We start from the raw sequence: 57671 nt of genomic DNA, 5'->3' as shown, positions 1-57671 counted from the left end.
GACGATTTGCGTGCAGGCGGCGACCGGCGACTCGCTCATCGACGAGATCGAGCGCCTGCTGGACAAGGCGACAGCGGCGCGCTCGCGCTATAGGCGGCTCGCCGATCGCGTCGCGCGCCTCTACGCGCCGCTGGTGCATCTCGCCGCGCTCTGCACGGCGCTCGCATGGCTCCTCGCCGGCGCCTCGCTGCATGATGCGCTGGCGACGGCGATCGCCGTGCTCATCGTCACCTGTCCTTGCGCGCTGGCGCTCGCCGTCCCCGCGGTGCAAGTGGCGGCGAGCGGCGCGCTGTTTCGCGCCGGCGTTCTGCTCAATTCGGCCGATGCGCTGGAGCGTCTCGCCGAGATCGACACTGTCGTCTTCGACAAGACCGGCACGCTGACGACGCCGGAGCCTCGTGTCGCCAATGCGCAAGAGATCGAGCCCGAGCTGCTGATGCTCGCCGCGCGCCTCGCGCATTCGAGCCGCCATCCGCTCGCGCGCGCAGTGGCGCGCGAATATCCCCGCGCCGTTCCGCTCGAGGGCGCGCGCGAAGAGCAAGGCGCAGGCGTCGTCGCCATAGTCGACGGAATCGAGGCGCGCCTCGGCGATCCATGCTTTTGCGGGGTCGAGCGCGATTGCGCCGCGGCGGCGCGCGACGAGTCCTCGGTGATCGCTTTTCGTCACGGCGAGCGCAGCGCGGCGCTCGTCGTACGGCAGACATTGCGGCGCGACGCGCGAGACGCCATCGATGCGCTCACGCGCCGCGGCCTGCGCATTATCATCTTGTCCGGCGACCGCACGGCGCCGGTGGAGGCGGCGGCGCGCGCGCTCGATGTCGCAGAATGGCGCGGCGCGATGAAGCCCGCCGATAAGGTCGCGCGACTGGAGGCGCTGCGGGCGCAGGGGCGCAAGGTTCTGATGATCGGCGACGGCGTCAATGACGCGCCTGCGCTCGCCGCCGCACATGTGTCGCTGTCGCCGATCGACGCGGCGCAGATCGCACAGGCCGCCGCCGACGCCGTCTTCCTCGGCGAAGAGCTCGCGCCCATCGTGACGACGGTCGACGCGGCGCGGCGCGCACACGCGCTGATGCGGCAGAATCTCGCGCTCTCGCTTCTCTACAATGCTGTGGCGGCGCCGCTCGCAATGGCGGGCCTGCTGACGCCGCTCATCGCGGCCCTCGCAATGTCGAGCTCTTCGCTCATCGTCACGCTCAACGCCTCGCGCGCCGGCCGCGTGAGCGCTGCGCGTGAATTGGAGGGAGCGAGGGCGCGGTCGCCGCGGACGGATGGCCCGAACGGGAGCGGGCGCGCCGGGGACGAGTCGCGAGAAGCGCGTCGCGTAGAAGAAGAAGAGGGAATCGCCGCATGAATGTCCTTCTCTTTCTCGTTCCGCTGGCTCTGCTGCTCGGCGCGCTCGGCCTCGCGGCATTCGTGTGGTCGCTGAATGCGGGTCAATATGAGGATCTCGAAGGCGCCGCGGCGCGCGCGCTCTCGGACGACGATGTCGAGGATGGACGATGAGCTTCGATCCGCTGATCGCGCGGCCGAGCGAGACGCTCTGCCTCTGCCCGCGCATCGACGAAAATACGGATGCGTCCTCGACGCGGCGGCTCGCGCTCGGCTTCGGCCTCGCCGTGCTGGCGCAAGCGCTCGCGCTCGCGCAATTGCCGCAGGCGGCGTTGCTCATCGCGCCGCGCGCGGAGCAGATCGGCTGGCCGCTGGCGCTGCTACTCATCGGCGCGGCGCTCGCGTCCTTTCCGGCGGCGGCGCTCGTCGACGGCTTCGGACGCCGGGCGGCCTTCGCGCTCGGCGCGAGCCTCGGCGTCGGCGGCGGATTGCTCACGGCTTTCGGCATGACGCACGGACATTTTCCGGCGTTCTGTCTCGGCGCGCTATGGCTCGGCCTCGCGCAAGGTTTCGGGCTTTTCTATCGCCATATCGCGGCCTCGGCGCTCGGCGGCCTGCGCGTGCTGGCGGGCGGCGCGCTCGCCGCTCTGGCCGCGCCGCTCGTCGTCCACGCTTCGGAGTTCGCGGGAGGAGGAGCGGCGAGCCTGCTCTGCGCGGCGCTGCTTCAGCTCGCCGCGCTCTTTCTGGCGCTGCGTCTTCCGCATGGTTTCTCAGAGGTGAACGCGTCGGTTTCGAGCGCCGCCGCGGTCGATGGCGCGTCCTTCCGCTCGGCGACGCATTTCGCTCTGGCGACGCTCGCCGGCGCGGCGGCTTGGGCGATGATGGCGGCGGCGATGCTGCGCGGCCCGCTGTCGCTCGCTCTGTGCGGAGCCGCTCAGAGCCTCATCGGCGGGGCGATGGCGTGGCATCTCCTCGCAATGTATGGCCCGGCCGCTCTGGCGGCGCGCTTTCCCGCGCGCTTTCCGCCGCTCGCGAGCCTCGTCGCCGGGCTCGTCCTGCTGGCCGGGGCTTTCGCCTCGCTCCGGCTCTCGACCTCGCCCGCGCTTCTCGCGGCGGCGATGGCGGCGGTCGGCGTCGCCTGGTCGCTCGCCAATATCGGGGCGCTGCGCCTGCTGCACGAGAAAGGACCGCCGTCGCGCACGGCTCTGGCGCTCCACGATCTCTGCCTGCTCGGCGCGGCGGCCGCCGGCGCTCTGGCCTTCTGACGCGATTTCGCCGCAAGATTTTCGCAAATTGCCGAAAGAGCGTAGACTCGGCGCCCAAAGACGAGACCGGGCGCGCGAGCGCTCGCGCGCTACATGCCCGGCGAGGAACCGAAAATGACCTTCTGGCGCAAAAGACCGAGCGAGGACGAAAGCGAGGCTTCGCCGGCGCTGGAGCTTTTGGTGCGGCGCTCGCTCGCGGCCATCGCCGTCGAGCGGCTGGCGCGCGTCGCCGCCGGGCTCGCCACGCTTGCGCTCTTTTTTCTCGCGGTCTCGTTTTCAGGCCTGTGGCAGGAGATCGGCGCGACCGCGCGGGCGCTCGGCGTCGGCGGCTTTGCTCTTGCCGCGCTGTGGATCGTCGGCCGCGGGCTGTCGGCCGTGACGCCCCGCCGAAGCGAGGCGCTGGCGCGGCTGGACGCGGCGCCGGGCGCGCAGCATCGGCCGGCGGCCTCGCTCGAGGACACGCTCGCCGGCGGCGCCGATCCGGCGACGCGCGCGCTATGGGCGCTGCATCGCAGCCGGCTCGAGAGCAAGCTCGCGGCGATCGAAGTGGCGCCGCCGGACCCCGGCCTGCCGCAACGCGACCCATTCGCTCTGCGCGCCGCCGCGCTGGTCGCCGCCCTGGCCGCGGCTTTCGTCGCCGGGCCGGATCGCGAGGCGCGGCTGCTCTCCGCCTTCGATTGGGCGAGCGGCTCCGCCGCTCGCGTGGACGCCTGGTTCGAGCCGCCCGCCTATACGGGCCGTCCGCCCATCGTGCTGCCGCAGCGCGCCGAAGGACCCTGGGCGCAAGTCTCGGTTCCCGTGCATTCGACGCTCGTCGTGCGCAGCCTCGGCGCGCGCGGCGCCGCTACGACGCGAGGCGCGCTCGCGCCCATAGAGGGCGGCAAGCAGAAGCAGCCGGGCGGCGAGTCGGAGGAGCGGTTCAAGCTCGAGGGCGAGGCCGCGCTGGCGCTGCGCGGCGCCGGCGAGTTCCGCATCCTCGTCATCCCGGACCGGCCGCCGACGATCGAGATCACCGAGCCGCCGCGCAATAATTCGCGCGGCACGATGACGCTCGGCTTTCGCATCGACGATGATTATGGCGTCGTCTCCGGCGAGGCGGCGGCCGCTCTCCCGGCCACGGCGCGACCGAGCCGATCGCTCTATCCGCCGCCGCGCCTCCCTCTGCCCGTGCCGCCGACCCGCGGCGGCCTCGGCGAGACCAAGGCGACGCTCGACTTCTCCGACCATCCCTGGGCCGGCGCGCGCGTCGCGCTGACGCTGATCGCCCGTGACGAGGGCGGCAATGAGGGCTTCTCGGCGCCGCTCGACGTCACTCTGCCCGAGCGCCGCTTCGGCAAGCCATTCGCCCGCGCGCTCGCCGAGCAGCGCCGCAATCTGGCGCTCGACCCCGATCATCATGCGCGCGTTTCGACGGCGATCGGGGCCCTGTCGCTCGGCTCGGAGCTGTTCGAGACGCCCGCCTCCATTTTCCTGGGGCTGAACGCGGCCAAGGCGCGTCTGGAGGCGGCGCGCGACGACGCCGATCTGCGCGAGGTCGCCGATCTGCTCTGGGCGATGGCGCTCTCGCTCGAGGAGGGCGACGTCTCGCAGGCCGAGCGCGATCTTCGCGCCGCGCAGAAAGATCTGCGCGAGGCGCTGGCCCGCGGCGCGAGCGAGGAGGAGATCGCCAAGCTGACGCAGGACATGCGCGCCGCCATGGAGAAATTTCTGAGCGGACTCGGCCAGAAGACCGGCAAGAGCGCCGAGCGCGCCGCGCCGCAGCAGGGCGATCGGCGCGCGCTGACGGAAGACGATCTCGACGCCATGATGCGCGAAATCGAAAAGGCCGAGCGCGCCGGCGATTTCGCCGAGGCGCAACGCCTGCTCGACGAGCTTCAGGACGTGCTCGAAAATCTGAGCCCCGTGCAGGCGGGCCGTTCCGACCCCCGCGCACGAGAGATGTCGCGCGCGCTCGACGAGCTCGACAAGCTCACGCGCGAGGAGCAGCAATTGCGCGACGAGACCAATCGCGGCCAGCAGGGCGGCGGCGAGCCGCGGCGCGGCGGCAAGGGCCAGTCTTCCGCCTCCGATGACGCGCGCGCGCGGCAAAAGGCGCTGCGCGACCGGCTGGAGCGCGAGCAGGACCGGCTGCGCCGCGCGGGAGAAGCCTCGCCCGATCTCTCCGACGCCGAGAAGGCGATGAAGGAGGCCGAAAAGGCGCTCGGCCCCGGCGGCGAGGGCGCGGGCCGCGCAGTCGACGCCCAAGGACGCGCGCTGCAGGCGCTGCGCCGCGGCGCGGATCAGCTCGCCTCGCGAATGCAGGGCGAAGGAGAAGAGGGCGAGGGCCAGTCCGGCCGCGCCGGCCGCCGCGCGGGAATGCGCCCCGGCGACGGCGCCGATCCGCTCGGCCGTCCGACCGGCCGCCGCCAGCCCGGCGGTGACGCCGGCCTGCGCGACCCTCTGGGCCTGCCGCCGGCCGTGCGCGCGCGCCGCGTGCAGGAGGAGCTCCGCCGCCGCCTCGGCCAACCAGAGCGCCCGGCCGAAGAGCTGGAATATTTCGAGCGGCTGCTGCGGCGATAGGCGGCGATCCGCGCGTCGCCGACGCCAATCGCGCAGCGACGACGTGAACAGATTTTGGAAACCGTTTTTGCTCCGCCCTGCGACGCCCGCCGTTCTCCGCACTAAACCCTAGATTGACGGACCGAGGCCTGTCGGGTACCAAATTCCCTTGGGATTCTTATCGCTTCCCCCTTCGAATCGCGAGGCGCAAAAGATTTTCAAATGATGGAGACCGACATGAAGAAATTGCTCACTCTGCTCGTATCCGGAATGCTGATCGCCGCTTCGACGTCGGCTGTCGGCGCCGCCCCTGTGGCCACGGCCGCGTGCTATGACGGTCAAGGACAACAGATCGCCTGCGCGCCCCATTACGAAGGACGTTCGCAAGCGACGGCGCATGACGGCATCGATCCTCTGTGGGCCGGCGGCGCGCTGTTGCTCGCGGGCGGCGGCATCGCCGCGGGCCTCGCGCTCTCGAGCAACAACAATAATTCTTCTCTGCCGTTCATCGCCATTGGCGGCGTGAGCCCGTAATCAGACCGCGACTCAGGCGCGCGAGTGATCTTGCGCGCCTTTCGGTCTCGTCGATTCGACAACGCCCGGGAGACGCCTCTCGGGCGTTTTTTGCGTCCGGCCATTCCGGCGAAGAAGAGAAAAAATCGGCGACGGCGCAACCTCGAAGCTCGTCCGAAGTTATTCCGGCTGTCGCCGAACCCGCGCGGCAGGAGAATGACATGTCGCTCACCGACAAGCTCGAACAGAACGCCGCGACGACGATAGCGCGAATGTCGCTCGCGAGAAGGCGGCCGACGCCGATGTCGCGCGCCCTCGCCGTGTTCGCCCTCGCTGCGCTCGCCTCAGCGTCGGCGCTCCTATTCGCCGCCGGCTGTCCGATTATCGCGATCTGGGCCGCGCTGGCTCTTCTCGGCTGGCTGTTCCTCGCAGGCGCCGCGGAGTCCGAAAGCGGCGCGGAAGACGCCGGCGCGCGAGATGTCGGAGCCGAAAAGCTCTACTGAGCGCCCGAGGGGCCGCCGACAGTCGCCGATGGCGCACCCTCGCCGATCGGCTCGATCTTCAAATCGGCATAGGAAATCTCGCCGGCGACGATCCATTCCGACGGCGAGCGCGCGTCGAGCTCCAATCGCGCCGATTGCATCGCGCAATCTTTGTCCGGCACGATGAACTCGAATTCGAAATGTCGCCAGTCGCGAATCCGGCCCATGCCCATTTCGCTCTCGCCGATCGACCCGTTGGCGTTCACACAGGCCACGCGCCAGCGCGGCCCGCGGCGGCCGGCGATCTCGCCGCGATACCGCCCGGCCATTCGATAAGCGCCCGCCGGGAGCTTGATGAATTGCATGGCGACATGCGGCGCGACGCGCCCCGGCCCGTAATCGATGCGCAGCGCGCGCGAATCTTCGGAGGCCGACGCGATGTCGATCCGCGCGCCGGCGCCCGAACGCAGCAGCCAGTCGAATGGCGAGCCGCTCGGCGGAAAAGCGAAGTCGCCGTTGTAGAGCGTCGCCTCGTTCTGCGCGCGCTCCGGCGGCAGCAATTGCCGCCAGGCGTAATAGGCGAAATCATAGACGCGACGCTCGAACAGAAACTCGAAATAGCGCCGCTGACTTTCCACGCCGGCTGGATGGGCCGTGTTTTTCAGCGCCAGCATCAGCCGCAAAGGCGCGCGCACATCGGAGACGATCGACGGAAGATGCGTCAGAAAGCGCTCGCGCCATGGCGGATTTCGCGCCAGCATTCGTTCGAGCGCGATGGACGCCGTTCGATCCTCCGCCATACGCTCGAGATAAGGCGCGATAAACGGCATGAGCTGCGGTCGCGTGCGCAGCACGATGTCGGCCGAAAGCAGCGCCTCTGCATATCGGCCTTCCGACAAGCGCTTTTGCAGCAGCCAATGATGCGCGCGATACTCGTTGAGCGAATGACGCGCCGCCAGCTCCATGAAGTCGGCGGCCGACTCTTCCGGCGCGAGCTGGCCCAATATGCGTAGCCCTCTCGCGTCGAGCGGCGATCGAAGAAGCGCGTTCTGCGCGCGGCGACGCAGACGATCACGCGCCGACCGGGACATCGCCGGCGGCGCCACGATCGCGGCGCTCTCGGCCGCGCTGTCGGGATTGATCTTGCGGTCGACGACGCCGAACACGACGTTCGGATTGTCGGACGCCAGCAAGAGCGCGACGCCGGGCGCACGCTCGGCCACATGCGGCATGATATTCGTCGTCACGATCGCCCAGGCGAGCGCCGCGCCCAAGGCGCCGAGCGCAACGACCCGCAACGGCCGCCGCTCGAAGACGGAATCGAGCCAGACAATGCGCCTCATATCGAACACCGCTCACGAACGCCGCCGCACGCGCCTTCTGCCGAGGCCAAAAAGAACCAATATCGCGTGCAGCAGGCGGATGAATTTCTCGGCCGGGTCACGCGTCTCTCGGCGCCCCGCCGAACGTCTCTCCCAGCCGATTCTGCCCTTGCTCTCCGACTTCGATCCGATTTTCGAGCGGGAAGCGCTCGTCTTCGACATCCCCAATTCGATCGGCGGATGCGTTTCGTCGTAGCGGATGCGACGCTCCGGCGTTTTGAGATTGTCCCAGGCCTGCGTGACTTTGGCGACGGACGACGCCCGATCGGCGTCACGCTCGACATCGGGATGATAAACGCGCAGCAGCAACGCCATATTGCGCCTCAGCTCGACCATCGACGCCGAACGATCGACGCCGAGGATGCGGTAGCTGTCCGACTCCGCATCGAACAGGACCTGCTCGATGAAGAACAGCGCCGCCGCATGGACGGCCTCGCGCGATCTCTCGCTCGCTCGCGCCGCCTCGTCCTCCGCCTCGGCGTCTCTCGCAGCGACCCGCAGCAGAAACGCCACGCGAGCCGGCAATGGACGAGATTTCGCGATACGCACGCGAGACGGCGCATACAAAAGATCGAGCGCCACTCGCACAGCGGAAAGCTCCGTCGTCATGCGCTCTTTCGTTCCTCCGCAAGCTCGGCGTGACGCTCGGAGCCGGATATTCGCGAAGGCTGGTCGTTCTCGCCATATCCATATCCGTATCCATAACCATATCCGTATCCCGCATTTTTGGAGTCGTGCCGCGTCAGCACGCCGCCGATCACATTCGCGCGCGCGGATCGCAACCGCTTCAGCGAATCGCGTAGCTGCGCCTTGCGCGTCCCGCCCGAACGTATGACGAAGGCCGTCGCCGCTGCGCCATTCGCCAGCAATTGCGCATCCGCGAGCCCCAGCACCGGCGGACCATCGACGACAATGAAATCGAATACTTCGGCGCCCACCGACAACAGCGTCATGAAACGCGAGCTCGCCAACAAATCCGCCGGGCTCGGCGGGATCGGACCAGACGACATGAAGACGAGATTGTCGGTCGCGGTGTTCTGCATCGCATTGGGCGGCGAACATGCTCCCGTCAAATAATTGCTCAACCCCATCCCATTGTCGAGACCGAGCTTCAGATGCAGAGACGGACGCCGCATATCGGCGTCGATGATGAGAACCTTCAGCCCCAAAGCGGCGAAATGCCGAGCGATCGCCAGCGCCGTCGTCGACTTGCCCTCCGACATGGCGGAGCTGGTGACCAGCAAGCTCTTCGGAAGTCCGCTCTCCGTCGCAAAATGCAGAGAGGTGCACAGCGAGCGATAGGCTTCGTTCACGCCCGAACGAAGCTCCGCCAGCTCACGTTCGATGCCATCCCCTTCGACCAGCGGGATCAAGCCCAGGGTCACGAGCCCGGTCACGCTCTCGAGCTCCTCCGCCGAGCCGATCGTATCGTCGAAGCGCTCCAGCACGAACACAGCGGCTCCCGCCGCGAGCGCGCCCAGAAGCAAGGACAAAATGAGATTGCGCGTCATCAGCGGCGATGACGGGCTTCCCGGCAGCGCGGCGGTCTCCACCACGAACACATTGTTCGCGCCCGCTCCGCTGGCCACATCCACCTCCTTATAGCGCTGCAGCAGGTTCTCGTACAGCGAGCGATTGGTGTCGACCTCGCGCTTCAGAATATTGTAGCGAATGCTTCGCTTTTGCAGATCGAGCACCTCTCCGCGGAGCGCCTCGATCCGTTCCTTCATCTCTGACTCCTGGCTGAGCGAAGCCTCGTAAGCGCCTTTCAGCGCGTCTTTGATCGCCTTGACCTCCATGCCGATCTGATGGTCGATTTCCTTGATCTTATTGTTGATCTGGACCATCCCAGGATAGCTCGGCCGGAACGTCTCCAGCTTCTCCTGATACTCGGTGACCAATGAATTGCGCTTGTCTCGCAATCCTTCGATCACCTTGTTGGACAAGAACTGGGGCAGATTGATCGCCTGCACCTGCTCCACCTGCCTATACAATTGCTCGTTCCTGATCCGCTCCGCCACCAGCGCGCCGAGCGCCACATTTCCCGCCGCGAGATTATTGTCGGCGATCGACGATTTCTCATTTGTCGTGATGATCTGCTCTTTCGCGCCGAAATCGACCAGCGCCTTCTCGGAATCCTGCAGACGGCTCTGCAATTGCTTGATCTGATCCTCGAGAAACGATTTTGCGTAGGCGTTGACCTGAAAGCGCTTGTCGAGGTTCAAATCGATGAAAGCCTGCGCGAATCCCGCGGCGATCTTCTGCGCCCTCGCCGGATTGGAATCCGTGTAGGAGATATCCACCAGCCGAGACCCGCTCAGCGGCTTGATCGTTCGGTTCGAAAGCACGACGCCGGCCGCCGCTCGCTCTTTCGCGCCCTTGTCCGCCGAATTTCCCGGACGAGAACCAAAGGACAACAATCTGCGGATGGCCCCGAAAGCGCCGTCCCCGCCCTGGTTCAGAAATCCCGCGTCTTCCCCGAGCGACAGATTCGACGCGGCGCGCTCGGCGACGGCCATTCCTTGCAAGAGCTCGTATTGCGTTCGCAAGAACTCCAGATCGAAGCTATCGACCGGGGCGATGTTGCCGCTTTCGACGACTTTCGCGACATTGCGATCGATCTGCACTCTCGTCGTCGACGTGTAGAGCGGCGTCATCATCAAGGTCCGCAAAAGCCCTATGGCGCCGAAAGCCGCGACGATCGCCAGCACTCTCCACTTGTGCTTTCGCAGAATGCGCCAGATTTCGTGGAAGCTCGCGGAGTCGGAGCCAAAGACCGAACGAGCCGAATATCCGCCCGAGTCCGCCTCGCCATAAGGCGCGGGCGCGGCCGAGCTCTTGGGCACGAGCTTTCCGGCTTCTTCTATGCTCATCGCTTTGTCGTTCATGCCGTCCGACTCCGAAATTCGAGACGAAAAAAGCAAGCCCGCGCTACCAGGCGGTGGGACGAAACGCGGCGAGCGCAGGGGTCACCTTCAAGAAGGACGAAAGCACGACCTTGGTCGCCGATGTCGGCACGACGACCACGTCTCCATTCTGCACAGCCGGATCATCGGCTCTTCCTTCCCGAATATCGTCGAGACTGAAAGAGGCGGCCATGCGCTGCCCGTCATGGGTGCGAAACACCATCACATTTTCCGACGCCGTATCGCGATCGAGCCCTTCCGCCATAGCGATCAGCTGAATGAGAGAATTCTTGCCCCGAAGCGGGTAGATCCCCGGCCTCTTGACCGCGCCCTCGATCGTCACGCGCTGACTGTTGAACTCGCGGACATAGACGGACACTTGAGGCGATCTCAGATAGGTCGCCCCGAGCCGCGCGGAAAGATCACGCTCTAGCTCTTGCGCCGTTTTTCCGGACGCCGGCACCTCGCCGAGGAGCGGCAAATTCACGGTTCCCGTGTCGGCGACCTGCACATTGCGCGTGAGCTCCGGCACCTTGAACACCACCACTTCGAGCACATCCTGCGCGCCGATCTTATACGCCGTATTGCCGGGCGTCGCGGCGGCGATGAAAGATCCGACCGAGCTCGCCAATTGCTTCGTTTCCTCTGGCGCCGGCTCGCTCGCGGCGCCGCTGGAAAGCGCTATCGCGCCGCGCGCGTCGTCATTGAAAGATTGCTCGCACCCGGCCAATGACATCGCGCCAGCCGCCAGCATCGCCATCCTGATAAGCGTCGACTTTATTCGCATTACCGCCACCGTATTGTTTCCTCGAGCGCAAGGACGTCTCGTCGCGTCTGAAGCCACCGCAGCCTCCCGGTCCCGGCGCCGGCATATGCGACGGCGGCAAATTCTCGAGGATTCCCAGAGGCCGCGTGAGCACCATGTCGATGGCCGCCTCGTCGCCGAGACGCTTTGCGACCGCGTCGCGCCCCTGTCCGAGATTGGGCCGCCGCCGCCCGATCCCATGCGCGTCCGATGCGAGAATGTGAACGCGCCCCTCGTCGAGCATTCGCTCCGCCCAATAGCGCGGACCACGGCCGAAAGCGCCGATGAGCGACCCGGCAGTGATCTGCATCCACACCCCGCCGTGAAACAATTGCTCGATCGCGGCGGAATGCGTGTCGATCCAGGACAGCCGCTCCGGATGAGTGAGGATGGGCACATAGCCGGCGAGGAGAACGTTGAAAAAAAAATCGACGAGCCTGAGAGGCGCGACGTGATGCGGCGGCTCCACCAGCACGTAGCGCGTGTCGGCCAAAGACAGAATGCGCCCGGACCGCAGCCCCTCGGCGAGATCGGGCGCCAAATGAACGTCCGCGCCCGTGATCAGCCGCAGCGGAATGTCGTTTTCATCCAGACGCCGCTGGAGCTCTCTGGTAGCGGCGCGTATCTGCGGACCGGTATTGTGATAGAGGCCGGGAAGAATGTGCGGCGTGCAAGCCTGCACCTCCACCCCGTCCGCCACGGCCATGCGCGCCATAGCGAGCGATATCCGAAGATCCGCCGCGCCGTCGTCGATGCCGGGAAGCATGTGACTGTGAAGATCGATCATCGTCGTATCGACACCAAAATGAAAAATGAACGAAGCAGCGCATCGGCGCCGGACGCTGCCGATCAATGTCGACATTTTTGCATTCTTCCGAACGCCTCGTCTCGCGCAAAACGACCGGATCACATATTTTTTTGTGCATCGACATCGGTATTTTTGTGACATGTCTCCATAATGCTCGGTGAAAGCGCGTACGTATATTTGCGCGAATTGCGAAGATGCGCTTCCAAACCGCGAGAAACGCCACAGGCCTTTTCGATGGACCGCGCCGAACGCCATTTACTGCATTTCGCGGCCTTGTTAGACTCGCCCCATTGTCGATCCTGCTCGCTCATTCATTTACGAGGTCGTTCTTGTTCGCTCTCACGGCATTCACCGTCATTGCGAGCTTTCTGCTCGGGGGCGGAACGAGAAGCGGCATGGTCTCCGACGCCATTCTCGAGCTGCTCGCCCTTCCGCTGCTCTTATGCGGCCTATGGCGCTGGCGCGACATTCCCACCAATCGTCGGCCCCGCTCGATCTTCTTCCTCTGCGCCGCCTCGGCCCTCTTGCTTTCGATGCAGCTGCTGCCGCTCCCGCCCGCACTGTGGACCATGTTGCCGCACAGACAGCCGATCATCGAGTCGATCCAATCGATCCAACGCGATCTTCCCTGGATGCCGATGAGCGTCGATCCGCTTCTCACGCTCGCGAGCCTCCTTACGATGATTGCGCCATTGAGCGTATTTATCGCGGCGTCCTGTCTCGAAGGCGAGCAGCGTCGACATCTCGCCCTTCTGATTCTGCCCATGAGCGCGGTCAGCGTGTTCCTCGGTCTCCTACAAGTGGCGCAGGGCGAGGACAGTCCACTTCGCTTCTTCAACTACACAAATCCAACGGAAGCGGTCGGCTTCTTCGCGAACCGAAACCACTTCTCCGCCTTTCTCTATTGCGCGATCCTCTTCGCCTCGGCCTGGCTTGCCGAGACCGTCTCGAAAGGCGCGCCCGCCGCTTCCAAACATCGCTTGGAAATGACATCCTTCGTCGCCGCGATCGCCGCCGCCACATTGATCGTCATTCTTCTCTCGGGGCAGGCAATGGCGCGATCGCGCGCCGGCATCGCCCTCACTCTGCTCGCGCTGAGCGGCGCGATCGCCATCGCTTACGCAAAGCGGCGAGATATACAGGCGAATGGATCGAGCAATCGTCTGCTTCTCGGGGCGATCACAGTCGGCGCAATCCTCCCCGCCCCTTTCGCTCTCTATCGTGTTCTCGATCGCTTCGACGCCGGCATGTTCGACGAGACGCGTTGGGCGATCGCAATTCGCGCGATGGATGCAGCGCGAACATTTTTTCCCTTCGGCGCCGGCATCGGCACATTCGTTCCCGTCTATGCGGGATTCGAACGTCCAGAGGACGCTGTCGTCAACGCCTATGTCAACCACGCGCATAATGATCTTTTGGAGCTATTTCTCGAGAGTGGCGTCATCGGCGTCGGCGTCGCCGCCGCATTTATCGGCTGGTGGGCGCGGAGCAGCTGGCGCATTTGGCGCGGCCCCTCGGCCTCGCGGCTGGCGCTCGAAGAGCCATATGCCCGCGCCGCGACCCTTGCCGTCGCGCTTCTCCTGCTGCATTCCTTAGTGGATTATCCGCTCCGCACCGCAACGATGACGACGATATTCGCGCTGGCCTGCGCCTTGATGATCGATCCGCCATTGGTCGCGGCCAATAGACAGCGCGATCACTCCGACGATGGCCCCAGCCGACGCAAATCGGCGAAGGCGCCGCCGACGCGGCCAATATCTATCGCAACGCCGAACGCAGAAGCGCCGCGGCCGCGCGCGAGCGCCGCGCCCGTGATCGATTGGCCGACGGAACCAAAAGGCGCCCGGCGGCAGACTTCTGTTCGGGAGAAGGCCGAATGACCGACTGGCGCGCCGAGATGAAGCAAATTCCCTTTTTCGCCGAAGCGAACGCCGCTCTGAAAGCGGCGTTGACCGAACAAGAGGCGGCGAGGACCTATCGCCGCTACGTCGTAGAAGCTCGCAAGCGCGGCGTCCGGCCTCTGCATGGGGCCGAACGAGTCACCGCATTGCGTCTTCGCCTTCACGAGCGCGCATCGCGGCTCGGCTGGCCGAAGCCGAAGGGAGGACTGCACATTTTTCTTGGCTACGCCTCTTGGAATTGGGAAGCCGTGCTGCCGGAAGCATTGTCGCCCCTCGGCGAAGTCGCCTCATTCGAATGGCGCAGCCATGGCTTCGCCGAAGAACGCTCCGATTGGCTCGACCACAGAGACGACATGAACGCGATGATGCTCGCTTCGTTTCGCACGGCGAATCGACGTCGCCCCGTGGATGTCGTGGTAGGATATTTCTCCGGGCTGACTGTGTCGCCTGAAACGATCCGCGAAATGACCGCTACGGGCGCCATCGTCTGCAACTTCTGCTTCGACGACAAGTTGCACTTTCCAGGCGCGATCATCGGCGGACGCTATTCGACCACAGCGGCGATAGCCGAGGCTGTCGACCTCAATCTCACCAGCGATCCCGAAGCGATTTCCAGATACGCCGTCCACGGAGGACTGGCCATGTTTCATCCCGAGGCGGCGTCGCCACGCTTACACTTTCCGCACGACATTCCTTTCGTGCACGACGTCTCCTTCATCGGCGCGCGCTATGGATGGCGGCCTCGCTTCATCGAACGACTGAAAGCGCTCGGAATCGATGTCGCCTGTTATGGCCAAGGCTGGCCGAACGGCGCGGTGACGAATGAGGCGATGGCCGAGATCTATTCGAAAAGCCGGATCAATCTCGGCTTTGGCGGCATCGGCCATTCGCGTAAGCTCGTCAATCTCAAAGGGCGCGATTTCGAGACGCCGATGAGCGGCGGACTCTATCTCACGCAACACAATCCCGAGCTGGCGCTCGTTTACGACATCGGCCGTGAAATCCTGACCTATAGGAATGAGGCGGATTGCGCGAAGATCATCCGCGCCCTCCTCGCCGATCCCGAACATGCAGCGGCGATCCGAGCGCGCGGCCACCAGCGCGCGCTACGGGACCATACATATGAAGCGCGCTGGACCAATGCGCTGAAAGCGCTCGGCGCTCTCGCCTGATCGCCGTTGAGCCGCAGGGTTTTGCACATCCGAGTTTTGATGGAGCCACATCACGTTCGCAGGATCGAAACGGCGCTTCGAGCCTCGGCGCGCCGACAAAGGTCACGACTTCGGCTGAGCCGATCGAGCGTACACATCGCCCCAATCGGCCGCATCGGCCTCGCTCAACATCTGGCGCATGACCTCGGCTTCCACCCAATCCGCATATTTCAACGCCAATGACTCTCCTTGCGAGAAATTGAATCGATAAGGCCCCAGCCGAGCTATGCGGTCGATGCATTCGCTCGCCTGCTCGAGGCACTCCGGCGTGAATTCGAACGACAATGCCGGAACAGGCGCCGACAGCCCTTTCAGGACCTCCACCTCGAATCCTTCGACATCGATTTTGACGAAGCTCGGTTCGCCGTATTTTACGCGCGCATGATCCATCGTGACGATATTGATTCGGGTCCGAACGTCCCAATCCTTGTCGCCGAATCGACCGCTTTTTTTCACAGCGTCGATCCACGCGGTCGAGAGAGACGAAATCGTGCTCGAATCGCTAATGAACATTTCGGCGGAGCCCGGCGCCGCGCCCAGCGCGTCGCGGACGATCGTCACATTCTCATGTTCGGCGAAGCCGGCCTCGAGCACAGAAATGCAATAAGGCTGCGGCTCGAAGGCGATCACCTCGGCGCCGAGATGGGCGAATATCTTCGCTCGATTGCCGATATTGGCTCCGACATCGAAAACGATATCGCCCGGCGCCACGAAATCCGCATAGAAGCCCGCGAGACGCTCGTCCGCGCTCGTCCATTCTCGTAGCTGGCCCCGATCTCGACGGAACCGCCTTTCGGCGATCAAACGGTCGAGGACGATCCGCGCCGGCCCGGATCTCCGCGCGAGCTTGATGACCTGTCGCAACATTTGGGCCCCTCCATTTCGCTGCGAAGGACAACCATCCGCTGTCCATTCCGATGGACCGATAGCGCCGGCATGTCCCGATGACTTCGAACGGCGCAACGCACGACGAGCAGCGAGAGACCCTCGCCACACAGCTCCGCGCTTCATGTCGCCAATTGCGGCCTGTGCGCGCGCTTGATCGAGCGGAGCAGTCCGAGCGTCGGTCGCTCCACCAATGCGTAGAACGCCGTCGAGACGGCCAGCACGACGCAAATATAGACCAGCGTGACGCAAGCCAAAGCTATCGATGACGTATATCCGAAATATACGAATCCCGCGGCTTGAACGGATCCGAGCAGCGGAAAATGCACCAAATAAAGCGAGAAGCTGATTTTCCCCAGAAATGCCCCCAACCTTCCGCTGAGAATATTCTGCATCGTCGGCGATGTCAGAGCGCCGAACAGCAGCAACATCGCGCCGAGCGGGTATATGAGACCCGTGACATGCATTCCATCGGCGAAGTGGACTAGCGGGAAATAAATCGAGCTCAGGCTCGGCGCAGAGAGCGGTTTGCCGCCGAGAAAGATCCCGAGCGCGATGGCCGCGACGACGAGCTGTCTCGGTGGCCTTCGCTTCACGACGCCGAGATCGTACATTGCGGCGCCGGCGACGAAGCAGAGATAATTTTGTGGCTCCAGCCTCGCCACAACGCATAGCGCGGCAATCGCGACATAGGCCATGAGCCGCGTGGAGGCGGCCGACGCCGACTTGAAGATGATATATATTCCTATCGATCCGATGAGTTCCCGTTGCATCGTCCATAATACGGGCACCAGAATCGATCCGCCGGTAAGGTAATACGTACCGAGAGCCTCGGCGAGCGCGTGGGACCAGCTTATGTTCGGATCGGAATATTGCCTCTCGATCCACGGGTGACCGACGATCTCGGAAGCTTTCGCCATATACATGGCGTCGAGCTTGAAGAGCATATAGGTCAGCAATATCGCAGCAGCGCAGGGAAACGATAGACGAACGATACGCGCTGCGCATTGCGAGAGGAGCGGCGTCCTGGCGCCATCGCTCGAGCCGGCGATGACATAGGCGCTCAGAACGAAAAATAGGTGAACATGGAACGCGCCATTTATGACGAAGAAACCCGGCGTGACAGAAAATACCGTCCACCACCATGCGTCTTCGTCGGCCCTGCCGCCGAAATATACCGAAGGCGCGAAGCCGGCAACCACATGAGACAAGACCACGAACAGCGCCGCTACGCCGCGCATTCCGTCGAGGCTCACATTTCGCGGCAAGGCTCCCGCGACGCGGCACATGGACCTCGTTAAAAGGGCTTCGCCTTGCATCTCAGAAAAACTCGACTCGTTCGTGGCGACGCCGTTCGACCCGATCGCCGCGTGAGGGAACCATCGATCGCTCATCGATCGCTTCGAGCATGAGCGTCTCGAGCCTCGCTGTCATCATGTCCCACGAAAATGCGTCGACCTCGATCGAGACAGAGCGCCGAGGGGCGCCAGCCCATGATTTCCATGCGTCGTCGAGCGCCGCAGCGACATCGATCGAGTCCGCGCAGAGACACAGCGAGCCGCCGACCATCCGGGCGAGCGCGACAGATTCCTCATGCTCGCCTGGATAGGCGACGACAGGACGCCGACAGGCGAGGAGCTCGAGAAGCTTGTGATGAAATGTCGTTTTGTCCCAGAGATAGCAGTTCAGCGCCGCTTCCTGGCAAAAGCGGCCGAGGTCGGTCAAAGACAGATATTTCTGGATGTCGATCGCGCAAGTGAGGCGCGCGTCGCGCACCGCCGCCGTCACTTCATCTGCGGATCCTCCTGCATAGCAGAACATGATTTTCGCTCGCTCGTCGTTCGGTCGCCGCTCGATCCACTGCTGCAAGTCGGAGAGAAGACGCGGCAAGTCGGGCGAACCTCTGGTGCCACCCACCAGAGTGATACGAAATTTTTCGGTTCCGCCGCGGTCGCCTGAGGCGATCATTTCCGGCGCGACGCCGCTATAAATCGTCGCGATCGGGCGTCGATGCCAGCGCACCGCCGATCGCGCGTGATAGTCGGCGTTGCTGGTCACGCGAGAGGCGTCGCGAAATCGCCACGCTACGATCCGACGCAGCCCGCATGGAACAAAAGCTTCCCAATTGTCTTTCAGGTCCATGATCCACGGCGCATCGGCCAAACGGGCGATCGATCGCGCGGCGATCAGATTGCTGGTATCGCCGAAGGTGGACCACACGATGTCCGGGCGAAAGCCTTCGATCAGTGGCCGCCATACCGGACGCGACGCCGCCACCCTCGCGGCCGCGGTTCCATTTCCGAAAACCAGCGCTGTCGCCGTCGTCGCTTTGCGTATGACCGCGCCAGCTCGACGTCCCTTACGCGGCGTCGCGCCATCGATAGGCATAGGATGGGTCACGAGCATCGGCTCGCTCCAATCACGCCTTTGAAGCAGCTCCTTCTCGAAATGTCGCCAATTCGCGCTCTGGTCGCGGTCGAAGACCGGAGTCAGCAAAACGACCTTATGGCCGCGATGCGCGAGGCCGGCTGCGAAGCGCGCCGCTCGAACAGCGCCTATATGAGAAGCGTCGGGATGCTGACTGTTCACCAGGAGCGCTTTCATGAAGCGACCTTTTCCAAGGCGGCGGTCCGATGCGTCGCCTCGGCCACAAAATGGCGCTTCCAGGATTCGATCATGAATGGTTGCCAAGCCGTCCATCCGAGCGCCCAGTCGCCTCTGTCGATTCTGTCGAGCAGACTGTTCCACCATGACGCCGTCCAATAGGGCGACTCGCGAAAGCTCGACGACGACAATGTGTCGCGGACGATCGCTCGCATTCGCGCAGATTTGAACCAGAGCTCCTGCGGAGGCAGAAAGCCCCGCTTGGCCCAACGCGTTCTGATCGGCTCGGGCAGAATTCCACGCATACTCTCGCGAAGCAGGCGCTTCGTTTGAATTTCGCCCATCAACAAATGGGGAGGAAGAGAAAGCGCGAGATCTGCGAGACGATGATCGCAGAAAGGAAGCCTCACTTCGCGCGAATGCGCCATTGAATTGCGGTCTCCGTAACGAAGCAGCGTCGTGAGAAAGCGGCCAAAACTATCTTCCGCGAGCGCGCTGGACAAAGGATTGAAGCCAGCGAGCCTCTCACGCTCCGAGAGCTTCAGCGATTGCGCCGCGACATCCGGGGAGAGCCCATAGAGAATGCTAGAACCGGTTCCGGTTCGGTTCGCAAACGCATGTCGCCACGAAAATGGCAGGCTGTCGCGCAATCGGCGCAGCGGCTTATCGCGCGCGGACGGATATCGCTCGTCAATTCGAATGATTTCGTCATCCAATCGTACGTGATCGCCGATCTCCGTGAGACTCTCGACATAAAGCGAGTAATAGCTCGGATATCCGCCGAGAAGCTCATCCGATCCTTGTCCGTCGAGCAGAACGGTTACGCCATGTTGCGCGGCGAGCTCGAACACGCACCATTGCGCGAACTGACTCGATGTGCCGACCGGCAGCTCGTTCAGCCACATGAAGCGAGGAAGTTCGGCGATGAAGCGTTCGCATGTCGGCTCGACAATGTGGTTGCCGACGCCCGTCTTGGCGATGACCTCGTCCGCAAAGCGCTTTTCGTCCGCGTAGGTCCCGGGAAACACGCCGGTGAACGTCTCATACGGCGCATCGTCTCCGAGCAAACGCCGCGCAATGCAGACAATGGCGCTCGAGTCGAGGCCGCCCGAGAGGCACGAGCCTACCGTCACGTCGCTCCGCAAACGCAGACGAACAGAATCGATGAGAAGCTCACGGAATTCCGCAAACGCGTCTTCCTCCTTTCCATTCCACCGGGATGGATCGAAGCGAGGTTCGTAGTAGCGCCAAATCCGGTGCGTGAAGTCACGGCAGTCGATCTCCAGCGCCTCGCCGGGCCTGAGCTGCTGGATATCATCGAATGTCGTCTGCCGGTCGGCGTCGAGCCCTGTGCTCGGATTATATCCCGCGCGAATGAGACGGAATTCGTCATATCGCGCGCTCACCTCCGCCTGAGCGAGCAGCGCCTTATATTCAGATGCAAAGGCGAAAAACGACGGCTTCGAGCAGAACAGAAAAGGCTTTTCGCCATATCTATCTCGTGCGCAGAAGAGCCGCTTGCGGAAGCGATCATAGATCGCGAACGCGAACATTCCATTGAAGCGCGACACGCAATCATTCCCCGACTGCTTGTACGCCTCCAGAATGACCTCGCTATCCGAATCGGTTCGGAACCGCGCGCCCGAGCGGACGAGCTCGGCGCGCAGTTCGAGATAATTATAGATTTCGCCATTGAAAGTAAGAATATAGCGCCCGGAGACATCCGCCATCGGTTGCGTCGCCGCCTGCGAAAGATCGATAATCGCGAGCCGACGATGGCCGAGCGTCACCCTCGGACCATCTAAAATCGCTTCCTGCCACTGATCGTGACCATCCGGGCCTCGATGGCCCATCAAATCGAGCATTCGCGACATATCCTCGCGATCATGGCCGCCTCGGCGAATAATTCCCGCAATTCCGCACATTTGGCGCAATGTCCTTTCGGAAGTCGAACGAACGGAAACGAGCGGTCCCGGCGCCGCGGTCCAAAGCCGCAAAGGCGCTACTGCTTGCGATAGACATGGGTCCATTCACGCCACCATTGTGGCAGACCTTCCGCGCGCGAGAAGGCGCAGAGCTGTGCGGTCTCCTCTATGTTGGGCCGCCACCCCTGGCGCAGGAAAAGCCCATGCCAGAATTCTTTGGGCCGACAATTGATATGGTCGGTGCCAGATTCCGAAGGCGGCGCCGCGCTGAAGACGATCACATCCTCGGCGTGCCTGCAAACGGACTCAACCAAGGTCTCGCTGGCGTTCGACGGTATATGCTCGGCCACTTCTATGCACATCGTAAGAGAAAATCTGCGATTCAACCGCAATGGCCGGCGAAGGTCGAACTGAAACGCTGTAGCCGGGCTGGGCACTCGACGAATTCCCTCGATGCTGCCTTCACATCCGACTGCGAGGCAGCCAGCATCTGCAAAATGGCGAAGATAGCTGCCCTTCCCACAACCGATGTCGAGCACGGAACGCGGTGCGTAGGTTCGAATGAGATAATGAACGACATGGCGAGCCGTTTCCTCCGTCTTGTCGAACGCGCCGCCATCATAGAAGGCCCCATCGTAGATCGCATCCGGCGACATGCCGAAGCGCTGCGATCTCACGAAGGTCTTGAATCGATATGCGGCGGAGCGAATCTTACGTAGGAGAACCGGCGCGGTCGTCTCGCTGCTGACGGACATGACTTTCTGCTCCTTGGTAAGTCGAATCGAGCTCGTATCGAAACATCGGACGATCGCGTTCACGCTCCTTGACGACACGTCGTATCCGCAGCGCCATCAGCATGTCCGCATGTCACTCGAAGCGACCCAGATGTGAACGACGACGCAAGTCGCGAAGGTCGAAAAGAGCGTCGCCGCGGCAAATCCGGAGACGCCATATCGCGGCACGACGACCCAGTACACGACGATCTGCATAGCGCCCTGAACGATGGTCTGCATCAATACTTCGAACATCCGCCCTTGACTGACGAACAGATTCTGGAGCACCACGATGTAGACCCCCGGCAATGATGTCGTGACGACGAGCGTAAACGGCAATTGTCCGCTCTGGAACTCATCGCCATAAGCCGCCAAGAGGTGGCTTGCCGCCGACAGAACGACCGCGACGACCGCGCCCGCCGCGAGCAAATTGGCGGCGATGTTGAGACGGTGAATTCGTCTGGTGGCGGCAGTGTCGCCACTGGCGAGCAATCGGCTCATCATCGGCACGGCCACCGAGGCGAGGATCGTGGTCGCGAACACGACGGCGCTACGCCATTGCACGCCGACCGTAACGAACGCTAAATCACGAAAACCGGTCGCCCCCTGTTTCACCATCAGCAATCCGTACCATTGGGAGAGCCCCGACACCAAGCTGATGAGAAGAGACGGAATGCTGAACTCGACGATAACCGGCGCCGCCGCTATAATCTCGGACATGCGCGTGCGCAGCCCGAGACGGCGGGTCGCCGCTTCCTTCAGAGAGAATAGCAACAAAGTGCGCGCCATGCTCGCGACGGCGATCGCAGTTATGACCGACGTCAAATCGCCGGCGCGCCCCATTATCAAAAGCAGCACAAATCCCAAAAGCGATGTCACGACGCGCGCGATCGACAAGCGCGCGAACTCCTCGAAACCCTGCAAAATCGCTTCCTGCACGCCCCCCGCGACAGCGAACAACGCTATGAGCGCGCCAGCGACGATGACTTGGCCTCCAAAGGGACTGTCGAGGAGCCAATGCGCTATCGCCTCCGGCGCGAAGAGAATAGCGACGAGCCCGATCACGCTCAGCGATAAAGTGACGAATTCGCATAGGCGCATGACGGCTGCGGCCCGATGTGGCCTAGAGGTCAGATAACGTGAAATCTGCACTGTCGCAGTGAGTCCGAGCTGCAGCCCAGTGACCATGCTAACGAGAGCGATGGTCGTAAAGAGCAAACCATATTTTCCGAATGCATCGATGCCGAGCAGCCGCGCGACATAATAGGCCTGAACCAGACCGACGAGACGTTCGATCGCGGCAGCCCCGCCGGTCCACGCGACTCCCCGGAAAAGAGCTCGAACCGAATGGTCGGACCAAATCCGCTCGATTACCGCCAAGCGATTCGATCTCGCCGCGACGAAGCTCGACGATAGCGACGGATTTGCATTGCCGGACTCCAAATTAGACATTCCGATCACCGTCGCTCCGGGAATTCGACAATTGCGGGCATTTCACGCTTCAGCTCGTAACATTGCGCGTCGCCTCACACCGCTGGCGCTCGCGGCGAAATCAATAACGAAGAACAGAAACTAGGGCGCCACGACGTCGATCCGCTTCGCCGATCGACCGGCGGCGGTCGCGGTCGACCGCCCGTCGAGAAACCGCTTCATCCAAAGCTCTGTCATCACGATCGCGAGAATGAGATAGGAATTGTCGCGCCGCTCCGATCGAAGGTCGTCGAATGCCTTGCGGACGCCGCCGACATCGAATAGTCCGCGCTCGCGAAAACCTCTCGACGCGAAGAGATCTGCTACCATCTCGCCGGTCTGACCAGCGAGCCACAGGCGGACCGGACCGCCGAACCCTGTCTTGCGACGTTTCAATACCGAAAGCGGGAGGCGCGAGCCCAAACCTTTTTTCAAAGCCCACTTTTCGGACAAGCCGCGTATCTTGAGCCGCCAGGGTATGCGCCGCGCATATTCCACCAGTCGGGGATCGAGGAACGGCACCCGCACCTCGACGCCATGCGCCATCGACGCCTTATCCGTGTAGTTGAGATTATGATCGGGCAAAAAGCCGTGCAATTCGAGATCGAGCATTCGCTCCACGAGCGGCCAATCGACGGTTCGCATCAAAGCCTGTTCGAGCCATTTCGACGGCGCCGCATCGATTGCATCACGCGCCTCGCCGCCGAGACAGGCGACAGCGCTCTCACGAGGATTGAATTCGAACGCGCGAATGAGAAACTCCTGCTCCGATCCCGCGAACATATAGCGCAGCTTCTCTATCCGCCGCTTCGACGCCGGGCCCATGACGCGCGCCGTCGCAGGCGGCAATGCCTCGAGAATGCCGCCGAACCACCCCCCTAGCCGCGCCCGCATCGCCGCGGCCCGATGACGTCGATAGCCGGAGAATATATCGTCGCCTCCGACGCCGCCGAGCAGCACCTTGATCCCATCGGCTCGCGCCGCTCGCGCGATCGCGCCGACATATAGCGGCGCCGGATCGGCCTCCGGCTCGTCGAGAGTATAGACGAGAGTTTCGAAGTCTTGCATGGTCGGCGACGGCGCGAGCAAAGGCGTCAAAGGCACATCGAGCAGAGAGGCGACCTCACGCGCATGAGTGAGGTCGTCTGAAAACCCCTCTTCTTCCAGTCCTGCGCCTTCGAAGCCAACGCAATAGGTCCGTCGCGGAACATGACCGTTCGTAACCATAGCAGCGACGATCGCGCTGGAATCTACGCCGCCGGACAAGAAAGCTCCGACCGGAGCGTCGCTCATGCATTGGTCCGAGACGACTTGGTCAAAAATCCGCCCGAGCCCTGCGATCGCGCCGACATTCTCCGTCCCACCCTCGGCGACCGGCGGAGCCGACCAATGCCATCGTCTAATCTCTACATCGCCGCGCCGCGCTTTCAAAAGATGGCCGGGCGCCAGCTTGGCGACCGAGCGCAAGGGCGTTCTCTCGCCCGGGCTCCACAAATGCGTCAGATAATCGCCGATCGCGACGAGGTCCACCTCGAGATCGAGTCGCGAATAGGCGAACAGCGCCTTGAGTTCGGAAGCAAAGACGAGCCCGCCGCCCGACTTGACGAAATACAAGGGCTTCACGCCGAATGAATCGCGCGCGATGAGGAGTTCGCGCCGGCGCCGGTCCCAGAGAGCGAAAGAAAACATCCCATTGAGGCGATCCAACATCGCCTCGCCCTCGAGATCGTACAATGGCGCGATGACCGCCGTGTCGGAGTTCGGATTGAAGCGATATCCGCGCGCGGCCAACTCGACGCCGAGCTCGCGAAAATTATATATTTCGCCGTTGAAGACGACGACGTATCGATCATTGCAGCTCAGCATCGGCTGGGCCGCCCCGTCGCTCGTGTCGATTATCGAAAGGCGGCGATGCGCCAATCCGACCATTGCGTCGCGATCGCTCCATTGGCCCGCGCCATCGGGGCCCCGATGCGCGATGAGCTGCGACATGTCGCCGAGCAGACGCTCTTCGTCAATGCCGAGAAAACCGGCGATTCCACACATCGAAATCTCATTGTTTGAAGCTGAACGAATATATTTCGTAGCCGGAGCGCGGCGCGAGACTGTCCATGCAACTACCACTTCCAACCACGACCTGGATCATAGGCCGATCGTCGATTCCGAGCGTCATGCACGGTGAAGCGCGCCAAATCCAATTCTTTGCATGCCCACCTCCAAGGCGACTGTGACGACATGAAAGACCACGACAATGGCCGTCGTGCCGGCAATTTGCGAAACGAACATTCCATCGATCGCCAGACCGACCTTCATTCCGATCAGCGCAATTGGAAAGAACATCCATTTCTCTCGTTGCAACACCCAGAGCGAATAGCGCGACATCCACAAAAGGAAGAGTCCGAGCGGCGTCATCACCAAGGGAACGCCCATCCATCCGTAGTTCCAATAAGCCTCGGCGAACATGCCGGGCGACACAGAATTTTCTACATATCGTCCCGAAGCCGCCATCGCGAAATCGCCACCCGCCTGAAGCAGCGGCTTTTCCGGCCAAAGTACGCGCGGAACGAGCGAGACGAAAAGATTTTTGAAAGAATCGCCCGAATTGCCGCGATCATACATCACAATAGCGAAAGCGCCGGCGTTCACATAACTGATGCGCATTAGCCCCTCGCCGGGTTCTTCGCTCGGGCTCCGCGTCCGAAACGGATCGAAATAGGATACCAAGATCTGGGCTCTCATCGCGATCGTCGCATTGGTCGCCATTCCCCCGGTGCGCAAATTGAATTCGTCTCGCGCGAATGCGATCATGGGCTGAAGCACCTCGAGCGCGATCGCGACCGCGATAAGGGCGCCGATCACGCGCTTCAATGTCAATCTTTGCGCCATGATTCCGACCAGAAGCATGAGCATTGGGAGCAGCACCTGCGTTTTGCTGAGAAGCAGCACGCCTACCAACATCTCTATTGCGACCAGAACGCATACGATCGGAAAAAATGCACGGGCGTTCTGCAGGCTCCAAATTGTCAACAGATTGAGCCCAATGAGCGACATTTCCGCCATCGTCACGATCGAGCCGGGCACTTCGCCCCACGCGACCCATCCGATCGACACCGGGAACACGAAAATGTATTTGAGCGCCGACCCGATCACTAGGAACACCAAGCCATAGTTTCTCATCCGCCTCGCATCGGCCCCGGCGATGCTCGTCGTCGGCGCCGGCGTTTCGGAACGCGTCGCGAAGCTCTCCGCCACCCCAGCGACGACAAGGATAAAGAGCGTGGAACACGCCACCAGAAAATTGAGCTTGGCCACGTCTCGGTCGGTGAACAAATAGAACGACTCGAGTATGGCGCGGCGCTCTGGGCTGACGACCATATGCACGAGCGATCCCATGCCGAAATAGACGGCCGACGCCACGCGGAATGTAAAGAGTGGCGCGAAGATCGATCGCGCGTCGTCGAGCAGCATCCGGACGAGGCCGAAGCCCATGATCGCCGAGAAAGCGATCGGTCCGGCGATGTTAACTAGATCATCGCTGGCGTCGCCGACAATCTCGTCGGCGAGCCAATAGAAGGCGATGAGCGCCGACAGCGACCACAGCTCGACGCTCGTAGGAATGAACAGAGATCGCGATCGAGGAGTCGCGGCAGCCACGCTGAACATGCGCGGCGTCTCGACCGAGTGATCTTTGCGATCGGCCCTCAGCGCGTCGATATTCGGGTAGCTCATGTAATCCTTCGCTGTTCAATCGACTATTTCGCAACTTTTCTCACGAACGCGCGCCCATGCGCATCCTCGTCGACAGACTTGGCCCAATTGTCGTAGATCTTCATTATTCTGGCGCGCAGCGGCCGCTCGACATATCTATAGACGAGCACGCTCACGCCGATGAGCATCGCAATATAGACCACCCAGCCGAAGATTGTCTCGTCCAGCCCAGCAGCCTGCAACGCCGCCCGTAAGGGCGCATGGGCGAGGTAGATGGCGTAGCTCGCTTCGCCCAGCGACACGAATGCAGGGAAGCACAGAAGCGTCCGCAAGCCGCCTCCGCATAATGCGACCGAAAGAATGAAGCAGCAATAGACAGGTATCAGCAGTCCATTATGTAGCGCGAGGTAACACGCTTCATAGGCATATAGGGCGAGCGGGACGAAGACCGCGAGGCTCACCATCAACCCAATATTGGCGTTCCTACTTTCTCGCTCCGACGACCGCCGAGCTCGGTAAAAATTCGCCAGCGCAATTCCGGCCACAAACTCGGGAAGCCGCAGTAGGGGATGCTGCTGAATAGCCATCTCCATATTTATCGGAGGGGATATGAGAAAGGCGCATATGAGCGCCGAGGTAAAAATCGCGACGATCCATGCGCCAGCCATCACGCCCAACAGACCATTGGGCGAGCGGATCGCTGATATGGGCCCGATTAAAAATGGAAAAGCGATATAAAAGAACGCCTCGGTCGAAACGGTCCAGCTCGGACTGTTCAATCCTTGCAGAACTGTAAAAGGCAGCCATGTCTGGAGCAGAGTCGACTGGAAGCCGAAAGTGGCGAAAGTGGCCGCGGCGGCCGATACAAATCCGTATTTGGCCACACGCCAGCTCAACAGCCTCGGAAGATCGGCGAGAAGCGAGAGTAGATAGACTGGATAGATCCGCGCGAACCGTGCTACCCAAAATCGTCGGATCGATCTCGGATGGTCGAACCATTGATAAGCCATGGTGAGGAGAAATCCAGACAGCACCATGAATAATCCGACCGTCACAAAGCCGTATTGGACCAATCCTCGAAGGGTCGGAGCGCTGGACTCGTCGAGTGGAAAGGTATGATAGATCACCACCCAGAGCGCGGCCACGAACCGAAGAGACGTCAATGGCGCAATTTTGCTCGCCTTCTTCGCGCGAAGCGCAGAAGGCGCGAGCGAATTTCTCTCGATGGCGTTCGTCATAGGAGCTACGCCTCTGTCGACAGGACCGTCGAAATTCTACGCCAGATTACGAACGATGGCAGGCTGCCGACGAGCGCTTTGAATACGTAGCGAACGCTCAGACTTGCACCAAAGAGTGGACTGTCGGCGCGTTCGCCGAAGATCGCAAGTTGCTGCGAATCGCCTCGATCATCTGCAGCGCGCGTTCATCGCTCGAATATCCGGAGGAGCGGCAGCGCGCCAGCGCGCGTCGCCCGATCGCTGCGCGCCTCTCGTCGTCATCCAGCATTTCGCGGGCTTTGGCGATCAGCTCGCTATTCGAGGAAAAGCCCTGATATTCGCTTCCGTCGACGAAATGAACGTCGTGCTCGTCTGTCTTCTCTGCGAGCATCGGTCGCCCCATCGCAGCGATTTCCATCGTCCGCTGCGTTATGCGGTCTCGGTTCAGCTTGCGAAGAAAGCAAAGCGCGATTTTGCCGTGGTGCAATGCGCGGGTGTATAGATGCGCGAACCGCGGCTCTCGCAAGGTCGCACGGGAATGAAGGCGCCCGCCGCTCCATCGCGCGTGAGCGTCGCCATACACGACGACGCTGAAACCCGCCTCGGCGAGCGCATTGATGCTGTCGCAACGCTCCTTCTCGAATGCGCCGGCGAACACCAAATCGAATCTCTCATAGTCCGGGCCGGCCTCCTGTGGCGAAACGGGACGATGAATATCAGCATCGAAGGCTTTGCCCATGAGCACGACATTGCGTACGCCGGCGGCCGCGAGCTCGGCGACATTGAATGTCTTCGTCGTGAAGAAGACATCCCAATCTGGAAGCGACGCCTTGAGAGTCCAGCTCAAATTGTGGCGGCCCATGACGTCGTCCGGCGTGTAATAGGCGAGGCAGCGGACGCCGAGCCTGCGCAGAGTCGCGAGAGTGTCGCGCCTGATGACTTTGCTGTTATCCACCACGACCACCTCGGGCCGCTCGCGCGAAACGGCCGCGACGAGAGAGTCGTTCAGATGGAGGTCGTCGATCGGCCATCGAAGCTTCCAGCGCAAGCGGTTGTAGAGGCTGATCCGACGCCCGACCACGCCCGTGCCTGTGGCCAGCCCGATGAGCTCGACTCCGGGGATGCGGCCGAACGCCTCAGCGCGTTGAAGAGACGTCGCGCCGAGCATGAGTTCTCCGAGGTAGAGCAGCTTCACATGAATGCCCTCGCTCTCGAGGAATCGGCGTCGATCACGAGCGGCGGCCGTCTGTCCGCGACCACATCACAATCGACCGAGAATGCACGCGTCCAAATTGTGGCGACGAGCGCACGCCACACGCGGCCGACATCCGCGGGGCCCGCGGCGCGATGTCGTAGCGCCTCGCAGCGCGACGATATCCAATCTGTATCGAAGAGCTCCGACGCTCTCGCCTCCTCTCCGCAGACGAGCTCCTGCACCCATTCGATTTCGGCGGCCATCAATTCCGTCAGCGGGGTATGAAAGCCGATCTTGTCATTCCGCGAACGAACGATATCGGGCAACAGATCACCACACGCGTGGCGTAGCAAATTCTTTCGTCGACCATGATCCAGGAAGGCCTGCGGCTCGAAGCCAGCGACCACATCGGCGAGGCGATGGTCCAGAAAAGGCATACGCCCCTCGATCGAGTGACGCATACAGTTACGATCGTCGTAGTGCACCAGATGAGGCAACGCCAGCTTCTCGATGTTTTCGAGCCAGACGCCGTCGAGATGGCTGAGCGCCGCGAGATGCGGTGAAAGATCCCATGCCGCTTCTCGCAGCGCGGGACTGAGCCAATGATACGCGTTCAGTTTGCTTCGTCGTCTCATGCTGCGTTCGAGCGTCGGCCAAATCGCCGACGCCCCTATGCGGATCAGCGCGCCGCTTCCCATGCCGAGGCTCGTCATTTCGCGCAGCGCCCAGTACCGCCGACCGCCGCGCAATTCGGACGCGACGACAGCGGGCGAAAAGTGCGGATAGCCGAGCAGCAGCTCGTCGCCGCCTTGTCCGCCGAGCAAAACCGTTATCCCGGACTTCCGAACCGCGCGCGTGATGAGATCATGCGCGATGATCGAAGGATCGCCGAACGGTTCTTCCTGCGCAACGACGACCGCCTCCGTCAGAATCGAGAGCGACATGGTCTCGACAGCGAGGGCCTCGATCTCGAGCCGGTCGCCCCATAGCTCGCCCACCGCCGCAACGTAGCTGCTCTCGTCGTAAGCCGTTCCTCTCGCCTGAGCGGTGAACGCTCGGATCCGGCCATTCGACTTCGACAACGCCATCGCGCCGACCACGGCGCTCGAATCCAGGCCCCCGGAAAGAGTCGCAGCGATGGGAACGTCGGCGACCATCTGCGAGCCGACCGCTTCCAGGAATGCCTCTCGGAATTGGCGGGCGGCGTAATCGTCGAGCGGCCTCTGGTCCTGCTTTCGGCAAACGGGGAAGCGCCAATATCGTCGCGGCTCGATCTCGCTTCGACAATTGTCGATCCATGCCCAATGTCCCGGCGGAAAAGATCGGATATCGCGGAAAAATGTTCGCTCGCCGAGATGCCCATAGCTGCCGACGGCGAGGAATTCGGCCATGGCGGGCGCGTAGAGCTTCGGCCTCTCGCCAGCGTCGATCAGTGGCGCGATTTCGCTCGCAAAGCGTAGCGACCCATCGTCGCACTTGCGCCAATACAGCGGCTTTTGGCCATATCGATCACGCGACAGCAGAAGCCGCCGATCGACCGCATCCCAGAGGGCCAGCGCCCACATTCCCACCATTCGCTCGAGCGCCGCCGGTCCCTCCTGCGCGAGCGCCGCGAGAACGGTTTCCGTGTCGCAGCGCGAGCTGAATTGCCAGCGGTTCGACAATCGAGGGCGCAAATCCTCGTGATTATAGACTTCACCATTGTAGATGAGCGTGTAGCGTCCATCTGGAGACGTCATCGGTTGATGACCCGCCGCTGTCAGATCGACAATCGATAGGCGACGAAAACCCAAAACGACTCCGTCTGCAGCGAAAACACCTTCGTCATCGAGCCCACGATGCTGCAGGAGCCGACCGCCCCGCTCCGCGAATTGCCGGCCGCTCGCTGCATCGGCGCCCAAATACCCGACGATCCCACACATGAGCTTCTCTCATTCTCTAAGAAGTTGCGAGAGCCGACACAGCCGGCGCCGCGTCGTCGCAATGATCCGCATTGCAACCCGAGGCAGCGCACTGGCGAGAGTGACCGAGTGTCTTCGAGAGCGCAGCGCCTATCGCGCCGCCATCGATGTCATCGTCAACGCATATGGCCGAGAGCCGAATGGAGCATTGCACGATTGGCCGCCACAGAGTCGCTCTCAAGGATCGATCGCTCCCCCAGCTCGCGCGCAGCCGCCCTCATCGCCGCGGCTTTCTCCGGGCTCATCGCAGCGAATGCTTCGATCGCTTCCGCGAAGCGTTCTGGCGCATCGAGCGAAAGACTCCAGCCGGCCCCTTTCAGTTCGAGAGACTGAAATGGCGTCCGATCGCTGATGAGAACAGGCACACCCGCGAGGAGAGCGTCGAGAATGGCATGGCCGAAATTTTCGCCGCGCGTCGGCAGAAAAAACAGGTCACAATCGGCGAGCGCTTGTGGAACGAGTTCGTTACGGATTTCGCCTTTGAACGCGACCGAGATCTGTCCCGGCAAATCGGCGGCGATCGCCAAGCACTCTTGGAGATAGTCGCCGTCTTGCACGGGACCGAAAATATCGAAAGACACGGGCCTCTCGACACTCCTCAATACACGAAGCGCATAGTCGAGATTTTTGACGCGCGCGACTCGGCCGAGAAACGCCAGGCGAAGCGTCCCTTCGCGCTTGGCAATCGTTCGAACCGCTGGCGCAGGCGTTGGTCGCCGCACATTCGGCGCGACGAAAATTCCTCTCCCATGCGGAAAGGCGCGGGCGATGTCCTCGGCCTCACATGGTCCGGTCGCATGGAGCCACACGTCTTCGACAAGGCCGAGCCGTCGAGCGAGCGCAAGGTAGCAATGCTTGCGGCCGGAATTGAGCGCAAGTGCGCCTCGGGAAAATTCGCCACGCGGTGAGAGAATCGTCGGGCGCTGCGGAACACGACCGAAGCGACGAAGCATCAGCGCCGGAATGGTAAAGTCTCGATCAAAAAATCCATTCATCATCAGGACGTCATAGCTCGTCGTTCGCAAAATCTCCGCGAGGCCGGCCGCACCGAGTACGGAGACGGGGCAATATCGCACCTTCGCGAACTCTTGCTCGAACCACATCCCGATGGGAGCAACGGCTAGCGTCGAGCCGAATGGCCTATCGCGAGCCACCGCCTTGAATACGAATTCGTCGCCGAGACTTCGGCACAGCTCCAGAAAGCTCTGATTTGGGCCCGTCGCATCATTTCCCGGCCACAGCACTTCGAGCAGCGCCAAGACGACCGGCCGCGTTTTCTCGACGCCGCGAGGCGAAGCCTCGATCTTCATCGCTGCAGTCTGCGGCGCCGAATCGCCCGCACGATGCAACATCATGAAGGAATCCCTCGGCGGGGCTGGTCTGCTCGCGATTGGCGCTGGCATTTCGGCATTCGACCGAGTTCAAAGCATAAATCGTCGACACACCGATGCGCGAGCGCCATCAGCGACATCGTCGGATTAGCGAGGCCTGGGCGCTGGAAGACAGCGCTAGAAATCACATATACATTTTCGGCGCCGATCAAACGAAGCCGATCATCGATCACTTCTCCGAGCGCGAGCCCTCCGCCGAGATGGTAAGCGTCAGTGGCCTCCCGACGAAGATGATAGAGCCGCCCCTCGAATGTCGAAATGTTTCCGAGCGGCTTTATCTGCACGCGGTATTTCTCGGCGAGCTCGAGGAGTATGACCCTCGCCCTCTCGTACAATCGTTCGAACGCGACTTCGTCATCCCGGCGGACATCCCAGCTCATGACGACATCGCCGAATTCGTCGAATTCGACTTTGTTGTCGCCGCAACACGTCGACTCGACGTCGAGGGTCGCGATGACGGGAACATTTCTGCTCACATGAAGCCGGCTATTAACGAAGCGTACATAGCCGATCCGACAGAGTTCGAATATGTGAGGAGAAGCCTTTGTCATAGCCCACAGGATTTCGATCGAGCCGGCCCGCTGCTGGCGCAGAGCGAGAATGCGCTTGATCTGGCGGTAGAGCGGCGAATCGTCGAACCGAAACTGAAAATGCAGAACGCCGCGCATAGAATCGTCGGCGCTCTCGAGCTCGAGCCGTTTCCCCACGATGCAATTCCCACGGAAAGTCGGAAACAGGAACTCCTGGAACGCTCGGCTTTCGCCGATCGCCACTTCGCCGATCGGCATTGAAATATGATCATGGACATTCGCGCCTATCGAATGCATCCGACTCGAATGCAATGCGGAGCCAAGGCGTCGAACGAGCAATAGAGTGTCGATCGTTCCCGCGCAGAGGAAAAGCCCGTCGCACACGACGTCGATCCGCTTTCCGCGAGAAAGAACGCCCAATCTACGGCGTGGGCCGCCCTGATCGAAATGCATGATTTCGGAATCGCATATGATGGTGCATGACTTTGTTCCGCGCAGAAATTCGAGTGCGCTCGCCGCGAGATTTCGAACTCGACCCGGAAGAACGACGGTCTCGGATAGCCAACAATCTCCAATGGCGCCATCCGAAACAAAAACTCGATCGTTCCGAGGCGACTCTTCGAGGCCGACATCGGCTTCCACCGCATCGAAATACGGCGCCAGATCTTCCGAGGTCGAATTTCCCGACGGCGCCATTCCCAAGACAGCGCGAAGCGTCGTATTCCGCGGTCGGACAAGTCCTCCCCCCCAGTAATGACCATTTCCGCCGAGCACATGATTGCGTGCGTTATAGACGCCATCGTGTCGCCGTGCGGAACAACGCACATTCGGGCGAGCTTCGAGTTGATCCGCGAGAGCAGCCGGCCCTTTCTCGATCAACGCGACACGCATTCCACGCCTTACGAGCAGTTTGGCGACGAGCGTGCCCACCAGGCCGCCGCCAATGATCGTCGCATCGACGTCGAGTATGCTCACGGGAACAGACCCTTCCAGCTGTTCAAGGTCTTGCACGAGGTCGACGCAAGGATGATCTCGAGTCTCGGGCGCTCGACGCGTAAAGACGACACGAAGTCGACGAAGCCCCGACCCCGGCTCGGCGCCCGATTCGAGAACTCCCGATACGCTCCGTAAGCCACGGTCGCCGCACCCTCGATCGGCAGATCGGCAATGTCCCATATAGGCGCTTGGACCACATCGAAAGGTATGGAATCGAGGACATTTCTTATCGATCGAGATGTTCCACAGACCCCGAACGATCGAATCTTTCCCTCGACCTTCAAGCGCTCCGCGAGATCGATCAATTCAACGGAAATGCGCAATGGCAGAGGCTCCAGCGGCTCATGCATCATCAGACGATCCACGTAATCGCAGCGCAGCCGGCGCAACGATCCATGCAGGCTTTCGAGCAGCGCGGACGCGGAAAAGCAGCGCCGCTCATATTCGGAGCCGTAGCTGCGCGACAAATATTTTCTCTTCGCCCGCATCAAAAAAAACATCGCCCTCATGCGTTCGCCATAGAGCTCGACGGGGATGCCGAATTTTGTCGTGAGCTCGACCTCCGATCGTCGCCGGCCGAATGCGTATCCGAGCTCGAGCTCGTTCAGGCCATTGCCGTAGGCCGGCGCGGCGTCGAACGCCCGAAAGCCGAGCTCGAACGCCTGATCGAGCAGCCTCTGCCTGCGGGCGCTCGAAAAGATCCGATGAAGGCTTCCCGCGCCGAACACGAAATCATTCCGCGGCGAGCGCTCGGCGCCGGGCGTGAACGCCGTCATATCGAGCGTCGCCGATTCATGTCGTATAGCCTCCCCCTTTCGCGGGCCTGCGCCCCTCGATCAAGAGATACAGTCCGAAGCGATCCCCGAGCAGCCTGACCAGCGGACGCGGGTAGAACATCCAGGCGAGGCGCGCCGCCCATCCACGATAGCGAGGGCTCGGCTTGATCTCCAACAAATCGCCGGGACCGAGGCGCGTCGTCACGACAACGGAATCGAATCCCACATCGGCGGCGAGCCTACGTCCTTCTGCGCGTGTATAAGCCTTCGTGCCGGGGCTCTCCAAATGATTGAAAATCGCCGAACGCAATCCGAGCGCGATGCGTCCTTTCAACAAGCCATGCGCGACATACAGCATGATTCCGGTCCAGGAGGGAATGTGATAGATCATGGTCCGCATCACGCCGCCCGGCTTCAGAACGCGATAGGCTTCGCGATAAGCGCGCTCCGTGTTCGGCGTGTGATGCAACACTCCCCAAGAATAGACGATGTCGAAAGTTTTATCTTCGAACGGCAGAGCTTCGGCGTCGGCCGTTCTCAAAGTGAATCGGCTTTCGGATATCCCCTCGAGCCGGAGATGCTCCGCCGTGAGCGCGATCGCCGCCTCCGTCAGATCGACGCCGGTCGCATGGGCGGCATATCGACACCACTGCTCGAAATCCGTTCCCGCGCCGACGCCTATCTCCAGAATCTGGCGGCCATCCGCCTCCGGGAAGCGCGCAAAATCCAAAATATAAGGTTCGAGACGGATACGATTTTCTGCGATCTCCCGAAACCATGCGAGCCGATCATGGTCCTCGCCATATCGCGTGCCGCAGGTCTCCAATTCCCAATGATCTCGCACGCAAGCCTTCAATTCGCACTGCGCGTCGCTGGATCCTTCGGTCGTCACCATTGCATCCTCCACCCTCTGGTCGCGTCACAATGCGATGCGGTGGCGTCGGCGAAGATGGTCGCGAAATGCATCGACTCCGTGCTCGCTTATGTAGCCGCGCGCTTCGTCGACCTTGGCGTCGATCAGGAGAAAATACCAAAGTCCGTGCAAAACATGGAACAAGAAGCCCTCGCGCCCGTCGAGAAAGCCAAATCTCAGGATGTAACGATAGAAAAAATACAAGAGGCTGCGTAGATAGAGCGGCGCGCCGGCGAAGACGCGGTTGCGAAGGAAGCGCTTCCAACGCGCCTGGGCGTGGGCGTTGCGGTCGACGCGGTGGTCGATCGCGAACAGGCTATGCTCGCGATTTATGAAGTCCACCATCTGCCTTGTCGCGTATCGATTGTGCTTGTCTGTCCACCAATCAATGTCCTTCAGGCTGTGATCGACGAGATCGCCGCCTTTCACACGAATGGACCGCCCACGGGTCAGCACGACGCGTTCATCCATCCAGCGTTGCTCGTAATAGCCCGCGCCGGAACGCCACAAGCGGGTGAGCAAGGTGGAATAATAGCCGCCGAATCGGATCCAGCGATTACGAAAAACGACTTTCAGCTTCAGATCGAGACCGGTCACATCGTCGGGAAGCGCACTGAGACAATGTCGAAGCGTATCGATCAGCCCCGGCTCTAGATATTCGTCGGCGTCGAGCCGCAACACCCATTCGGTGGCGATGACGCAGCTCGATTGCGCCCATTGAAACTGTTCCGCTTGGTTCTTGAACGCGCGTTGAACCACCTCCGCGCCGAGCCCGCGCGCGATCGCGACGGTTCGATCGGTGGAGAAGCTGTCGACCACGATGATGCGTTCGACCAGAGGCGCGATCCGCGTCAAGCAGCGTTCGATATGGACTTCCTCGTCAAAGGTAAGGATGATCGCCGTAATGGACAGCTTTCCCGCGCCGCGAGAAAATGACCCGCGCCCGTCTCGCGCCTCCTGAACGCAGCTCATGCCGAGATCGCGACAGGCGCGCCGATACGCAACGAGTCCTCGATCGCAAAGGTCGCCGCGGTCACGGCCACGAGCTCCACCAACGGAATTGGCGGATCGCAATCGCCGCGCGTCGCTTCGAGAAATGCGGCGACGAGTCCGTGCTGTCCTTTGTCCTGCGCCCGCTTGGTGACGATGCTCTTTCCGCCGTTGGTCACCGTCAGCCGTCGAAAATCGTCGAGCTGAATAACCCTGCCATCCGCGAAGGCCTCGACAAATTCTTTCGCCACGCCCGGATCGCCGATCGATGTGTAGATGATCGAGCCGGTCGAGCCGTCGGCGAAGCGAATGAGGATCGAAACGGCGTCGGCATGGTCGCGCGCTGCGATCGCCTGCGCCTCGATCGGAAGACTTCCCGACAGAAACGTGAGCGCGTCGACGAAGTGGCAGATTTCGCCGACGATACGCCCTCCCCCCTCCTCGCGCTGGATCCAGCTGTCGCCAGGAATCACGCCGGCGTTGATTCGATAGAGCATCACGAGAGGTCCGGTGCGCGGCTCCAACGCGGATTTCGCATCCCGTAGCAGCGGCGCGAAACGTCGATTGAAGCCGACTGTCAGCACGCCCGACGAAATCTCCGCCGCGGCGAGCACATCGGCCAGCCCAGGCGCATCGATCGCGAGTGGCTTTTCGCAAAACACATGCTTGCTGGCGCGAAGGCCGGCCGCCGTCAATGGCGAATGTGTGTCGTGCCTGGTCGCAATGAAAACGGTATCGGTATCGGGATCGTCCAACGCCGCCGCCGGATCGGTCGCCGCGACGGCGAATCCGTGCTTTTGAGCGGCATGTCCTGCGCTCACGCCGGTCGTCGTGACCACCGTGGTCAGCGACGTCTTGCCGACCTTGCGCACGGCGGGCGCGAGCACGCCTTTGGCGTAATTGCCGAAGCCGATGAAGGCGACGCCATTCGCCGCTTTGCGGGGAGGCGGCGCGAGCCGCAATCGTCTCTCGAACTGGCGCGCCTTCGGCTCGGGATATGTAATCAGGATCGCGAGATGGGGTGCTCCGCTGCCCATCAGCGAATAGGCCTTTTCCGCCTCTTCGATGCCGAAACGATGCGTCACGAGCCGCTTCGGCGTGACCTTTCCGTCGGCGACAAGGGCAAGAAATGTTTCCATATTGCGCTGCTCTGTCCAGCGCACATAGGAGAGCGGATAATCGACGCCGCTCTGCTCGTAGCTCGGATCGTGGCGCCCTGGACCATAGGACAAGGACAATTTCAATTCGAGCTCGCGCTTGTAGAAGGGTTCGCGATCGATCGTCATTCCCACCATGCCGACCACGACGATTCGACCTTTCAGGCGACTGATCTCCGCCGCGACATTGATCGGCTCATTGGATTTGCTCGATGCGGTGAGGATCACCGCGTCGGCGCCGTAACCGCTCGTGAAACCACCCGCCGCCTCGCGCAGCCCGTCACGCACAGCAACGTCTGCCCCCAGCTCCTCCGCGAGCTTCACGCGGTCCGCATTGGGATCGAACCCCAACACACGGCAACCATTGGCCTTCAGCAACTGCACTGTCAACAGGCCGAGCAGCCCCAATCCGATGACCACGATCCTTTCGCCGAGCGTCGGCGCAGCGAGCCGCACGCCCTGCAAGGCGATGGCGCCGAGCGTCACGAAGCTCGCATCCTCGTCGTCGACGGAGCCGGGGATCGCCGCCGTGAGATTTTTCGGCACAGCGTTGATCTCGGCGTGATTGGCGAGCCCCGCACCTGCGCAGGCGATGCGATCACCGACGGCGTGTGCGCCGCCCCGACGTCCGATATCGATCACCTCGCCGGCCAGGCTGTAGCCGAGCGGAATCGGCGTGTCGAGCTTTGCGAACACTTTTTCGATCGTCGGTCGCAGGCCGTCGCGCTGCACATTGTGAAGCACGCGGCGCACGAGATCGGGACGAGCGATCGCCTTGCCGGCGAGCGACGTCTTGGCGAGATCGATCAGCTGCTTCTCGGTCCCAGAACTTATCAATGACACGCGCGTCGCCACCAGGACGCCACCCTCAGGCGCGCGTGGCGCAGGAACTTCGGCGATTCTCAGCGCGCCGGTTCGATAGTTTTGCTCGACTTGCTTCACGCTATCTCCATTCGCTTCTAGGCGCCTACCGAATGCGACGACACGCGCAAAATGGTCGTAATTTCACTACGATCCGATCCGAGCCGCACGCGCAGTCGCGTCGTTTCGCGCTCGCGCCCCATGTCGGGCCACCACACCGCTCTTTCGATCTCGATTTTCTGCGCGCAGATCATGAGAATTTCGATTCCGCCGCGCCTGATGCGCGCGCCATCGTCAGCAACTTCCGCCTTCGCCTCTGGATGCAGGAGAAAGCCGAGCGTCGCCGCTCGTTTCGTGAACGGCTCGATTCGATCACGAATGACGACCTCGCTCGACCTCACCGACAAACGACGGACATGAATGGGACGGCCGGGAAGGTTCGCGAAACCATTGTGCGACCCCTCTAGGACGAAGCCGTCCTTTGTCCTATCGTAGAATCGCACGTTCACATCAGGTCGGCGGCCACATCGAAATGCGCTGAAAAAACCGGCCTGATCGGCATTCTCGAAACAAAGAGTGTTGTGATTGGCGGCCGAGCGTGCGCACCGGCGTTTCTCGCCCGCGACATATTCGAAGACACCTTGATCGACGAAGATGCGCTCGCCTGCGACCGACCATTCGAAACTGCCGATGTCTCCATGAGCGTGGGCCGGCAGATCATCTGGACCGATGCGGCCGAAATCCGCGACGAAATAATCCGCGCCATTGCGCAGGCCGAAGTAGCCGCCCTGCGGATAGGCGAAAACGCGTTGCGGCGTCGGTCGGCTGCCGAACAATCGCGCATAGACCTCAAGACATTCACCGGGTTCATATGACATGGACAGTCCGGCGTCGTTGAACAAGGCGACGCGGCCGTCTGGATGCGCCAAATCGGCGGTGGCCTGCGCCATTCGTTCTAGCGCCTCGTCGATTCGGCCGGTCGATGGACCCACGCCGAGAGCGCGCCGGCACTCGAGAACATCAGCGAAGACCTGACAATGATAGGATGGCGAGCGTTCATAATGTACGCCGTCGAGTGGGATTTGCCGCGCCAATTCGTCGATCAGCAAACGCGTCCCGAGCGCACGCCAGCGGTCGGCCATCGGCCCCGCGAAAAATGCAGAGGCCCAGATCAGAGCCTTGATATTCTTCACGAGGTGATTGCCGCCGAGGTCCGTTTCGAGATTCTTCTCGAGATGGCAAATTTGGCTCGCCAAAGATGTGATCAACGGCGCCGCGGCTTCGGAGAGGCAAAGGCGCCGGGCGGCGAGCTGTTGCATCCAGACGACGACCCGCAACGAAAGAGAATAGCTGTTCCAGCTGTCCTTCCAGCACTCGGGTTCGTCTCCGAGATTGCCGCCGATCCACTGGCGCGCCAAATCTGTGAAGAGCGCGTCGTCGACCTCCTCGAGATATTCCATATAGTGCAGATTCATCCGCCAGAGCTGACTGGCGGAGTCTTCACGCCGGCAGCGCCAATCGACATTCGGCCCCGTCTCGAACGACTGTCCGAGAAATATGAGCAGAAACTTGTCGCCGACGCGCTCTAGCCGTCCATGCCTCGGAGCGAACAGAGGGAGTGGGGGTCTCGCCGCGAGCGGCGGAACGACGACGGGCGCTGGCGACCTCCTTGGAGCCCGGCGCCGCAGATCCCTTTCTATGCGACTCACCAGCTTGCGAAGAGGGACGCGTCGTCCGAAGGCGATCGCGCGCGTCATTTTCTGGAAGGGACCGACATCTTTCATCGATCCGCAATCCTTTCCAGCGCGACGCGGCGTCGCCGAGCGCCAGGTCGAGCCGTAGCGATCGCATCATTGAGCACATCGATATATTTCGCGGCCAACTCGGCGCGATCGAAGTGCCGTCGCACATGCGCATAGCCGGCGGCGCCGAGCCGCTTCGCCAATTCACGATCCTGCGAGAGCCGCATCACGGCCGCCGCCAGCTCCTCGGCGCTCTCTGGAGTGATCGCGACTCCAGCGCCAGCCTCCTCCAGAAGCGTGCAGGCTTCGCCTTCCACTCCGAGAATGATAGGTCGACGCATCGCCATGGCCTCGAACATTTTGGATGGCAACACGGTCCTGAACAAATCGTCTCGACGAAGAACGATGAGGCTCGCATCAATGGCCTCCCAAACCCCCGGCATCGCCTCCTTGGGCTGCTGCCCGAGCATTACGACATTGCTCAATTGCTTCTCGTCCCTGATCTTCAGCAAATGGCGCCGCGCCGCTCCGTCGCCGACCAGGAGAAACGCGATCTGCGGACGATCTCGAAGGATTTCGGCCGCATCCAGCACGGTTTCCAGACCATGCGCCATCCCATGCGTGCCGACATAGGCGGCCACGAAGCAGTTTTGGAGCCCGAGGCGTCGCTTGACGTCGCTTGCTCCCTCCGAAGGCGTGAAGCGCGTGAGATCGGCGCCGTTCTTGATCACCGATATCTTTTCGGGAGTCCCACATCGCGACGAAATGTGCGAGACGAAGGACTCGGTCACGGAAACGATCCGGTCCGCGCGACGATAAGCGATCCGCTCCAGCCACTCCAGACAACGCACGACGACGCCTTTGCGTATCGCCCCGACAGCGACGATGCTCTCCGGCCACAAATCTCTGATCTCGAGCACCCAGGGCGTGCGTTTGAAAGTCTGCGCCACCAGGCCGATCAGACCACAAAAGAATTGCGGGGATGTCGTGACGACGACATCGGGGCGCCCGAGCCAGAACATCGCCAAGCTGGCCGACGCCGCATAGGAGAGATAATTGATCGTGCGCAGCATGACGCCTTCATTGGCTGCGATGCAGGTCCACACTCGGACGACGCGCACCCCATCGACCGTCTCGCTCTGATAGAGCGCGTTCGTGTGGCCAGGATAAACCCGGCCCTCCGGATGGTTGGGGGCGCATGTGACCACGACGACATCGTGTCCGCTGCGGGCCCAAACGCGCGCATGTTCCGCGGTCCGGGACGCCGGCGCATTAACTTCCGGGGGATAGTAATGGGTGAAGAACATGATGCGCACGTCGTGATCTCGCAATATGCCATTCACGCCGGCAATAGAGCGTGTCTACCGCCGAGATGAGCATCGATCGCCGCGACAATTCGTTCCGCCGCCTTGCCGTCCCACATCGGCGGAATCTGTCCCCTCTTTCCGCCGCCCGCGAGCGTATCGTCGACCGCGCTCGCGAGCGCCTCGATGGATGTTCCCACCAGAATATTCGTTCCCTGCTGGACCGTGACGGGACGCTCGGTGCTGTCGCGCACCGTCAGACAGGGAATCCCGAGCGCCGTGGTCTCCTCCTGGACGCCGCCGCTGTCCGTGATCACGAAACGCGCCTCCTTCATCAATCCAATCGCACGAAGATAGCTGAGCGGCGGCGTGACGATGATGGAGGACGTCAGCAGCAGCGCATCGAGCCCCGCGCTCGCGATCATCGCCCTGGTGCGAGGATGCAACGCGAAAACGAGCGTGATCTTCCGCGCTATGCGCGCCAATGCGTTCAACAGTGATTCGAGCCTTTTGGGGTCGTCCACATTGGAGGGACGATGAAGGGTCACAAAGGCGAATCCGAGCGCCGCCGCCTGCTCGCTCAGCGCGGGGTCCGCTCCCGCTCCCGACAGCGTCGAACGCACGGGAGCAGCTCTCGTCGAGCAGGCGCGCAGAGTGTCGATCATTACATTGCCGACGAAGACGATGCGCCGAGGCGAGACGCCTTCGGAAATCAGATTGTCGATTGCGGACTGCTCGCTCGTGAACAGCAAATCGGAAAGCCTGTCGACGACGAGACGATTGACTTCCTCCGGCATCGAGCGATCTCCGCTGCGCAGCCCTGCCTCGACATGTGCGAGCGGAATGCCGAGCTTGGCGGCGACGAGAGCCGCCGCCAGCGTCGAATTCACGTCGCCGACGACAATCGCCATATCGGGCGGGCGCGTCGATAGGATTGGCTCGAGCCCCAGCATGATGCGCGCCGTCTGCTCGGTCCCCGTGCCGGAGCCCACCTCGAGATTGATATCCGGCCGTGGAATCTCGAGCTCGTCGAAGAAAATCGAATTCATGGCGACGTCGTAATGCTGCCCGGTGTGAATGAGTTGAGGAGTGAGTCTGTCGCAGTCCGTCAGCGCGCGCATGATCGGCGCGATTTTCACGAAATTCGGCCGCGCTCCGACGATGCAGCAGATGGTTCGCGCTCGCGGATCCGACATTATCGCTCCGTCAATTCGATCGGCGTCGACGCATGCATCGACGAAACGCATCGCGCCCAGACCCGGCTCCAGGGAACGCCACTCTCCGCGGCGAATTTCAAAGGATCGTTCCCTGCCGAGGCTTCGCGCATCCACGCATGGACCGGAATTCCGAAGCCCGTTTTCGGTCGATTCACGATTTCTTCCGGCAGCGCCCGACTTGGCGCATTCGCGAGCAGCGACTTTCCGGTCGGCCGATGGCGACGCCCGAGCAATGGCGCGACGCGACGCAAAAGCCTGCAGTCCACCAATGGCGTGCGTATCTCCAAAGAGTGCGCCATGCCGGCCCAATCCGCGTCGCGTAGCAACTGATTGCGGAGATAGAAGCTCGACTCGAGCGTCGCGACCTCGCCGAACGACGATGTCGGCCCATCATCGAGCGCCGCGGCGACATGCGCGAGCGGATCCAGCCGCACGAGCCCCTCGCGCAAAAAGTCCACGTCGGCGATCTCGCTGTCGAGCTCTGTCGGAAGAAACAGACCACGAGAGAGCAAATAGGCTCCGGCCGCGCTGCCGCCGTAGGCCAGGAGGCCGATCGCCTTCGGATGCAGACGCACGCCAGATCTGCGCGCCGTTTCCACGACACGCGCGAAAGCCGTCCCCTTCCCGGCGACGCGCGCGGCGAGGCCGAACCATTTGACGCAGTGCGGCACCCTATGGAAGGTGCTATAGCCGCCGAGCAGCTCGTCGCCCCCGACGCCGGAGACCGCCACTTTCAGTCCGAGCTCATGCGCCGCTTTCGCGACGAACCAGCTGTTGATTCCATCGACGCTCGGCTGATCCATCGCTGCGATGATCTGCGGAAGATCGCGCTTGAATTCGGCGGCGCCGATCCGCCTTTTCGTATGATCGGCGCCGTATCGCCTCGCGAGCCGCTCTGCAGCGGGGGCTTCGTCGCTCGCCCCGCCTATGAATTCATCGAACTCGAGAGTGATCGTCTTGATTTGCGTCTGACCGAGATCGCGCATCAGACCGAGCAGCGCCCCGGAATCGACTCCGGCCGACAGGAAGGCGCCCACCGGGACATCTGCGACGAGGTGATGCCGGACACTGTCGAGAAGCGCTTCCCGAAACCATTCGTCGCATTCTTCGTCGCTCGCTTTGAGCGCCTCATCCTCGGCGTCCCGAAGAATGCGAGCGATCGAAGCGTAGCGCCGCGGCTCCTTCACACCATCGCGTCCGACAATGATCGTCGTCCCGGCGGGAACAGCGCTGATCGCGCGGTAGACGGTGAATGGCTCCGGCACGCTGCCGAACACATAGAAGCCGATCACGCCCGCAGGATCGGGAACACGCGACGTCAGACCGCCGGCGACCAGCGCTTTGACGCTCGATGCGAACTGAAACATTTTCCCGTCGTCCGCATAATAGAGCGGCTTGATCCCGTAAGGATCTCGCGCGAGCAGAAGCACGCCGCGCTCCGAGTCCCATAGAGCGAAGGCGAACATGCCCCGAAGCTCGCGGACCATCGCTTCGCCCATTTCGGCATAGAGATGCAGCAGCACCTCCGTGTCCGATCGGCTGACGAACCGACGCCCCTTTTTCTCGAGCCTGTCGCGCAACTCGAGATGATTGTAGATTTCGCCATTGAAGGTGACGACGAGCCTCCCGTCCGCGCTCGGCATCGGCTGCGCTCCGGCGGGCGAGAGATCTATGATCGACAAGCGACGATGACCCAAGCCGACGCGCTGGTCGCCGGAGATCCACTCGCCGACCCCGTCCGGCCCACGTTCGGCCATATGGTCCCGGGTGCGAACGAGCGCTTCCCGATCGATCGGGCCGGCGCTCGCCGCGTGAGCGTAAATGCCGTTGACGCCGCACATAGGAGAATGATTCTCGTCAGGCCAGAACGACATTCGAGCTGGTCACGCCCGCGCGCCGGCAAGCGTTGCGCGTATCGACAATCAGCTTTGCGTTCGACGCGAGAGCGGCATAGTCCACGTCGTCGTGATCTGTTGCGATGAGAACCGCGTCATAATCGACGAGTCGAACCGGATCCCAGATCTCAGAGCGCCGGCCAGATAGCGATTTGTGCTCGCGTGAGTCCGGAAGGACGCTCACGAAAGGATCGTAGAACCGCACCTGCGCGCCGCGCGCCTCGAGCAATTCGATCATTCGAAGCGCAGGGCTCTCGCGTGTGTCGTCGACGTTCTTCTTGTAGGCGACGCCCGCGACCAATATCCGCGACCGGCTCAAGCCGCGACCAGATGCACGATCCAACGCACCCGCCAGCTCGTTGACGATATGCTGCGGCATACTCGAATTGATCTGCCCCGCGAGTTCGATGAACTTCGTCGCGACGCCATATTCACGCGCTTTCCAGGTCAGGTAGAACGGATCGATCGGGATGCAATGCCCGCCGAGACCGGGCCCCGGATAGAAAGGCATGTAGCCGAATGGCTTCGATTTTGCGGCTTCGATGACTTCCCAGACGTCGACGCCCATCGCGCCGTAAACGAGCTTCAGCTCGTTGACGAGCGCGATATTGACGGCGCGGAAGATGTTTTCGGTGAGCTTGACCGCCTCGGCCGTCGCGCTCGACGACACGACCACCGTTCGCGGGACGAATTGATCGTAGAGAATGGCGGCGAGGTTGGATGCGTCGGCGCTATCCGCGCCGATCACTTTAGGAATGCGCGACGTCGAGAATTCGAGATTGCCGGGATCTTCCCGCTCGGGGGAAAAGGCGAGGTAGAAGTCGCGATCGCAGACGAGGCCGCTCGTCTCCAGAATGGGTCGCAACACTTCGAAGGTCGTGCCCGGATAGGTGGTCGACTCGAGGATCACGATCTGGCCGCGACGAAGCCGGGGCGCGATTTGCTCGCCTGTCGCCACAACGAATGAGAGATCGGGATCGAGATGCGCGTCGAGCGGCGTCGGCACGCAGATCAGCAATGCGTCCGGCTCCGACAAGCGATCGAAATTCGTCGTCGCATCGAATCGGTTCTCGCTCAGCAGCGATCGAATGCGGTCGTCGGGAATATGCTTGAGATAGCTCTTGCCGCGGACCAATGCGTCGGGCTTGGCCGGATCGACGTCGAAACCCAGCACCATCGAGCCCGCCTCAGCGGCGGCGATACAGATCGGAAGGCCGACATAGCCGAGCCCGATCACTCCGATCACCGCCTGCTTGTGTCGCAATTTGTCTTCGAGAATCTGAATGGGAGCGCGTTGCAATGTCGTATTGAGCATCGTTCCGTCCTGTAGGAGCGTTTCGATAGGCATTTCGCGTGCGTAAGGACATTTGGCGCAGGGGCTGGCCGGTCGAGAAATTTTCGATCCGCCACGCTACCGCACTTCGGGTGAATCACATCCCCGAGCGTCGACCTTCGTCGTCGCGCCGCCGATTCGGCGCCGTTGCGCGGCGATCGCACGCCCTATGATCGTGCGTCGCCGAAGAGAGAACCCGTCAGGCGACCGGGATTCGTCGGTCTGCGATAGAAATTATTCATCGGTCGATTCTGCCGCTTCATCGATTTCGACCGGCCGCGGTTCGCGCAGAGAGTGTCGGAGCGCGATCGATGTCGAACTCCAGCGATGTTTCCCTTACGCGCGAGGCGGCTTCGCGATCAAAGCGAGAGCGATGATCAGCAGATGTGATTGTCGCAACTCCGTATCCTCGAAGCGAAACGAATAATTGTGGGAAATATATGCTATCGATAAAGCTCAGCGGAATGATAGGGGCTCTGCTCATCGTCTTCATTGAAGAAGATACTGCACATCGGCGTTAAGCGCTCGTTAGGAAAATTACTCGGTGGGCGCAATCGCGAAATCGCTTATTAATTCGTGGCGACGCGGCGTTCGGCGCACGCAGGCGGAGGCGATCACGGCCTCGGCCGGCGGATGAGATCGAATGCGCGGCGCCGGCGTCGGAGGCGTTTCGAGACGCCGGCGCAGATTGGATCGTGAACGGTTTCGATGAATTTCATGTCCGATTTCGTGCAGGAGAGACGAAATGGCGCAAGCATCGGCAGTTGCGGCGGGCGCGGCCATCGAAATGGACAGCCTCGACATTCCCGCCCTGCGTCATGATCTCAGCGTTCCCCTGGTCATCGATCTCGACGGCACTCTCGTCACCACCGACACGCTTCACGAGGCGCTGCTGCTGCTCATCAAGCGAAAGTGGTGGCAGGCGTGGCGGGTTCCGGCTTGGACATTGAAGGGGCGCGCCGTCGTCAAAGAGAAATTGGCGGCGATCGTCACCGATGACGATGTCGCCGGCTTTCCTTGCAATCCCGCGCTTCGAACCTTCGCGGAGCGTGAAGCGCGATTTGGGCGACCGATCGTGCTGGCGACAGCCGCCGATCATGCGATCGCCGAAAAGGTCGCGAGGCGTTTTCCCTTCATTTGCAAAGTCGTCTCTTCCGACGGGCGGATCAATATGAGAGGACGCGCGAAAGCCGATGCATTGACGCAGCTCTACCCGAACGGCTTCGTCTACGCTGGCGATTCCTTTCCGGACATCCATGTCTGGCGACATGCTTCGGCGGCGGTGTTCGCGGGAGCTTCGCCGCGCATCGTCGAGAAGGCGCGCGAGGTGACGGAGATCGTGGCCTCCTTCCCGAGGCGCGCGCTCGGCCTGAAGGGAATCCGGCGCGGTCTGCGACTGCACCAATGGGCGAAGAACGCGCTGGTCTTCATTCCGCTCATACTCGGCGGTAAAGCCCTCGACATCGGCGCTTGGATCTTCGCATTCGAGGCATTCCTAGCCTTCGGCCTGCTCGCATCGGGCGCCTATCTGCTCAACGATCTTTGCGATCTGGCCGACGACAGGCGGCATTGGTCGAAGAAAAATCGTCCGCTCGCCAGCGGAGAGCTGCCGATCGTCTGGAGCATCGGACTTATCGCGGCCTGCGGCGCAGCGGCGTTCGGACTGGCGTGGATCGCCGGCCAGGCGTCGGTCATCCTGCTCGCGATCTATCTCGTCGTCAGCCTATCCTATTCGTTCCGCTTGAAGCGCGAGCCGATCATCGACGTCTTTTTGCTCGCCTGCTTGTTCACCATGCGCCTCGCTCTCGGAGTCGTCGTCGCCGATGTGGCCTTCTCGCCATGGCTGTTCGTGTTTTCGATGTTCATCTTTCTTTCGCTGTCCCTGGCCAAACGGCAAACGGAAATCACGCGAATGGCGGCGCATGGGCAGGAGCGCACGCCGGGCCGCGGCTATCACGCCGGCGATGCGCCTTTCGTGCTGGCGACGGGAATCGGCGCCATGATGGCGACGATCCTCGTCATGGTCATCTACCTCGTCGAAGACGCCTTTCCCAAGGGCTTCTACAAGCATCCGGATTTCCTCTGGGGCTTTGCGGTCGTCATCTTCCTGTGGCTCGCGCGCGTTTGGCTGCTGTGTCACAGGGGCGAGCTCGACGACGATCCGGTGGCGTTCGCATTGAAGGATCGCGTGAGCCTGCTCTATGCGGCTGCGATGGGCGCAATTTTCGTCGCCGCGATCTGGTGACAAAGGGAAGCAATTCCATGTCCTCTGATTTCGCGAGGCGCGATGGCGTGCGGTCCTGGGGGCGCACGTCGAATCATTCGCAGCATGTGGCGCGTCCGCGGTTCCGCGACGAGCTGAACAGTCTGATCGGCGACGCCGAAGCGAGCAGCCGTCTGGCGTCGGGCCTGCGTCGGTCTTATGGAGATTCATGCCTCAATTCGGACGGGGCGCTGATCGACATGCGCGGCCTCGATCGATTGATCGCCTTCGATGACAGAACCGGAACGCTCTGCGCCGAAGCCGGCGCATCGCTCTCGCAGATTCTGGCCTTCTCGGCGCCGCGTGGCTGGTTCCTGCCGACGACGCCGGGAACGCGGTTCGTCACATTGGGCGGCGCGGTCGCCAATGACGTGCATGGCAAGAATCACCATGCGGCCGGATCATTCGGACGACACATCGAATCGATCGGGCTATTGCGCAGCGACGGCAGTCGGCGCATCCTCTCGCCGACTGCCGAGCCTGACCTGTTCGCGGCGACGATCGGCGGCCTGGGCTTGACCGGGATCATCGAATGGGCCGAGCTCCGGCTCGAGCGGATCGCGAGCGCTTATCTCGATGTGGAAACCATTCCCTATCGCAGCCTCTCCGAATTCTGGGCGCTCGCCGAGCAGAGCGCCGAAAATTTCGAACACACGGTCGCCTGGATCGATTGCGTGTCTCGCGGGACGAAATTCGGTCGCGGCCTCTTCTCCCGTGCGAATTGGCGCGCCGACGATGCGCTGGACGCCCATGACGATCGCACTTGGAAAAGCATTCCATGCGATGCGCCGGTCTTCCTTCTCGATCGGCTCGCCATCGCCGGCTTCAACGAACTCTACTACAGGACGAATCGCGCCCGCAGAGGACTGAGGCGACAGCATTATGCGAGCTATTTCTACCCGCTCGACGCGCTCCGCGGCTGGAACAGGCTCTATGGACGGCGTGGAATGTTCCAATATCAATGCGTCATTCCGAGAAGCGAGGCCCGCGAGGCCATCGCTATCCTGCTCGACGAGATCACGCGTTCGGGCCAGGCCTCCTTCCTCGCCGTTCTCAAGACTTTCGGCGAGCTGGCGTCGCCGGGCCTTCTGTCCTTCCCGCGGGCGGGCGTGACGCTGGCGCTCGATTTCCCCAATCGCGGAATGGAAACATTGCGCCTGATGTCGCGGCTCGACGCGATCGTCGAAGAGGCGCGCGGCGCGCTCTACCCGGCCAAGGATGGTCGGATGACGGGAAAAATGTTCCGACATTCGTTTCCCCGATGGCGGGAATTCGTCGTTCACAGGGATCCCGCCATGAGCTCGGATTTCTGGCGAAGGGTGAGCTCGTGACTCGAGCGGGCAAGCGTATCGTAATTCTGGGCGCCGCCTCTGCGATCGCCGAAGCGACGGCGCGGATCTGGGCGCGCGAAGGAGCGCGCTTCATTCTCGTCGGCCGCGAAAAATCTCGGCTCGACGCGATAGCGGATCATTTGAGACTTTTAGGCGCAGCGCAGGCGCATCCGCTGGTCCTCGATTGCGCGACGGCCGATGCGAGCGCGGAACTCGCCGCCATGCTGAAAGCCCTCGGCGGTCTCGACGTCATGCTGCTCGCCTACGGTCTGCTCGGCGAGCCGAAGCGCTTGGAGACGGAGCCAGCTGCGGCGGCCGAGCTGATGCAGACGAATTTTTGCAGCGCCACCGCCTGGTGCCTCGCGGCCAGCGCCATTTTGGAGCGGCAGCGCTCCGGCGTTCTTCTCGTCATCGGCTCGGTCGCCGGGGACCGCGGGCGCCGATCGAATTTCGTCTACGGCGCCAGCAAGGGCGGACTCGCGCGGCTCGTCGAGGGGATAGCGCACAAGCTCGCGCCTGTCGGAGCGCGCGCGGTCGTCGTCAAGCCCGGCTTCGTCGATACGCCCATGACGGCTGGCGTCGCGAAGAAGGGCTTGCTATGGGCCGATCCCGACACGATCGCGCGGGTCATCGCGCGAGCGGCGGAGAGAGGCGGCCCCACCGTCTATGCGCCGGCCTTCTGGCGCTGGATCATGCTGGCGATTCGGCATCTTCCAGCCCCAGTTTTCAACAGGCTCGATATTTGAGGTTCGTCCATGACGACGCAAAGCGACAGCGACATGAGAGCCGATGCGAACGCGCGGCAATTCGCCTGCTTTATCGCGCTCGGCGGCTGCGCCGCTCTGGCGAATTGGCTTTCGCGCTTTGCGCTGGAGCGGATCGTGAGCTTTCCGCTCGCGGTCGCCATCGCCTATATGATCGGCATGGTCGTCGCCTTTACGCTGTTTCGTCGTTTCGTCTTCCCGGCCTCGCCTCAGCCGCTGGAGCGGCAGGTGAAGCTTTTCGTTCTCGTCAATCTGGCGGGTGTCGCCCAGGTGTGGGCGGTCTCGATGACGCTCGTCTATTATGTGTTTCCCGCGCTCCATTTCGCCGGCGCGCTGGCCGAGCCGATCGGACACGGCGTCGCGATCGGCGTCCCGACGTTGTCGAGCTATTTCGGGCATAGGCTCCTGACCTTCAGAGCGGCCTGAGGCAGCAGTCTCCGCTGAGCGCACCATGCTCCGCGCGCAGGAAAAGCACGCGGAGCGAATGCGCGAGCAAACCTCATTGTGTCCCCTGATTCGAGGTCAGCTCGGTCGTCCGGCTGATTGAGCACGCGTCGCCGGGACGCGAGGAGGAGCGATCGACGGTTCGCTGAACTTTCACGATCCTCGGCCGGATCTTCGTGTAGGTGACGCCCGGGCGCGCCACCGACTCCCCCACCGCGAGCTCCGCGAGATCGGCGATCGACCAGACGGATCGAGCGCGGTCGAGGCTCGGGAATTCCAGCAGATAATCGATCTTCGTATCGATCACATAGCCGTCATGATCGACCCAGCCGTCGCAAAGATAGCGGAGCAGGCGAGAATCGGTGATGCCGTCGAGAGAGCGAACTTCGAAATTATCCGTCAGCTCATAACGTGTATCCACTTCCTGCAGGCCGAGCGTCGCCCGCGCTCCGACCGCGAGCCCGAGCGACTGCGCGAGCTTGGCAGAATTGGCTTCGCGCCGCTCGGGCGCCGCCTGGACCGAATAGAGGCTATCGGAATTGCGCGAGACGTCGCGCCGCAAGCCGAGCTCATAGATGGCGACTCCGACAAAGCCGAGGCTCGATGTCGCGATCATGCCCATGGCGAGCCCGCGCCGCGGCCAATGCGACTGCGCGACGGCCTGCAATCCGAGCGCCGCCGCGAGCATTCCGAACGGCCATATGAAGATCGTGTAGCGCGCGAAATGAAACGACGGCAGCACATTGAACAGATAGGCGGCGAGAAACCCGAAGAAGGCCGCGGCCAGCGCTATGATCGTCAGGCGCTCGCTCCGGTCGGACGAATTGCGAAACAGCGCCCATCCGACGACCGCGAGCGCGGGGACGACAATGCTGAAATAGGCGGCGATCCGAACCAGGACTTTGATGTTGACCGGGACTTTGCCGATCCAGGCGCTTTCCAGATGCGACGACATCAGCCGGCGCGCCTGTCCGGCGCCATAGGGCAATTCATGCGAGAAATGCACGAAGATCGCGATATAGGCGAGGATGGCGGCGCCGAAGACGCCGAGGAGAACGCCGAGCTGGGCGAGCTCCCGAACCATGCGCCTCCCGAACCAATGGGCTCCCGCGAGCCGCACGGTCACGAGAATGAGCAGCAGCGGAAGCGCTTCCGGGCGCAGCCAGAAGAGCGCGCCGGCGAGCAGGCCCGCGATCCCGTCCTGGCGGAGCGTCGGCCCCTGTCTCTCATCGTACCAGCGAAATAGGAGCGTGAGATAAAAATAGGCGCAGGCGAAGGCCGCGAACACCGCATTCTCGGTGCCGCTCATGCCATTGTAGACGCTGCCCGGCAGCCACAGAGTGAGGAGCGCCGCGAGCTCGCGCCAGGGGCGGCGCAGACCAATTCGCCCGGCGACGAGAAAGGTGACGCCGGCAGTCGCATAGAGGCCCGCGAGGCAAATGATTTTCACGGCGAGCGGAGTCATGGCGGCGCCGACGACCCACATGGCCAGAGCGTCGATCAGCATGAACCCCATGGAGGTTTCGCCGCTGTTGGGCTGATCCAGATTGAATTCCAGCGGATGGCCGCGCAAGAGATTGCGCGCATAGACGAGGTGAATTTCCGCATCGCCGGAGAATACGGACCAATACAAGAGAGGATGGAGCAATCCGACGACCGCCACGAAAGCGATCAGATAGGCTTCCCCCCTGAAATGGCGTTCGTAAAAAGACGCGAGCATCTCATTCTCCAAATTGAAGAATTGCCGGACGATGAACCGGCCCGTCGAATAAGGATTATGGTCCTCTTCGCCCATTCCGAAGAGACGAATTGCGCTCGGAGCGCAGCGGAGAAATCAGCTTCGCTCTTTGGGCCGATCAATGTCGCGCGGATGGCCGCTCCGCCGAAATGCGGACTATTACCCGTGAGCCGAAAAGCGGGAGCCAAAACGCGGCGCGCGGCTCCTCGGCAGGCCCGGGCGAGCCGGTCGAGGAGCCGGAGTGCGAGCGGCTGCGGCGTCGTCGAGGGGCGCCGTTCCCCGCTTGCTCATCGCCCTGCGCTCCATTAGTCATGAAAGCGCAACAGAGCGCATCCGGGAGGGCGCGGGCCCCATGATGTCCAGCTGGTCCAATATCGCCGTCATGGGCGCGGTCGCCGCCGTCGCGATCGTCGTGCTGCTCGGCCTCGGCAATGTGCTGCGCGGGGGCGACGGCAATCTCTCGCAAAAGCTGATGCGCTGGCGCGTGGGCTTGCAATTTTGCGCGCTGCTGCTGATCCTGGCGATCCTCGCCTTCCGTCATTAGAGGAGCCGCCGATGGTCCGCCTCGACAAAATCTACACACGCGGCGGCGACGCCGGCGCCACCTCGCTCATCGGCGGCCAGCGCCGCCGCAAGGACGATCTGCGCGTCGAGGCCTATGGCGCCGTGGACGAGACCAACGCCGCCGTCGGCCTCGCCCGCCTCGCCACGGGCGAAGATGCGGCCCTCGACGCCATGCTGGCGCGCATCCAGAACGACCTCTTCGATCTCGGCGCCGAGTTGGCGACGCCGGTCGCGCCCGGCGAGACTTTGCCCGAGCACAGCCTCGCCATCGTGCAATCGCAGGTCGATCGGCTGGAGCGCGAGATCGACGCGCTGAACGCCCCGCTCGCGCCGATCAAATCTTTCGTGCTGCCGGGCGGAACGGCGGCGGCCGCGCATCTCCACCTCGCCCGCACGGTGAGCCGCCGCGCCGAGCGGATAATGGTGGCGCTCGCCAACGCCCCGGACGAATCCGTCGGCGAGACGGCGCTGCGCTATGTCAACCGCCTCTCCGATTTCCTCTTCGTCGCCGCGCGCTACGCCAATAAGGATGCGGGCGATGTGCTGTGGACGCCGGGCGCGACGCGCTGAAGCTCAGCGCTCGGCCTTGTCCGCGAGCCAGCTCGCGAGCTTCAGATCGGAAAGCGCGCCGATCTCGGTGACCAGTCGGCCATTGGCGGCGACCAGCGCGGTGAAGGGCAATTCGCCCGCCCAGGCCTGATCCACCTCGAAATAGAGCCGCTCGACGAAACGATCGGCGAAAGCGAAATTGGCGGCCTGCCGCAGCCCCGCCTTCTCCATGCGGGACAAGGCGCGATGGCGGTCGCTCTCCGGATCGGCATTGACGAAGACGAAATCCACGCCCGACGTCTCCCGGGCGAGCTTCGCCCAATCGGCCAGCTCGGCGACGCAGATGGAGCAGGTCACCGACCAGAAATGCACGATGAGCGGCCGGCCGGCATGGGCCTTGCGGATGGCGTCGAAAGAGCCGCGCCCGAAAGGCGCGATCTCCGGCTTCGAGACCGCCTGCCCCGAGGCGGCCTCGCCGGTTGCGATTTGCGGCGCGGTGGCCTGCGACCAGCCGACTTGCGACCAGCCGACTTGCGGCCAACCGACTTGCGCCGTGGCGCAGGCGACGGCGGCGAACAGCGCCCGTCTCATCCTCGCGCGCATGTCTGACACTCCTGTTTCTGCCGCTCTTTTCCACCACATAGCGGAAATCACAAAGAGATGCGAGCCCGAGACGGCGCGGCGGCCACGACGCGGAAAAGGGCCGCCGACCATCGATTTGCGCCCGTCGCACTGTGTTGTTAAGTCTGGGATCAGCGGCGCGGCGGCGCGCCGACCAACCGATCCGCCCCCATGTCCGACACGACCCATACAGCCACCGACCCGGCCGCCCGCAAGGCCGCGGCCGCAAAAGCCTCGATCGCCGCCAGCGCCGCGCTGACGCTCGCCAAGCTCGTGGCCGGCCTCGCCTCGGGCTCGCTGGCGCTGATTTCGGAGGCCGGCCATTCGGCCGCCGACGTCGCCGCCACAGTGCTCACCTATGTCGCCGTGCGCCAGGCCGAGAAGCCGGCGGACGAGCGGCACCATTATGGCCATGGCAAGGTCGAATCGCTCGCCGCGCTGATCGAGACCGGGCTGCTCTTCGGCCTCGCGCTGGTCGTCGCCGGCCAGGCGGCGCGCCGGCTCGGCGAGCCGGAAGTCGAGATCGACGCCGGCTGGCCGATCTTCGCCGTGCTCTTCTTCTCTATCGTCGTCGATTTCGTGCGCGCCCGGGGCCTTCGCGCCGTGGCCGAAGAGACGCAGAGCGACGCGCTCGCCGCCGACGCCCTGCATTTTGCGAGCGATCTCGTCTCCTCGGCTCTGGTCATTCTCGGCCTCGCCGCGACGCGCGCCGGCTTCGCCCAGGGCGATGCGCTGGCCGCAATCGGGGTCGCCGCCTTCATCGCTATCGCCGGCTACAGGCTCGGCCGCCGCACGGTGGCGACGCTGCTCGACGCCGCGCCGCAGGAGCTGGTGCCGCAAATTCAGGAAATTCTGCGCGCCACGCCCGGCGTCATAGCGGTGGAGAGCCTGCGCCTGCGCACCGCTGGACCGAAAGTGATGGGCGAGGCGGTCATCGGCGTCGCGCGCACGCTGCCTCTGGAGCGCGCGGCGCGCATAAAGGAGGACGCCAATTCCGCGATTCTGCGCGCCATTCCCGGCGCGCAGATCGCGCTCGCCACACGTCCGATCGCGCTCGACGACGAGACCGTAATCGAGCGCATTCTGCTCGTCGCCGCGCGCCGCCGCATTCAGGTGCATCACATCATCGCGCAAACGGTGGGCGAGCGCCTCTCCATCACGCTGGATATGGAGCTCGACGGCGGCATGTCGCATGGGCGCGCGCATCAGATCGCCTGCGATCTCGAGCAGGCGATTCGCGAGGAATTCGGCGAATCGATCGAAATCGAAACGCATATCGAGCCTTCGGAGCCGCAATTGCTCGCCGGCCAGGATGCCGAGCCGCAGACGCAGCGCGCGATCGCCGACGCCCTCGCGCGTCATGCCGCGCGCGGCGGAAAAGTCAGCGACGTCCACGATGTCCGCGCGCGCGAGACGGCGGAGGGGCTGGTCGTCAATTATCATTGCTGCGTCGATCCGCAGCTCTCCGTCGACGCCACGCACGCGGCCGTCGACGAAGTGGAGCGCGCCATGCGCGGCGAATTTCCGAACATCCTGCGAATTGCGGGACATGCGGAAATAAACGACCATTCTTGAGCGCGCCGGAGCGATTTGCGCCGCGCTTCGCATATTGTCTTTTGGAAAAAATGCGGCTATCCGTAGCCGGAAATAATCGAATATTTTTTCGAGGCCGCGATCATGTCGAATGTCACGGGCAAAGCCTATGGAATGAACGTCATTACGCCGATGAAACCCTGGCGGACATGGTTCAATCGTTTCAGCTTCATGATTTCCCGATCGATTCCCACCTCCCTCGGCGGTTTGCTCGGCCTCTCCTTCATTCATTTCGCGCGCTGGGCCATCGTCAAGCGCGACCAATGGCCCGATCTCGGCCAGGGCAAGCAAAATCTCGCCAATGACTATCTGCTGTTCTGCAGCAATTTCAACGGCACCTGGGATCAATATATCGACGCTTTCGCCGACGGCCTGCCCAACGGCCTCGATCTTCTGTGGTACACGAGCACGAAATATCCGCATTCCGTGCCGATCACGCCGTTCAAGAATTATATTCGCGCCAATCAGATCGACACGAATTATTACTACAATTCCGTTCCCGGCGCCGCGCAGCCCGATGTGAAGGCGGCGCTGCGCGTGCGGCGCGCGCTGCTCGCGCTCGCGCAAGCCCACGCCTCTTCGACGCCCGAGCAGTTCCGCGCGCTCTATGTGCGCCACCTCGTCTCCGTGCAGAACGACCTCGGCTATGAGGGCTATGCGCCGGTCGCCAGCAACGACACCGAGAATGCGGAAAGAGACCGCGCGGATTATCTGGCCAACGCCGGCGCTCTCGCGCTGGCCGCCCGCTGATCCATTTCGTTCGACGATCAAGAACTCCCTCGCGACGATCGAGAATTTTTCCGAAAGAGGACGCCATGCCGACCTTCGACAGCGGAGCCTATTTCCTTACGACCCTCATTCCGATCAGCACCGCGCCGATCTTCGAGGAGAGCGGCGGCTCGGCTTCTCCCGCTCATGCGCTGCGCAAGCGGCTGTCGCTGCTGCCGCGCGGAGAGCGCAGCCCGTTCGCGCGCAGCTCGCGCAATCATTTCGCCCGTTTCGTCGTCATCGACGATGTCGCCTATAATGGCCGCGAGCAACCCAACACGCTGCTGGTCGCCGCCGCTCCGGCGCTGTCCATCGACCAGAAATACAAGGATATGCTCAATCCGGTGATCGCGCAGCCGCAAGATCGCCTCTCCTGTCCCTTCCTCTTCTTCTCCGCTGATTTCGACGCGGCGAGCGGCGCGGATTCCGAGCGCGACGCCTATCTTCGCGATCTGTGGATTCGCTCGGAAGCGGAGCTGAAGGAGATATTCAAATATTGCCTCGGCTTCGAGGCGCGCGTCACCGACGCCGCGAGCTTCGCCAAATATATCGCCGACTGCCAGATCGAGACGACGATGCCGTTCCACGATTACTGGCTCGACGGCGTGCCGGCGGACCAGCTGCCGAATCTGTCGCTACAAAAGCTCGGCCTCGTCGGGCTGGGCATTTTGGCGGCCGTCGCGGCGCTCGTCTATTTCTGGCTGCTGCCCGCTTTCCTGCAGGGTTTCCTCGGCGCGCTGATCGCGCTCGTCGCCGGCGTCGCGGCCGCTGGAGCCTCCATCTATTTCTACGTTCTGGACTTCGGCAAGAAGCCCTTTCCAGCGGCGCCGAACTCCACTCTGCCGGAGGTTCTCAAGGCGCTCTATCTGCGTCGCGAATTCACGCGCTTCGCCATCGATCGCCAGTTCGACGCGGCGGGCTCGGACGAAGCCTCGGCGCAGAGCCTCTACGACTCGTTCAAATCTTTCATCGACGCCAACAAGCCGGACGACGTCGCAGAACCGACGCAAAAGGCCGGGGCCATCGGAATCTAGGGGCGGAAAATGTCAG

Annotated in this window: 48 protein-coding genes (2 of these 48 cut by a window edge); 18 read left to right on the top strand and 30 right to left on the bottom strand. The window is 62.5% G+C overall.

All coding sequences use genetic code 11. The features are described from left to right. The 6 genes from FMZ75_RS00495 to FMZ75_RS00470 form a co-directional block, all read left to right on the top strand. A protein-coding gene (locus FMZ75_RS00495; RefSeq protein WP_166140917.1) for a heavy metal translocating P-type ATPase crosses the window boundary here: on the top strand, positions 1-1354 show its 3' portion. The gene continues 941 nt to the left of window position 1, outside the view; 1354 of the gene's 2295 nt are visible here — the last part of the coding sequence; the start codon falls outside the window, past its left edge; it ends in the stop codon at positions 1352-1354. Then, positions 1351-1506, top strand: coding sequence for a cbb3-type cytochrome oxidase assembly protein CcoS (gene ccoS, locus FMZ75_RS00490; RefSeq protein WP_108916080.1), 156 nt, complete (start codon positions 1351-1353; stop codon positions 1504-1506). Before FMZ75_RS00495 ends, ccoS begins: the two co-directional genes overlap by 4 nt. Next, entirely contained in the window at positions 1503-2597 is a 1095-nt protein-coding gene (locus FMZ75_RS00485) for a hypothetical protein (protein WP_166140916.1), read from the top strand. The genes ccoS and FMZ75_RS00485 overlap by 4 nt, the downstream gene beginning before the upstream one ends. 114 nt (positions 2598-2711) lie before the next feature. Next, complete coding sequence (locus FMZ75_RS00480) at positions 2712-5156, top strand: TIGR02302 family protein (protein WP_166140915.1); 2445 nt, start codon at positions 2712-2714, stop codon at positions 5154-5156. 201 nt (positions 5157-5357) lie between these two features. Continuing rightward, positions 5358-5669 (top strand): hypothetical protein, encoded by a 312-nt coding sequence (locus FMZ75_RS00475; RefSeq protein WP_166140914.1) that lies wholly within the window; start codon positions 5358-5360, stop codon positions 5667-5669. Between the two features lie 200 nt (positions 5670-5869). Next, positions 5870-6151, top strand: coding sequence for a hypothetical protein (locus tag FMZ75_RS00470; RefSeq protein WP_166140913.1), 282 nt, complete (start codon positions 5870-5872; stop codon positions 6149-6151). Here the strand turns inward: FMZ75_RS00470 and FMZ75_RS00465 are convergent. The 6 genes from FMZ75_RS00465 to FMZ75_RS00440 form a co-directional block, all read right to left on the bottom strand. Next, the gene (locus FMZ75_RS00465; RefSeq protein WP_166140912.1) at positions 6145-7473 is read right to left on the bottom strand and encodes a hypothetical protein; all 1329 of its coding nucleotides are present in this window, start codon (positions 7471-7473) and stop codon (positions 6145-6147) included. The genes FMZ75_RS00470 and FMZ75_RS00465 overlap by 7 nt on opposite strands. A 12-nt stretch (positions 7474-7485) precedes the next feature. Beyond that, positions 7486-8121: a DnaJ domain-containing protein gene (locus FMZ75_RS00460; protein WP_142861915.1), complete on the bottom strand. Its 636-nt coding sequence runs from the start codon at positions 8119-8121 to the stop codon at positions 7486-7488. Further along, the gene (locus tag FMZ75_RS00455; RefSeq protein ID WP_166140911.1) at positions 8118-10400 is read right to left on the bottom strand and encodes a polysaccharide biosynthesis tyrosine autokinase; all 2283 of its coding nucleotides are present in this window, start codon (positions 10398-10400) and stop codon (positions 8118-8120) included. The genes FMZ75_RS00460 and FMZ75_RS00455 overlap by 4 nt, the downstream gene beginning before the upstream one ends. Positions 10401-10443: 43 nt before the next feature. Further along, entirely contained in the window at positions 10444-11049 is a 606-nt protein-coding gene (locus tag FMZ75_RS00450) for a polysaccharide biosynthesis/export family protein (protein ID WP_244594583.1), read from the bottom strand. A 70-nt stretch (positions 11050-11119) separates the two neighbouring features. Further along, a complete protein-coding gene (locus FMZ75_RS00445; RefSeq protein ID WP_108916089.1) occupies positions 11120-12010 on the bottom strand; it encodes a tyrosine-protein phosphatase in 891 nt (296 codons plus the stop codon). Between the two features lie 119 nt (positions 12011-12129). After that, positions 12130-12342, bottom strand: coding sequence for a hypothetical protein (locus tag FMZ75_RS00440; protein ID WP_166140910.1), 213 nt, complete (start codon positions 12340-12342; stop codon positions 12130-12132). An 18-nt stretch (positions 12343-12360) separates the two neighbouring features. Between FMZ75_RS00440 and FMZ75_RS00435 the strand changes: the two genes are divergently transcribed. Then, positions 12361-13911: an O-antigen ligase gene (locus FMZ75_RS00435; RefSeq protein WP_166140909.1), complete on the top strand. Its 1551-nt coding sequence runs from the start codon at positions 12361-12363 to the stop codon at positions 13909-13911. After that, a complete protein-coding gene (locus FMZ75_RS00430; protein WP_166140908.1) occupies positions 13908-15104 on the top strand; it encodes a glycosyltransferase in 1197 nt (398 codons plus the stop codon). The genes FMZ75_RS00435 and FMZ75_RS00430 overlap by 4 nt, the downstream gene beginning before the upstream one ends. A gap of 102 nt (positions 15105-15206) precedes the next feature. On the opposite strand, the gene FMZ75_RS00425 is transcribed toward FMZ75_RS00430, so the two are convergent. From FMZ75_RS00425 to FMZ75_RS00320, 22 genes are all read right to left on the bottom strand, one after another. After that, the gene (locus FMZ75_RS00425) at positions 15207-16010 is read right to left on the bottom strand and encodes an FkbM family methyltransferase (protein WP_166140907.1); all 804 of its coding nucleotides are present in this window, start codon (positions 16008-16010) and stop codon (positions 15207-15209) included. A 140-nt stretch (positions 16011-16150) separates the two neighbouring features. Continuing rightward, the gene (locus FMZ75_RS00420; RefSeq protein ID WP_166140906.1) at positions 16151-17317 is read right to left on the bottom strand and encodes an acyltransferase; all 1167 of its coding nucleotides are present in this window, start codon (positions 17315-17317) and stop codon (positions 16151-16153) included. Between the two features lie 31 nt (positions 17318-17348). After that, on the bottom strand, positions 17349-18632 hold the full coding sequence (locus FMZ75_RS00415; RefSeq protein ID WP_166140905.1) for a glycosyltransferase family 4 protein: 1284 nt from the start codon (positions 18630-18632) through the stop codon (positions 17349-17351). Further along, positions 18629-20557, bottom strand: a complete 1929-nt coding sequence (gene asnB / locus FMZ75_RS00410; protein WP_166140904.1) for an asparagine synthase (glutamine-hydrolyzing) — start codon at positions 20555-20557, stop codon at positions 18629-18631. Before asnB (FMZ75_RS00410) ends, FMZ75_RS00415 begins: the two co-directional genes overlap by 4 nt. Before the next feature lie 77 nt (positions 20558-20634). Further along, on the bottom strand, positions 20635-21375 hold the full coding sequence (locus tag FMZ75_RS00405; RefSeq protein WP_166140903.1) for a methyltransferase domain-containing protein: 741 nt from the start codon (positions 21373-21375) through the stop codon (positions 20635-20637). Positions 21376-21408: 33 nt separating this feature from the next. Then, positions 21409-22782: an oligosaccharide flippase family protein gene (locus FMZ75_RS00400; RefSeq protein ID WP_246728693.1), complete on the bottom strand. Its 1374-nt coding sequence runs from the start codon at positions 22780-22782 to the stop codon at positions 21409-21411. A 120-nt stretch (positions 22783-22902) separates the two neighbouring features. Continuing rightward, complete coding sequence (gene asnB, locus FMZ75_RS00395; RefSeq protein WP_166140901.1) at positions 22903-24846, bottom strand: asparagine synthase (glutamine-hydrolyzing); 1944 nt, start codon at positions 24844-24846, stop codon at positions 22903-22905. A 123-nt stretch (positions 24847-24969) separates the two neighbouring features. Then, complete coding sequence (locus FMZ75_RS00390) at positions 24970-26289, bottom strand: hypothetical protein (RefSeq protein ID WP_166140900.1); 1320 nt, start codon at positions 26287-26289, stop codon at positions 24970-24972. Positions 26290-26552: 263 nt separating this feature from the next. Continuing rightward, positions 26553-27746: an acyltransferase gene (locus tag FMZ75_RS00385; protein WP_166140899.1), complete on the bottom strand. Its 1194-nt coding sequence runs from the start codon at positions 27744-27746 to the stop codon at positions 26553-26555. Between the two features lie 97 nt (positions 27747-27843). Further along, positions 27844-28920, bottom strand: coding sequence for a glycosyltransferase (locus FMZ75_RS00380; RefSeq protein WP_166140898.1), 1077 nt, complete (start codon positions 28918-28920; stop codon positions 27844-27846). Beyond that, the gene (asnB, locus tag FMZ75_RS00375) at positions 28917-30842 is read right to left on the bottom strand and encodes an asparagine synthase (glutamine-hydrolyzing) (RefSeq protein WP_166140897.1); all 1926 of its coding nucleotides are present in this window, start codon (positions 30840-30842) and stop codon (positions 28917-28919) included. The genes FMZ75_RS00380 and asnB (FMZ75_RS00375) overlap by 4 nt, the downstream gene beginning before the upstream one ends. A gap of 155 nt (positions 30843-30997) precedes the next feature. Continuing rightward, the gene (locus tag FMZ75_RS00370) at positions 30998-32140 is read right to left on the bottom strand and encodes a glycosyltransferase (protein WP_166140896.1); all 1143 of its coding nucleotides are present in this window, start codon (positions 32138-32140) and stop codon (positions 30998-31000) included. Positions 32141-32232: 92 nt separating this feature from the next. Continuing rightward, a complete protein-coding gene (locus FMZ75_RS00365) occupies positions 32233-33777 on the bottom strand; it encodes a GMC oxidoreductase (RefSeq protein WP_166140895.1) in 1545 nt (514 codons plus the stop codon). Beyond that, the gene (locus FMZ75_RS00360; RefSeq protein WP_166140894.1) at positions 33774-34574 is read right to left on the bottom strand and encodes an aldo/keto reductase; all 801 of its coding nucleotides are present in this window, start codon (positions 34572-34574) and stop codon (positions 33774-33776) included. The genes FMZ75_RS00365 and FMZ75_RS00360 overlap by 4 nt, the downstream gene beginning before the upstream one ends. 16 nt (positions 34575-34590) lie before the next feature. Then, a complete protein-coding gene (locus tag FMZ75_RS00355; protein WP_166140893.1) occupies positions 34591-35469 on the bottom strand; it encodes a class I SAM-dependent methyltransferase in 879 nt (292 codons plus the stop codon). Between the two features lie 24 nt (positions 35470-35493). Further along, positions 35494-36459, bottom strand: coding sequence for a glycosyltransferase family 2 protein (locus FMZ75_RS00350; RefSeq protein ID WP_166140892.1), 966 nt, complete (start codon positions 36457-36459; stop codon positions 35494-35496). Further along, complete coding sequence (locus FMZ75_RS00345) at positions 36456-38576, bottom strand: bi-domain-containing oxidoreductase (protein ID WP_166140891.1); 2121 nt, start codon at positions 38574-38576, stop codon at positions 36456-36458. The genes FMZ75_RS00350 and FMZ75_RS00345 overlap by 4 nt, the downstream gene beginning before the upstream one ends. A gap of 17 nt (positions 38577-38593) precedes the next feature. Next, complete coding sequence (locus FMZ75_RS00340) at positions 38594-40252, bottom strand: alginate lyase family protein (protein ID WP_246728705.1); 1659 nt, start codon at positions 40250-40252, stop codon at positions 38594-38596. Between the two features lie 23 nt (positions 40253-40275). Further along, positions 40276-41544 carry a glycosyltransferase family 4 protein gene (locus FMZ75_RS00335; RefSeq protein ID WP_207783234.1) on the bottom strand — a complete coding sequence of 423 codons (1269 nt, stop codon included), beginning with the start codon at positions 41542-41544 and terminating at the stop codon, positions 40276-40278. Positions 41545-41576: 32 nt separating this feature from the next. Beyond that, positions 41577-42737, bottom strand: a complete 1161-nt coding sequence (gene wecB, locus FMZ75_RS00330) for a non-hydrolyzing UDP-N-acetylglucosamine 2-epimerase (protein ID WP_166140889.1) — start codon at positions 42735-42737, stop codon at positions 41577-41579. Then, a complete protein-coding gene (asnB, locus tag FMZ75_RS00325; RefSeq protein WP_246728691.1) occupies positions 42737-44632 on the bottom strand; it encodes an asparagine synthase (glutamine-hydrolyzing) in 1896 nt (631 codons plus the stop codon). Before asnB (FMZ75_RS00325) ends, wecB begins: the two co-directional genes overlap by 1 nt. Then, entirely contained in the window at positions 44616-45968 is a 1353-nt protein-coding gene (locus FMZ75_RS00320; RefSeq protein ID WP_108916111.1) for a nucleotide sugar dehydrogenase, read from the bottom strand. Before FMZ75_RS00320 ends, asnB (FMZ75_RS00325) begins: the two co-directional genes overlap by 17 nt. A gap of 763 nt (positions 45969-46731) precedes the next feature. Between FMZ75_RS00320 and FMZ75_RS00315 the strand changes: the two genes are divergently transcribed. The 4 genes from FMZ75_RS00315 to FMZ75_RS00300 are packed head-to-tail and all read left to right on the top strand — an operon-like array spanning position 46732 to position 50770. Further along, complete coding sequence (locus tag FMZ75_RS00315) at positions 46732-48231, top strand: UbiA family prenyltransferase (protein WP_142861893.1); 1500 nt, start codon at positions 46732-46734, stop codon at positions 48229-48231. A 17-nt stretch (positions 48232-48248) separates the two neighbouring features. Beyond that, positions 48249-49580: an FAD-binding oxidoreductase gene (locus FMZ75_RS00310; RefSeq protein WP_166140888.1), complete on the top strand. Its 1332-nt coding sequence runs from the start codon at positions 48249-48251 to the stop codon at positions 49578-49580. Then, positions 49577-50326 (top strand): SDR family NAD(P)-dependent oxidoreductase, encoded by a 750-nt coding sequence (locus FMZ75_RS00305; RefSeq protein ID WP_166140887.1) that lies wholly within the window; start codon positions 49577-49579, stop codon positions 50324-50326. Before FMZ75_RS00310 ends, FMZ75_RS00305 begins: the two co-directional genes overlap by 4 nt. A gap of 9 nt (positions 50327-50335) precedes the next feature. Then, positions 50336-50770 carry a GtrA family protein gene (locus FMZ75_RS00300; RefSeq protein WP_166140886.1) on the top strand — a complete coding sequence of 145 codons (435 nt, stop codon included), beginning with the start codon at positions 50336-50338 and terminating at the stop codon, positions 50768-50770. Positions 50771-50843: 73 nt separating this feature from the next. Here FMZ75_RS00300 and FMZ75_RS00295 read toward each other — a convergent pair whose 3' ends face one another. After that, positions 50844-52508, bottom strand: coding sequence for a hypothetical protein (locus FMZ75_RS00295; protein WP_166140885.1), 1665 nt, complete (start codon positions 52506-52508; stop codon positions 50844-50846). A gap of 370 nt (positions 52509-52878) precedes the next feature. On the opposite strand from FMZ75_RS00295, the gene FMZ75_RS00290 reads away from it, so the two are divergent. Beyond that, entirely contained in the window at positions 52879-53070 is a 192-nt protein-coding gene (locus tag FMZ75_RS00290) for a twin transmembrane helix small protein (RefSeq protein ID WP_185966405.1), read from the top strand. Positions 53071-53081: 11 nt separating this feature from the next. After that, complete coding sequence (locus FMZ75_RS00285) at positions 53082-53660, top strand: cob(I)yrinic acid a,c-diamide adenosyltransferase (RefSeq protein ID WP_166140884.1); 579 nt, start codon at positions 53082-53084, stop codon at positions 53658-53660. Between the two features lie 3 nt (positions 53661-53663). On the opposite strand, the gene FMZ75_RS00280 is transcribed toward FMZ75_RS00285, so the two are convergent. Further along, complete coding sequence (locus FMZ75_RS00280; protein ID WP_246659726.1) at positions 53664-54242, bottom strand: TlpA disulfide reductase family protein; 579 nt, start codon at positions 54240-54242, stop codon at positions 53664-53666. Positions 54243-54431: 189 nt separating this feature from the next. On the opposite strand from FMZ75_RS00280, the gene FMZ75_RS00275 reads away from it, so the two are divergent. The 4 genes from FMZ75_RS00275 to FMZ75_RS00260 all read left to right on the top strand — a co-directional run. Then, complete coding sequence (locus FMZ75_RS00275; RefSeq protein WP_142861888.1) at positions 54432-55835, top strand: cation diffusion facilitator family transporter; 1404 nt, start codon at positions 54432-54434, stop codon at positions 55833-55835. A 102-nt stretch (positions 55836-55937) separates the two neighbouring features. Beyond that, complete coding sequence (locus tag FMZ75_RS00270) at positions 55938-56603, top strand: hypothetical protein (RefSeq protein WP_142861887.1); 666 nt, start codon at positions 55938-55940, stop codon at positions 56601-56603. Between the two features lie 65 nt (positions 56604-56668). Beyond that, positions 56669-57655, top strand: coding sequence for a hypothetical protein (locus FMZ75_RS00265; protein WP_142861886.1), 987 nt, complete (start codon positions 56669-56671; stop codon positions 57653-57655). A gap of 9 nt (positions 57656-57664) precedes the next feature. Then, a protein-coding gene (locus tag FMZ75_RS00260) for a hypothetical protein (protein ID WP_142861885.1) crosses the window boundary here: on the top strand, positions 57665-57671 show its beginning. It continues 1619 nt past the right edge of the window; only the first 7 of its 1626 coding nucleotides appear in the window; the start codon lies at positions 57665-57667; its stop codon lies off the right edge, out of view.

This window comes from Methylosinus sp. RM1 (genome assembly GCF_011378635.1).
Taxonomy (GTDB): Bacteria; Pseudomonadota; Alphaproteobacteria; order Rhizobiales; family Beijerinckiaceae; genus Methylosinus; species Methylosinus sporium.
Note: the sequence above shows the minus strand (reverse complement) of the source record. Positions and strands in the feature narration are given on the sequence as shown.

What these genes read in the sequence shown, in the direction of transcription:
- ccoS (WP_108916080.1), top strand. Translation starts at nt 1,351, where the DNA reads ATGAATGTCCTTCTCTTTCTCGTTCCGCTGGCTCTGCTGCTCGGCGCG.
- FMZ75_RS00485 (WP_166140916.1), top strand. Translation starts at nt 1,503, where the DNA reads ATGAGCTTCGATCCGCTGATCGCGCGGCCGAGCGAGACGCTCTGCCTC.
- FMZ75_RS00480 (WP_166140915.1), top strand. Translation starts at nt 2,712, where the DNA reads ATGACCTTCTGGCGCAAAAGACCGAGCGAGGACGAAAGCGAGGCTTCG.
- FMZ75_RS00475 (WP_166140914.1), top strand. Translation starts at nt 5,358, where the DNA reads ATGATGGAGACCGACATGAAGAAATTGCTCACTCTGCTCGTATCCGGA.
- FMZ75_RS00470 (WP_166140913.1), top strand. Translation starts at nt 5,870, where the DNA reads ATGTCGCTCACCGACAAGCTCGAACAGAACGCCGCGACGACGATAGCG.
- FMZ75_RS00465 (WP_166140912.1), bottom strand. Translation starts at nt 7,473, where the DNA reads ATGAGGCGCATTGTCTGGCTCGATTCCGTCTTCGAGCGGCGGCCGTTG.
- FMZ75_RS00460 (WP_142861915.1), bottom strand. Translation starts at nt 8,121, where the DNA reads ATGACGACGGAGCTTTCCGCTGTGCGAGTGGCGCTCGATCTTTTGTAT.
- FMZ75_RS00455 (WP_166140911.1), bottom strand. Translation starts at nt 10,400, where the DNA reads ATGAACGACAAAGCGATGAGCATAGAAGAAGCCGGAAAGCTCGTGCCC.
- FMZ75_RS00445 (WP_108916089.1), bottom strand. Translation starts at nt 12,010, where the DNA reads ATGATCGATCTTCACAGTCACATGCTTCCCGGCATCGACGACGGCGCG.
- FMZ75_RS00440 (WP_166140910.1), bottom strand. Translation starts at nt 12,342, where the DNA reads ATGAGCGAGCAGGATCGACAATGGGGCGAGTCTAACAAGGCCGCGAAA.
- FMZ75_RS00430 (WP_166140908.1), top strand. Translation starts at nt 13,908, where the DNA reads ATGACCGACTGGCGCGCCGAGATGAAGCAAATTCCCTTTTTCGCCGAA.
- FMZ75_RS00425 (WP_166140907.1), bottom strand. Translation starts at nt 16,010, where the DNA reads ATGTTGCGACAGGTCATCAAGCTCGCGCGGAGATCCGGGCCGGCGCGG.
- FMZ75_RS00420 (WP_166140906.1), bottom strand. Translation starts at nt 17,317, where the DNA reads ATGTGCCGCGTCGCGGGAGCCTTGCCGCGAAATGTGAGCCTCGACGGA.
- FMZ75_RS00415 (WP_166140905.1), bottom strand. Translation starts at nt 18,632, where the DNA reads ATGAAAGCGCTCCTGGTGAACAGTCAGCATCCCGACGCTTCTCATATA.
- asnB (WP_166140904.1), bottom strand. Translation starts at nt 20,557, where the DNA reads ATGTGCGGAATTGCGGGAATTATTCGCCGAGGCGGCCATGATCGCGAG.
- FMZ75_RS00400 (WP_246728693.1), bottom strand. Translation starts at nt 22,782, where the DNA reads ATGTCTAATTTGGAGTCCGGCAATGCAAATCCGTCGCTATCGTCGAGC.
- asnB (WP_166140901.1), bottom strand. Translation starts at nt 24,846, where the DNA reads ATGTGTGGAATCGCCGGTTTTCTCGGCATTGACGAAGAGCGTCTGCTC.
- FMZ75_RS00390 (WP_166140900.1), bottom strand. Translation starts at nt 26,289, where the DNA reads ATGGGCTTCGGCCTCGTCCGGATGCTGCTCGACGACGCGCGATCGATC.
- FMZ75_RS00385 (WP_166140899.1), bottom strand. Translation starts at nt 27,746, where the DNA reads ATGACGAACGCCATCGAGAGAAATTCGCTCGCGCCTTCTGCGCTTCGC.
- asnB (WP_166140897.1), bottom strand. Translation starts at nt 30,842, where the DNA reads ATGTGTGGGATCGTCGGGTATTTGGGCGCCGATGCAGCGAGCGGCCGG.
- FMZ75_RS00360 (WP_166140894.1), bottom strand. Translation starts at nt 34,574, where the DNA reads ATGACGGCGTTCACGCCCGGCGCCGAGCGCTCGCCGCGGAATGATTTC.
- FMZ75_RS00355 (WP_166140893.1), bottom strand. Translation starts at nt 35,469, where the DNA reads ATGGTGACGACCGAAGGATCCAGCGACGCGCAGTGCGAATTGAAGGCT.
- FMZ75_RS00350 (WP_166140892.1), bottom strand. Translation starts at nt 36,459, where the DNA reads ATGAGCTGCGTTCAGGAGGCGCGAGACGGGCGCGGGTCATTTTCTCGC.
- FMZ75_RS00340 (WP_246728705.1), bottom strand. Translation starts at nt 40,252, where the DNA reads ATGACGCGCGCGATCGCCTTCGGACGACGCGTCCCTCTTCGCAAGCTG.
- FMZ75_RS00335 (WP_207783234.1), bottom strand. Translation starts at nt 41,544, where the DNA reads ATGTTCTTCACCCATTACTATCCCCCGGAAGTTAATGCGCCGGCGTCC.
- wecB (WP_166140889.1), bottom strand. Translation starts at nt 42,737, where the DNA reads ATGTCGGATCCGCGAGCGCGAACCATCTGCTGCATCGTCGGAGCGCGG.
- asnB (WP_246728691.1), bottom strand. Translation starts at nt 44,632, where the DNA reads ATGTCGTTCTGGCCTGACGAGAATCATTCTCCTATGTGCGGCGTCAAC.
- FMZ75_RS00320 (WP_108916111.1), bottom strand. Translation starts at nt 45,968, where the DNA reads ATGCTCAATACGACATTGCAACGCGCTCCCATTCAGATTCTCGAAGAC.
- FMZ75_RS00315 (WP_142861893.1), top strand. Translation starts at nt 46,732, where the DNA reads ATGGCGCAAGCATCGGCAGTTGCGGCGGGCGCGGCCATCGAAATGGAC.
- FMZ75_RS00310 (WP_166140888.1), top strand. Translation starts at nt 48,249, where the DNA reads ATGTCCTCTGATTTCGCGAGGCGCGATGGCGTGCGGTCCTGGGGGCGC.
- FMZ75_RS00300 (WP_166140886.1), top strand. Translation starts at nt 50,336, where the DNA reads ATGACGACGCAAAGCGACAGCGACATGAGAGCCGATGCGAACGCGCGG.
- FMZ75_RS00295 (WP_166140885.1), bottom strand. Translation starts at nt 52,508, where the DNA reads ATGCTCGCGTCTTTTTACGAACGCCATTTCAGGGGGGAAGCCTATCTG.
- FMZ75_RS00290 (WP_185966405.1), top strand. Translation starts at nt 52,879, where the DNA reads ATGATGTCCAGCTGGTCCAATATCGCCGTCATGGGCGCGGTCGCCGCC.
- FMZ75_RS00285 (WP_166140884.1), top strand. Translation starts at nt 53,082, where the DNA reads ATGGTCCGCCTCGACAAAATCTACACACGCGGCGGCGACGCCGGCGCC.
- FMZ75_RS00280 (WP_246659726.1), bottom strand. Translation starts at nt 54,242, where the DNA reads ATGCGCGCGAGGATGAGACGGGCGCTGTTCGCCGCCGTCGCCTGCGCC.
- FMZ75_RS00275 (WP_142861888.1), top strand. Translation starts at nt 54,432, where the DNA reads ATGTCCGACACGACCCATACAGCCACCGACCCGGCCGCCCGCAAGGCC.
- FMZ75_RS00270 (WP_142861887.1), top strand. Translation starts at nt 55,938, where the DNA reads ATGTCGAATGTCACGGGCAAAGCCTATGGAATGAACGTCATTACGCCG.
- FMZ75_RS00265 (WP_142861886.1), top strand. Translation starts at nt 56,669, where the DNA reads ATGCCGACCTTCGACAGCGGAGCCTATTTCCTTACGACCCTCATTCCG.